At 64.9% G+C, this 55888-nt stretch carries 52 protein-coding genes (1 of these 52 only partly in view); 27 read left to right on the top strand and 25 right to left on the bottom strand.

All coding sequences use genetic code 11. The features are described from left to right. Positions 1–1439: the 3' portion of a 4-alpha-glucanotransferase gene (gene malQ, locus DGI_RS12140; protein WP_021761382.1), read on the top strand. The gene continues 58 nt to the left of window position 1, outside the view; 1439 of the gene's 1497 nt are visible here — the last part of the coding sequence; the start codon falls outside the window, past its left edge; its stop codon occupies positions 1437–1439. Between the two features lie 44 nt (positions 1440–1483). After that, entirely contained in the window at positions 1484–2461 is a 978-nt protein-coding gene (locus tag DGI_RS12135; RefSeq protein ID WP_021761381.1) for a TolB-like translocation protein, read from the top strand. Here the strand turns inward: DGI_RS12135 and DGI_RS12130 are convergent. Further along, positions 2430–3713, bottom strand: a complete 1284-nt coding sequence (locus tag DGI_RS12130) for a peptidase U32 family protein (RefSeq protein WP_021761380.1) — start codon at positions 3711–3713, stop codon at positions 2430–2432. The genes DGI_RS12135 and DGI_RS12130 overlap by 32 nt on opposite strands. Beyond that, positions 3710–4564 carry a PHP domain-containing protein gene (locus tag DGI_RS12125; RefSeq protein ID WP_051286650.1) on the bottom strand — a complete coding sequence of 285 codons (855 nt, stop codon included), beginning with the start codon at positions 4562–4564 and terminating at the stop codon, positions 3710–3712. The genes DGI_RS12130 and DGI_RS12125 overlap by 4 nt, the downstream gene beginning before the upstream one ends. Before the next feature lie 183 nt (positions 4565–4747). Here DGI_RS12125 and DGI_RS12120 point away from each other — a divergent pair, with 183 nt between their 5' ends. The 3 genes from DGI_RS12120 (at position 4748) to DGI_RS12110 (ending at position 6453) form a co-directional block, all read left to right on the top strand. After that, positions 4748–5305, top strand: a complete 558-nt coding sequence (locus DGI_RS12120) for a cysteine hydrolase family protein (RefSeq protein ID WP_235619972.1) — start codon at positions 4748–4750, stop codon at positions 5303–5305. A gap of 128 nt (positions 5306–5433) precedes the next feature. Then, positions 5434–5673 (top strand): hypothetical protein, encoded by a 240-nt coding sequence (locus DGI_RS12115; protein WP_021761377.1) that lies wholly within the window; start codon positions 5434–5436, stop codon positions 5671–5673. 114 nt (positions 5674–5787) lie between these two features. Beyond that, positions 5788–6453: a Crp/Fnr family transcriptional regulator gene (locus DGI_RS12110; protein WP_021761376.1), complete on the top strand. Its 666-nt coding sequence runs from the start codon at positions 5788–5790 to the stop codon at positions 6451–6453. 7 nt (positions 6454–6460) lie between these two features. On the opposite strand, the gene DGI_RS12105 is transcribed toward DGI_RS12110, so the two are convergent. Next, positions 6461–7462: an arsenic resistance protein gene (locus DGI_RS12105; RefSeq protein WP_021761375.1), complete on the bottom strand. Its 1002-nt coding sequence runs from the start codon at positions 7460–7462 to the stop codon at positions 6461–6463. 204 nt (positions 7463–7666) lie between these two features. On the opposite strand from DGI_RS12105, the gene ahbC reads away from it, so the two are divergent. The 4 genes from ahbC to ahbA all read left to right on the top strand — a co-directional run bounded on the left by ahbC (position 7667) and on the right by ahbA (position 11590). Next, positions 7667–8854, top strand: coding sequence for a 12,18-didecarboxysiroheme deacetylase (gene ahbC / locus DGI_RS12100; RefSeq protein ID WP_021761374.1), 1188 nt, complete (start codon positions 7667–7669; stop codon positions 8852–8854). A gap of 3 nt (positions 8855–8857) precedes the next feature. Further along, complete coding sequence (gene hemB / locus DGI_RS12095; protein ID WP_407656284.1) at positions 8858–9853, top strand: porphobilinogen synthase; 996 nt, start codon at positions 8858–8860, stop codon at positions 9851–9853. Beyond that, a complete protein-coding gene (gene ahbD / locus DGI_RS12090) occupies positions 9850–11010 on the top strand; it encodes a heme b synthase (protein WP_027193296.1) in 1161 nt (386 codons plus the stop codon). Before hemB ends, ahbD begins: the two co-directional genes overlap by 4 nt. Positions 11011–11095: 85 nt before the next feature. Then, positions 11096–11590: a siroheme decarboxylase subunit alpha gene (ahbA, locus tag DGI_RS12085; protein ID WP_235619973.1), complete on the top strand. Its 495-nt coding sequence runs from the start codon at positions 11096–11098 to the stop codon at positions 11588–11590. A gap of 291 nt (positions 11591–11881) precedes the next feature. Here the strand turns inward: ahbA and mqnB are convergent, their stop codons facing one another. From mqnB to DGI_RS17375, 5 genes are read right to left on the bottom strand one after another with little or no spacing between them, the layout of a single operon-like run. Then, a complete protein-coding gene (gene mqnB / locus DGI_RS12080) occupies positions 11882–12598 on the bottom strand; it encodes a futalosine hydrolase (RefSeq protein WP_021761370.1) in 717 nt (238 codons plus the stop codon). After that, on the bottom strand, positions 12598–13752 hold the full coding sequence (locus DGI_RS12075) for an amidohydrolase family protein (RefSeq protein WP_021761369.1): 1155 nt from the start codon (positions 13750–13752) through the stop codon (positions 12598–12600). Before DGI_RS12075 ends, mqnB begins: the two co-directional genes overlap by 1 nt. Positions 13753–13761: 9 nt before the next feature. Further along, positions 13762–14637 (bottom strand): menaquinone biosynthetic enzyme MqnA/MqnD family protein, encoded by an 876-nt coding sequence (locus DGI_RS12070; RefSeq protein WP_021761368.1) that lies wholly within the window; start codon positions 14635–14637, stop codon positions 13762–13764. Further along, positions 14634–16898, bottom strand: coding sequence for a cyclic dehypoxanthinyl futalosine synthase (gene mqnC / locus DGI_RS19540; RefSeq protein WP_021761367.1), 2265 nt, complete (start codon positions 16896–16898; stop codon positions 14634–14636). The genes DGI_RS12070 and mqnC overlap by 4 nt, the downstream gene beginning before the upstream one ends. A gap of 2 nt (positions 16899–16900) precedes the next feature. Further along, positions 16901–17536 (bottom strand): TetR/AcrR family transcriptional regulator, encoded by a 636-nt coding sequence (locus tag DGI_RS17375; protein WP_021761366.1) that lies wholly within the window; start codon positions 17534–17536, stop codon positions 16901–16903. Positions 17537–17619: 83 nt separating this feature from the next. Between DGI_RS17375 and DGI_RS12055 the strand changes: the two genes are divergently transcribed. After that, positions 17620–18444, top strand: a complete 825-nt coding sequence (locus DGI_RS12055; protein WP_021761365.1) for a 1,4-dihydroxy-6-naphthoate synthase — start codon at positions 17620–17622, stop codon at positions 18442–18444. 9 nt (positions 18445–18453) lie between these two features. Here the strand turns inward: DGI_RS12055 and DGI_RS12050 are convergent, their stop codons facing one another. The 7 genes from DGI_RS12050 to alr all read right to left on the bottom strand — a co-directional run bounded on the left by DGI_RS12050 (position 18454) and on the right by alr (position 24218). Next, the gene (locus DGI_RS12050) at positions 18454–19680 is read right to left on the bottom strand and encodes an aminopeptidase (RefSeq protein ID WP_021761364.1); all 1227 of its coding nucleotides are present in this window, start codon (positions 19678–19680) and stop codon (positions 18454–18456) included. Between the two features lie 113 nt (positions 19681–19793). Then, positions 19794–20360 (bottom strand): hypothetical protein, encoded by a 567-nt coding sequence (locus DGI_RS12045; protein ID WP_021761363.1) that lies wholly within the window; start codon positions 20358–20360, stop codon positions 19794–19796. After that, positions 20357–21733 (bottom strand): replicative DNA helicase, encoded by a 1377-nt coding sequence (dnaB, locus tag DGI_RS12040; protein ID WP_051286651.1) that lies wholly within the window; start codon positions 21731–21733, stop codon positions 20357–20359. Before dnaB ends, DGI_RS12045 begins: the two co-directional genes overlap by 4 nt. 42 nt (positions 21734–21775) lie before the next feature. Beyond that, positions 21776–22324 (bottom strand): 50S ribosomal protein L9, encoded by a 549-nt coding sequence (gene rplI, locus DGI_RS12035; RefSeq protein ID WP_021761360.1) that lies wholly within the window; start codon positions 22322–22324, stop codon positions 21776–21778. 21 nt (positions 22325–22345) lie between these two features. After that, positions 22346–22615 carry a 30S ribosomal protein S18 gene (gene rpsR, locus DGI_RS12030; protein WP_021761358.1) on the bottom strand — a complete coding sequence of 90 codons (270 nt, stop codon included), beginning with the start codon at positions 22613–22615 and terminating at the stop codon, positions 22346–22348. After that, the gene (gene rpsF, locus DGI_RS12025) at positions 22615–22953 is read right to left on the bottom strand and encodes a 30S ribosomal protein S6 (RefSeq protein ID WP_021761357.1); all 339 of its coding nucleotides are present in this window, start codon (positions 22951–22953) and stop codon (positions 22615–22617) included. The genes rpsR and rpsF overlap by 1 nt, the downstream gene beginning before the upstream one ends. A 155-nt stretch (positions 22954–23108) precedes the next feature. Continuing rightward, positions 23109–24218, bottom strand: a complete 1110-nt coding sequence (alr, locus tag DGI_RS12020; RefSeq protein ID WP_021761355.1) for an alanine racemase — start codon at positions 24216–24218, stop codon at positions 23109–23111. 148 nt (positions 24219–24366) lie between these two features. Between alr and DGI_RS12015 the strand changes: the two genes are divergently transcribed. Next, positions 24367–25455, top strand: coding sequence for a hypothetical protein (locus DGI_RS12015; RefSeq protein WP_021761353.1), 1089 nt, complete (start codon positions 24367–24369; stop codon positions 25453–25455). A 131-nt stretch (positions 25456–25586) separates the two neighbouring features. Here the strand turns inward: DGI_RS12015 and DGI_RS17370 are convergent, their stop codons facing one another. From DGI_RS17370 to DGI_RS12000, 3 genes are all read right to left on the bottom strand, one after another. Then, positions 25587–28208, bottom strand: a complete 2622-nt coding sequence (locus tag DGI_RS17370; protein ID WP_021761351.1) for a CHASE4 domain-containing protein — start codon at positions 28206–28208, stop codon at positions 25587–25589. 115 nt (positions 28209–28323) lie between these two features. Then, positions 28324–29121 carry a hypothetical protein gene (locus DGI_RS12005; RefSeq protein WP_021761349.1) on the bottom strand — a complete coding sequence of 266 codons (798 nt, stop codon included), beginning with the start codon at positions 29119–29121 and terminating at the stop codon, positions 28324–28326. Positions 29122–29194: 73 nt separating this feature from the next. Next, a complete protein-coding gene (locus DGI_RS12000; protein ID WP_021761347.1) occupies positions 29195–30040 on the bottom strand; it encodes an MBL fold metallo-hydrolase in 846 nt (281 codons plus the stop codon). Positions 30041–30250: 210 nt separating this feature from the next. Here DGI_RS12000 and DGI_RS17365 point away from each other — a divergent pair, with 210 nt between their 5' ends. After that, the gene (locus DGI_RS17365) at positions 30251–31306 is read left to right on the top strand and encodes an OmpA/MotB family protein (protein WP_021761346.1); all 1056 of its coding nucleotides are present in this window, start codon (positions 30251–30253) and stop codon (positions 31304–31306) included. A gap of 149 nt (positions 31307–31455) precedes the next feature. On the opposite strand, the gene DGI_RS11990 is transcribed toward DGI_RS17365, so the two are convergent. Both DGI_RS11990 and DGI_RS11985 read right to left on the bottom strand, forming a co-directional pair. After that, a complete protein-coding gene (locus DGI_RS11990) occupies positions 31456–32043 on the bottom strand; it encodes a DJ-1/PfpI family protein (RefSeq protein ID WP_021761344.1) in 588 nt (195 codons plus the stop codon). 120 nt (positions 32044–32163) lie between these two features. Beyond that, positions 32164–32838, bottom strand: a complete 675-nt coding sequence (locus tag DGI_RS11985; protein ID WP_021761343.1) for a CBS and ACT domain-containing protein — start codon at positions 32836–32838, stop codon at positions 32164–32166. Positions 32839–33492: 654 nt separating this feature from the next. Between DGI_RS11985 and DGI_RS11980 the strand changes: the two genes are divergently transcribed. The 3 genes from DGI_RS11980 (at position 33493) to DGI_RS17360 (ending at position 39552) form a co-directional block, all read left to right on the top strand. Continuing rightward, positions 33493–35283 carry a methyl-accepting chemotaxis protein gene (locus tag DGI_RS11980; protein WP_021761340.1) on the top strand — a complete coding sequence of 597 codons (1791 nt, stop codon included), beginning with the start codon at positions 33493–33495 and terminating at the stop codon, positions 35281–35283. Further along, positions 35280–35756, top strand: coding sequence for a chemotaxis protein CheW (locus DGI_RS11975; protein ID WP_021761338.1), 477 nt, complete (start codon positions 35280–35282; stop codon positions 35754–35756). The genes DGI_RS11980 and DGI_RS11975 overlap by 4 nt, the downstream gene beginning before the upstream one ends. A 208-nt stretch (positions 35757–35964) precedes the next feature. After that, complete coding sequence (locus tag DGI_RS17360) at positions 35965–39552, top strand: ABC transporter substrate binding protein (protein ID WP_021761337.1); 3588 nt, start codon at positions 35965–35967, stop codon at positions 39550–39552. A gap of 113 nt (positions 39553–39665) precedes the next feature. Here the strand turns inward: DGI_RS17360 and DGI_RS11965 are convergent, their stop codons facing one another. Then, positions 39666–39980, bottom strand: coding sequence for a cupin domain-containing protein (locus tag DGI_RS11965; protein ID WP_021761336.1), 315 nt, complete (start codon positions 39978–39980; stop codon positions 39666–39668). A gap of 309 nt (positions 39981–40289) precedes the next feature. On the opposite strand from DGI_RS11965, the gene DGI_RS11960 reads away from it, so the two are divergent. From DGI_RS11960 to DGI_RS11925, 8 genes are read left to right on the top strand one after another with little or no spacing between them, the layout of a single operon-like run. Next, positions 40290–40784: a globin family protein gene (locus tag DGI_RS11960; RefSeq protein ID WP_144284185.1), complete on the top strand. Its 495-nt coding sequence runs from the start codon at positions 40290–40292 to the stop codon at positions 40782–40784. Continuing rightward, positions 40781–41482: a cobalamin B12-binding domain-containing protein gene (locus DGI_RS11955; RefSeq protein WP_051286688.1), complete on the top strand. Its 702-nt coding sequence runs from the start codon at positions 40781–40783 to the stop codon at positions 41480–41482. Before DGI_RS11960 ends, DGI_RS11955 begins: the two co-directional genes overlap by 4 nt. Next, positions 41479–43017, top strand: a complete 1539-nt coding sequence (locus DGI_RS17355) for a sensor histidine kinase (RefSeq protein ID WP_021761333.1) — start codon at positions 41479–41481, stop codon at positions 43015–43017. The genes DGI_RS11955 and DGI_RS17355 overlap by 4 nt, the downstream gene beginning before the upstream one ends. Then, positions 43014–43445 carry a response regulator gene (locus DGI_RS11945; RefSeq protein WP_021761332.1) on the top strand — a complete coding sequence of 144 codons (432 nt, stop codon included), beginning with the start codon at positions 43014–43016 and terminating at the stop codon, positions 43443–43445. Before DGI_RS17355 ends, DGI_RS11945 begins: the two co-directional genes overlap by 4 nt. Further along, a complete protein-coding gene (locus DGI_RS11940) occupies positions 43432–44007 on the top strand; it encodes a chemotaxis protein CheD (RefSeq protein ID WP_081696977.1) in 576 nt (191 codons plus the stop codon). The genes DGI_RS11945 and DGI_RS11940 overlap by 14 nt, the downstream gene beginning before the upstream one ends. A gap of 4 nt (positions 44008–44011) precedes the next feature. Beyond that, positions 44012–44635, top strand: coding sequence for a biliverdin-producing heme oxygenase (locus DGI_RS17350; protein ID WP_051286689.1), 624 nt, complete (start codon positions 44012–44014; stop codon positions 44633–44635). Positions 44636–44639: 4 nt separating this feature from the next. Then, positions 44640–47063: a bifunctional diguanylate cyclase/phosphodiesterase gene (locus tag DGI_RS11930; protein ID WP_027193371.1), complete on the top strand. Its 2424-nt coding sequence runs from the start codon at positions 44640–44642 to the stop codon at positions 47061–47063. Next, positions 46981–47811, top strand: a complete 831-nt coding sequence (locus tag DGI_RS11925; RefSeq protein WP_081696979.1) for a L,D-transpeptidase family protein — start codon at positions 46981–46983, stop codon at positions 47809–47811. The genes DGI_RS11930 and DGI_RS11925 overlap by 83 nt, the downstream gene beginning before the upstream one ends. On the opposite strand, the gene DGI_RS11920 is transcribed toward DGI_RS11925, so the two are convergent. Then, complete coding sequence (locus DGI_RS11920) at positions 47775–48758, bottom strand: chromate resistance protein ChrB domain-containing protein (RefSeq protein ID WP_021761328.1); 984 nt, start codon at positions 48756–48758, stop codon at positions 47775–47777. The genes DGI_RS11925 and DGI_RS11920 overlap by 37 nt on opposite strands. Positions 48759–48900: 142 nt before the next feature. On the opposite strand from DGI_RS11920, the gene DGI_RS11915 reads away from it, so the two are divergent. Together DGI_RS11915 and DGI_RS11910 are read left to right on the top strand one after the other, a co-directional pair. Next, on the top strand, positions 48901–49455 hold the full coding sequence (locus DGI_RS11915; RefSeq protein WP_021761327.1) for a DUF2148 domain-containing protein: 555 nt from the start codon (positions 48901–48903) through the stop codon (positions 49453–49455). Positions 49456–49476: 21 nt separating this feature from the next. Next, positions 49477–50703 (top strand): MFS transporter, encoded by a 1227-nt coding sequence (locus DGI_RS11910; RefSeq protein ID WP_021761326.1) that lies wholly within the window; start codon positions 49477–49479, stop codon positions 50701–50703. 153 nt (positions 50704–50856) lie between these two features. Here DGI_RS11910 and DGI_RS11905 read toward each other — a convergent pair whose 3' ends face one another. Continuing rightward, on the bottom strand, positions 50857–52413 hold the full coding sequence (locus DGI_RS11905) for a hypothetical protein (RefSeq protein WP_021761325.1): 1557 nt from the start codon (positions 52411–52413) through the stop codon (positions 50857–50859). 331 nt (positions 52414–52744) lie between these two features. Here DGI_RS11905 and DGI_RS11900 point away from each other — a divergent pair, with 331 nt between their 5' ends. Continuing rightward, positions 52745–53140, top strand: a complete 396-nt coding sequence (locus DGI_RS11900) for a HEPN domain-containing protein (RefSeq protein ID WP_021761324.1) — start codon at positions 52745–52747, stop codon at positions 53138–53140. A 25-nt stretch (positions 53141–53165) separates the two neighbouring features. On the opposite strand, the gene DGI_RS11895 is transcribed toward DGI_RS11900, so the two are convergent. Together DGI_RS11895 and DGI_RS11890 are read right to left on the bottom strand one after the other, a co-directional pair. Next, a complete protein-coding gene (locus DGI_RS11895) occupies positions 53166–54221 on the bottom strand; it encodes a polysaccharide deacetylase family protein (protein WP_051349744.1) in 1056 nt (351 codons plus the stop codon). Between the two features lie 96 nt (positions 54222–54317). Next, a complete protein-coding gene (locus DGI_RS11890; protein WP_051286701.1) occupies positions 54318–54674 on the bottom strand; it encodes a nuclear transport factor 2 family protein in 357 nt (118 codons plus the stop codon). Positions 54675–54862: 188 nt separating this feature from the next. On the opposite strand from DGI_RS11890, the gene DGI_RS11885 reads away from it, so the two are divergent. Then, entirely contained in the window at positions 54863–55834 is a 972-nt protein-coding gene (locus DGI_RS11885; RefSeq protein WP_021761320.1) for a quinone oxidoreductase family protein, read from the top strand. Positions 55835–55888: the final 54 nt, after the last annotated feature.

Here is a 55888-nt window from a genome sequence, read left to right as displayed (position 1 = left end):
GCATTGGCGATCTCGGCCCTCAGGCACACCGCTTCGCTGTTCTGCTGCGCGAACAGGGATTGCGGTTCTGGCAGGTGCTGCCCATGGGGCCCACCAGCCCGGCCATCGGCAACTCGCCGTATTCGTCGTGCTCCGCGTTTGCCGGCAACCCCCTGTGCATCGATCTGGCCGATCTCGTCGCCCGGGGCTGGCTCGATGCCACCCTGCTGCAGCACGCCCCGGCCTTCGATACCGCGCGTGTGCAGTACGAGGCCGTGGAAGCCTTCAAGGAGCGCTGCCTGCGCGCCGCCTTTGCCGTGGCGGAGCCCGGCCTTTCGGATCATCAGGATTTTTGCCGCTTTGTGGAAGACGCCGCCTGGCTGGAGGACTACGCGCTCTTCGTCACCCTCAAGGCCCGCTATTGCGGCGCCGTGTGGACGGACTGGCCCGAACCATTCCGGGATCGTCAGTCTGCAGCCCTGGCGGCCTGGCGGCAGGAAGCTGACCGGGAGATCCGCTATCAGCAGTTCGTGCAGTTTTGCTTTGCAGACCAGTGGCAGCGCCTGCGCCGCGTGTGCGCCAGGAATTGCGTGCAATTGGTGGGGGATGTGCCCATCTACGTGACCTTCGATTCGGCGGATGTCTGGTCCCATCCGACGCTGTTCAAGCTGGATGATCAGCGCGCGCCGGTGGCCGTGGCCGGGGTTCCGCCAGACTATTTCAGCGAAACCGGCCAATTGTGGGGAAATCCTGTCTATGACTGGGCCGCCGCCGCCGCCACAGGCTATGCTTGGTGGGTGGAGCGCATGGGCCACGCCATGGCCATGTACGATCTGGTGCGGCTGGATCACTTTCGCGGCTTTGCCGGCTATTGGGAAGTGCCGGCCGGGGAGAAGACGGCCATCAACGGCGAGTGGGTGGACGCCCCGGGCATGGCCTTCTTTGCCGAGTTGCTCAAGCATCTGCCAAGCCTGCGTATTCTGGCCGAGGATCTGGGCGTCATCACCCCGGATGTGCGCGAGCTGAAGAAGGCCTACGGTTTTCCCGGCATGAAGATCCTGCAGTTCGCCTTTGGGCCGGGCATTGGCGAGAACCCCGACGCCCCGCACAATCACGAGGAACACTGCGTGGTGTACACCGGCACCCACGACAACAACACCACACAGGGCTGGTGGCTGGACGAGACCAGTCCCGAAGACCGCCTCCGCCTGCGTCGCTACACCGGGCGGTTCGACGAGATCAACGAGCCGCATTGGCTGATGATCCAGATAGCCCTGGCCAGCGTGGCCCGCACGGCCATCGTGCCCATGCAGGATCTGCTGGGCCTGGGCCGAGAGGCCCGCATGAACACGCCGGGGCTGGCCAACGGCAACTGGACCTGGCGTTGTACCCAGGCGCAGCTGGAATCCGGTGTGCTGAAGCGGTACGGCGATCTGGCGGCGTTGTTCGGCAGGGGATGAGTCCAGGCCCGCGGGAACGGACGCATTGCGTGCGGAGGGTGCACATGAAGATCAGGCGTGTCTTGCTGGCTGCAATGGCGGCGATGCTGCTGCTTGTGGCGGCCTTGGTCGGTGCGGCGGTGGCGGCTTCGAGTCACAGCCCGCTGCTGTTCCTGCGCGGGCAGGAACTGTGGACGGCGGACAGCCAGGGTCAGGGGCAGCGGCGTGTGGCGGCCGGAGGGGTGATCGACGAGTGGAGTCCGCCGGCCCTGTCCCCCGATGGGCACTGGGCCGTGGCCGTGCGCGCCGACTATTCCGATGAAACCGGCCTGGGCCGGGCGCTGGTGCGCATCCCCCTGCAGGGCGGTCAGCCGGCACCTCTGGTCTTGCCGGACGTGCATTCCGTGGTGGACCCGTCCGTTTCGGCGGACGGCGCGGCTGTCGTCTTTGTCGCCGCGGTCAATGTCCGCACCACGCAGGAGCAGATGGCCGTGGGGGATGTCGCCATCCTGCGCCTGGATCTGGCCACGGGCTCGTTGCAGGCGCTCCATACGGTGTCGGAAGTCTTCTTTGATGCCGGTCACAGTCTGGCCGCGCCGGCGCTGTCTTCGGATGGCGCACGGCTGGCCGTTCAGGAGAGCGGCAGCGACGTCTCCGGCGGATTCTTCGTGCTGGACCGTGAGGGGAAGGAAGTGTTCCGTCATCCCCGCGATCCCGAGGACTACCGCCCGTACTGGCGGCCGCAGTTCACCCCGGCCGGAGACGCCGTGCTGTGCTATCGGCTGGCCACGGATGGCAGCGGGCAGGGCGACATGCTGCTGGTGGAGCTGCGTTCCGGCACAGAGCGGCTGCTGGGCCAGGGCCTTGCGCCGGTGTTTGTGGACGGCGGCCAGGCCATCGTCTTTGAGCGCGTGCGGCCCGGAGCCGAGCCGGATACCACCGATCTGTGGCGGCTGGATCTGACCCCCGGCGCCCAGGCCCGGATGATCGTCAAGGATGGCCGTTCCCCCGTCAGCACTCCGCCTGCTGCGCAGAGGCCGTAACCGCCCCCTGCCGCAGATACAGCCCCGGCTGCAGTGGCGTGGCGAGGGCGGATGCCTCCAGCCGCAGGCGCATGGTGGTCCCTGAATGGGCCGTGGTGCGGTATTCGCCGGCCTCGGTTTCCAGATGAAACGAGCCGGGGGCCAGACAGGGCCGCTGCAGGCCGGGCAGCAGGAGTTCCAGGGGGGCGGCAGCGTCCAGGCGATCCCGCACGGCCATGCGCCAGGTGTCTTCGCCGAGGCGCGTTTCCAGCCGGGCGGCGATGGGCCGGCGGTGTGCGGTGTCATCCTGCCAGATGCGCAGGCGTTCCCCCAGAAAGAACCCTGTGCCCAGCGGTCGGGCCGTCGCGGCCAGGAGTTCCTGCAACTGGCGGCCGTGGGGCAGCCGGCCGTGGCGCAGGCCGGCCAGAGCCGTGGCGTACACATCCACCACCGGGGCCAGCGCCCCGGCGCTGCGGGTGCGGCCCTCCAGCTTCAGCGCGTCCACGCCACGCCAGGCAAACCAGCCCAGGTACGGCAGCAGGCAGAGATCCTCGCAACTGAAAAACGCGGCGTACTGCTCGTCCAGGGCTTCCAGCTCCCACAACGCCTCACCGGGGCGTGTCTTTTCCTCCACCGTGGCCACCCGGTAGTCGAAGCGGCAGGGGTGCGTGCAGCGGCCCAGGTTGGCATGGCGGCGATTCAGGGCCATGGACAGCAGGCAGCGGCCGGAGACGGCCAGACACTGCGCGCCATGGACAAAGCATTCCGTCTCCAGTTCCAGATCCCGGGCGGCGGCGGCCAGGGAGGCGATGGCCGGGCCGGGCAGTTCCCGGGCCAGATTGGCCCGCGTGGCTCCCTGGTCCTTCCAGACGGCCAGGGTCTGGGTGTTGGTGGTGTTGGCCTGGGTGGAGACGTGCACGGGCAGGGCCGGGGCCAGCCGGCGGGCCAGCCGCATGACGCCGGGATCGGCCACGATGACCCCGTCGGGTCTGGCGTCGTCCTCCATGGCGGCCAGGGCCTCCAGCCGGGCGGCTACGGCAGGCAGATCGGCATCCCGGGCCAGCAGGTTCAGACAATAATAGTACCGTTTTCCAAGGCGATGGACCAGCCGGCCGGCCTCGGCCAGGGCTGGTCCGGCAAAGCCGCGGCTGCCGGCCCGCAGGGAGAGGTCCGGCCCGGAGAGGTACACGGCGTCCGCGCCATAGAGGAGGGCGGCTTCCAGTTGTTCCGGGCCGCCGGCCGGAGCCAGCAGCTCGGGGATGCGCAGGGTCATGCCGACAATCCACGCCGGATGCGGCGCTCCTTGAGGGCGGTCAGCAGCTCGTCGCGCACGTGCAATGTGCCCTTGCCCCGGCCCAGCTGGATGTGTGGCCGAAAACTGCCGTGATAGTCAGACCCGCCGGACACCGCCAGATCCAGCCGTTTGGCCAGGGCCAGGAATTGTTCAGTCTGGCTCGGGGTGTGTTCGGGGTAGTAGGCTTCGATGCCGTCCAGGCCCAGGCTGCGCAGTTCAGTCACCACTTCGGCAAGGCTGACAGCGCCAAGATTCAGGGAATAGGGGTGGGCCATGATCGGCGTGGCGCCGCAATCGGTCAAAAGCTGCAGGGCCTGAGCGGCGGTAAGCACCTGCTTGGGGAGGTATGCCTTGCCTTTGGAGCCGAGAAACTGGTCGAACGCCTGCTGCATGCTGTTGACCACATGCTTTTCGAAGAGCACGGCGGCCATATGCGGCCGGCCCACGGCATCGCCGCCAGCCTTGGCGATCACCTCTTCAATGGTGATGTCGATATTGAGCTGGTTCAGCTTCTCGATGATTTTTCCGTTTCTGGCGTTGCGCTCTTCGATGAGCATGTCCAGGGTTCGCTGCAGGGAAGACGCGTCCTCTGGAAGAAACAGGCCCACCATATGAAAGCGATGCTGCCCGTGGGTGACGGACAATTCGCAGCCGGGAATGAATTCAATCTGCAGCTCGCCAGCAGCCCGGCGGGCTTCGGACAGGCCGGCGATGGTGTCGTGGTCGGTCAGTGCCACGGCGGAAAGGCCGGCGGCTTTGGCGTTTTCGATGAGTTGGGAAGGGGAGTCGGACCCGTCAGAAGCGGAGGAGTGGGTATGTAGATCGATCAAGTGAAGACGTCCTGTGGTTGGCTGGATGAAAAATCGCTTGCCCGCCTGATCAAGCGGTGCGAGAGGAGGGGAGCCGCGCCGCATGGCGCGCCGTGTTCAACAACGCATGAGGGATGCCACCGTGCGGCGTTGCGGTCAAGCCGGCGGCGTGCGGGATTCCCGGATGCATGCAAGGAGGCGAGGATGATGGATGCCGTGCTTGTGGTGGATATGCAGCAAGGGCTGTTTCGTGGCGGTAAACGTCACGATCCCGAAGGCGTGACCGAGCGCATCAACCTGCTCATTGATGCCGCCCGCCGCGCCGGGCGTCCGGTGCTCTTCATCCAGCATGACGGCCTGCCCGGCGAGTCCGTGGAAGTGGATACCCCGGGCTGGGACCTGCTGCGCACGCTCCACCGGCTGCCCGAGGATCCGGTCATCCGCAAGACGGCGTGCGATGCCTTCATCAATACCACCCTGGAAGCCACGCTGGCCGAGGCCGGCATCCGCAGCCTGTGCATCTGTGGCTGCTGCACGGATTTTTGCGTGGATACAACCGTCCGCAGCGCCGCCGGCCGGGGGCTGGGGGTGTTCGTGCCGGAGGATGGGCACACCACCGCCCACAAGGTGTACCTGGCGGCACCGGCCATCATCACGCATCACAACTTTGTCTGGTCCGAACTCATCGTGCCGGGGCCGGGCGTGGTGGTGGAGCCCGCCGCAGTGCTGGCGGCCAAAATCGACGCCAGCCCCCTTGCCTGACCAGGGTGAAACTGCTATAAAATAGATACAACCCTGCGGGATATTCAGGCTGTGGCGCGCGTTTCGAAGACGATGCACCGCAGCTTCGTGACGGTTCAATGCGGCAACCCCAAGATCGGGAGGCGAGTATGGACTACACGGCGGCAGACATCCCCCTGGAACTCAAACACGGCGAATACCTGACCTTGTCAGACGGCACCAGCCTGTACTGGGAAACAAACGGAGAGGCAAAGGACGTGTTCCTTGGCTCCGGCTTTTCGCCGGATGTGGAGCTGTTCCCCGAAAACACCTGGGAATTCTCGGCGGGCGACGCCACCTATCGCCTGACGGCCCGGTTTGAGGATGTCTTGTTCGTGGAACGGATCTGACGCATTTTTTCCTGGCCACCTCTTCCACATCTGAACTGACGACCCGCCTGTGCCCCGTGCGCAGGCGGGTCGCTATGCTTGCCGTGGCCGGCGCGGCAGGGTAGAGGAGCAGGCATGCCCAATGACGACGCCCTGGCCTTTTTCGAGTCCCTGCCCCTGTTCCAGGGCATGCCCGTGGATCATCTGGCCCTGCTGGCCCACACGGCCACGAGCAGGATGCATCAGACAGGCGAGCTCATCGTCAGCCAGGACGCCATGGTCAAGGGCCTGTATCTCCTGGCCTCGGGCCGGGTGAAGCTGTACAAGATCCTCCCTGACGGCAAGGAGCAGACGGTGTACATCTTCAATCCCGGCGAGCCGTTCTGCCTGTGCTCGGCCTTTCGCGGCGAGCGGTTTCCGGCCAATGCCGAGGCCATGGAGCCGAGCCGGGTGTATGTGATCCCCGGCCAGGCCCTGGAGGACGCCGCCCGGTCAGACCCGTCCCTGTTTTTCAACATGCTGATGATCCTCTCCCGCCGCCTCAAGGAGGCCATGGAGCGCATCGAATCCCTCTCCACCCGGGACATCTCCCGCCGCGTGGCCCTGTATCTGTCCGGGCATCCCGGTATTGAGGAAGGCCGGCTGTTCCTGCCCATGACCCACCGCGAGCTGGCCAAGATGCTTGGCGCCACGCCTGAGGCCCTCTCCCGGGCGTTCCGCAAACTGGCCGAGGCCGGCCTGCTCCGATTGGACGGCCGGGAAGTGACCATCCTGGATGCCGCCGGCCTGGAGCGGGAGTAGGGAGGGGTTACGCCTTGGCCGCTGCCGTCGCCATGGCCGGCTTCTGTGGCGCGGCGCCGAACACGCGATCGGTATATTTCACGTACCATGCCGCGGACTGTACCTGGATGATGTAGGCCAGGGCCACCACCAGCGCGGCATCCGATCCCTTTTCCCCAAAGGCATTGATGGCAATGGCCAGGGCAATGGACAAATTCCGCATCACCGTGCCGTAGACCATGGCGATGGCGTCTCCCCGCGGCAACAGCGCCCGGGCCACGAAGGTGCTCAGGACGTAATTGACGCTGTACAGCAGGGCCAGGGGCAGCAGGATGCGCAGCAGCAGCCCCGGCGAGCCCACCAGGGTGTGCGCCTTCAAGGCCAGGGCCACGAACACGATGCCCAGCACCCCCAGGGTGGAGAGAGCCGGGAACCTGGGGCCGATGTTCTTCTGGAATGCTTCCCGGCCAAAACGCTTCACCAGGGCCTGCTGCGTGACGTAGCCCAGGAACATGGGCAGGAAGACGATGAGCAGGATCTGGCTGAGCACCATGCCGATGTTGACGTCGATTGTCGCCCCCATCAGGCCCATCACATACAACGGCGTGGCCAGGGAGCCCAGGGTGAGGCCGATGACGGTCATCTTCACCGCCGCGGCCACGTTGCCCTTGGCAAATCCGGTCCAGGAGATGGTCATGCCGCTGGTGGGCACCAGGCCGGCCAGGAGCAGGCCCAGGGCCATGTATGGCTGATCCGCAAAAAACAGCAGCCCCACGCCATACGTCAGGAAGGGGATGATCAGAAAATTGATGGCCTGGGCCGCCACCTGGGCCTTGACGTCCCCGCCCTCAAAGACCTGGCGGATCTTGAGGGTGACCATCATCGGGTAGACCATCAAAAAGGTGAAGGGGATGATCAGGGACTTGAGCCAGCGGGCGTCGGCCACCAGACCATAGGCCAGACCCAGAAGCATCATGGCCGGAATGGCCAGAATGAGGTTCTTGGAGATGCGTTGCAGCAGGGTCCACATGGGGGCCTCCTTGCGGCAGAGGGTTGTTCGACTCTGGCCACACCCTGGCACGGACGGCAGGGTGCGTCATTGATTGCAATCAACGCCGCACCTGTTTGCCGGCGCTTGCCATTTTTCCGCCACGCCTTACCATGATCACGTCCGCCCCGGCGCTGGCGTTTTCCCACACATTGGGGTAAGGACTGCCTTTCCCAAGGAGACCTCATGATCGGCATATCAAAACTCTATTGCGGCCAGGTGGAGCCTTCCGACGCGCTGCGCTACGGCCGCCATTCCGGCAAACTGCCCTCGCACCTGCTCCAGTTTTCCAAGGACAAAAAGCCGGTGGTGGTCTGGAACATGACCCGCCGCTGCAACCTCAAGTGCGTGCACTGCTACGCCAAGGCACTGGAAGAACAGGGCAAGGATCAGATTTCCACCGAGAAGGGCAAGGAGATCATCGACGATCTGGCCGCCTACGGCGCGCCGGTGATGCTCTTCTCCGGCGGTGAACCCCTGGTGCGCAAAGATCTGGTGGAACTGGCCCACCATGCCGTCTCCAAAGGCATGCGCGCCGTCATCTCCACCAACGGCACCCTCATCACCAAGGAAAAAGCCCGCGAGCTCAAGGAAGTGGGCCTCTCCTACGTGGGCATTTCCCTGGACGGCGGCGAGGAAATCCACGACAAATTCCGCGCCGTGCCCGGCGCTTTTCAGGCCGCCATGCAGGGCATCGAGAACTGCCAGAACGAGGGCCTCAAGGTGGGCCTGCGCTTCACCATCAACAAGCGCAACGTGCAGGAAGTGCCCAGGCTCTTCGACATCATCGAAGAACGCGACATCCCCCGCATCTGCTTCTATCATCTGGTGTATGCCGGCCGCGGCAACGAGCTGATCGAAGAGGATCTGGACCACGCCCAGACCCGCGCCGTGGTGGACCTGATTATGGACCGCACCCGCGAGCTGCACGACAAGGGCAAGGAAAAGGAAGTGCTGACCGTGGACAACCATGCCGACGGCCCGTACGTCTACTTCCGCATGCTCAAGGAAGACCCCGAGCGCGCCGCCCGCGTGATGGAGCTGCTGCAGTTCAACGAAGGCAACTCCACCGGCCGCGGCATCGGCTGCATTTCCTGGGATGGGCAGGTGCACCCGGACCAGTTCTGGCGCAACCACACCTTCGGCAACGTGCTGGAACGGCCGTTCTCCGAAATCTGGGACGATCCGAACATCGAACTGCTGGCCAAGCTCAAGGACAAAAAGCCTTACGTGGGCGGCCGCTGCGCCACCTGCCGCTTCCTGAACATCTGCGGCGGCAACTTCCGCTGTCGGGCAGAGGCCTACTACGGCGATGTCTGGGCCCAGGATCCGGCCTGCTACCTCACCGACGACGAGATCCGCCCCCAGGAGTAAGCCATGGCGCTGGAATCGTTTCCCATGCCCCAGGGCTTCCACCGCGGTCGCCGGCTGCGGCGCACCCCGGCCCTGCGCGATCTGGTGCGCGAACACAGCGTGGACGCCGGCGATCTCATCCAGCCGTATTTTGTGGATGAGCTGCTGGATTCGCACGCTGTCTCGCCCATCGGCTCCATGCCCGGCCAGTTCCGCTACGGCGAAAAAGCCCTGGTGGACGAGGCCGCCCGTCTGGCCGATGCCGGCGTGGGCGGCGTCATCCTCTTTGGCATCCCCAAGGAAAAAGACGCCATCGGCAGCCAGGGCTTTGCCGCCGAAGGCATCGTCCAGCGCAGCATTGCCGCCATCAAGGCGCGCGTGCCGCAGCTGCTGGTCATGACCGACGTCTGCTGCTGCGAATACACTTCGCATGGCCACTGCGGCCAGCTGTGCGGCGAGGACGTGGAGAACGACGCCACCCTGCGCCTGTTGCAGCAGACCGCCGTGTCCCACGCCCGGGCCGGGGCCGATATCGTCGCCCCGTCGGACATGATGGACGGCCGCGTGGCGGCCATCCGTCAGGCCCTGGACGCCGCGGGCTTCCCGCAGATTCCCGTGCTCTCCTATGCCGTGAAATACGCCTCCGGCTTTTACGGCCCGTTCCGGGAAGCTGCGGACTCCACCCCGGCCTTTGGCGACCGCGCCTCGTATCAGATGGATCCGGCCAATGTCCGGGAGGCCCTGCGCGAGGCTCAGGCCGATGTGGACGAGGGCGCGGACATGCTCATGGTCAAGCCCGGTATGCCGTATCTGGATATCGTGCGTCTGTTGCGGGATCGCTTCCCGCATCCGCTGTTCGTCTATCAGGTGAGCGGCGAATACGCCATGATCAAGGCCGCGGCCCAGCTGGGCTGGCTGGATGAAAAACGCGTGGCCCTGGAATCCCTGCTGGCCTTCAAGCGGGCCGGGGCGGACGGCATTCTCACGTACTTTGCCAAGGATTTTGCGAGCCTGAAATGACGCATCCCCATTCCAAAGATCCTGCCGGCCATCCGGGCAGTCATCCGGGCGGTCATCCGGAGGGCATGCCCAAATCCATGCCTCAGACCCTGGAAGACGGTTCTCCCCTGTGCCGGCTGGTGGCCTGGGAGCTGACCCGCAGCTGCAACCTCGCCTGCAAGCATTGCCGGGCCGAGGCGCACATGGAGCCGTACCCCGGCGAACTCTCCACGGACGAAGCTAAGGCCCTCATCGACAGCTTCAAGCAGGTGGGCGACCCGATCATCATCTTCACCGGCGGCGAGCCCCTGCTACGCAAAGACATCTTCGAGCTGGTCAAGCATGCCTCGGACCAGGGCCTGCGCTGTGTCATGGCGCCCAACGGCACCTTGCTGAACCCGGAGAATGTGGCCAGACTCAAGGCCGCGGGCATCCAGCGCTGCTCCATCTCCATCGACGGCCCCGATGCCGCCACCCACGACGTGTTCCGCGGCGTGCCCGGCGCCTTCGAGGCGGCCATGCGCGGCATCCAGTACCTGACGGACGCCGGCGTGGAGTTTCAGATCAACACCACCGTCACCAAGGACAATCTCCATCAGTTCAAGGAGATTTACACCCTGGCCGACTCCCTGGGGGCCAAGGCCTGGCACATCTTCCTGCTGGTGCCCACGGGCCGGGCAGCGGGGATGGCCGATCAGGTGATCGCCGCCACGGAATACGAACAGGTGCTCAACTGGTTCTACGACTTCCGCAAAACCACCTCCATGCACCTGAAGGCCACCTGCGCGCCGCACTACTACCGCATCATGCGCCAGCGCGCCGCGGCGGAAGGCCTGCCCGTGGACCGGGAAAACTTCGGCATGGACGCCATGACCCGCGGCTGCCTGGGCGGCACGGGCTTCTGCTTCGTCTCCCACGTGGGCATCGTCCAGCCGTGCGGCTATCTGGATCTCAACTGCGGGGACATCAAGCAGAAACCGTTCCCCGAGATCTGGCGCACCTCGCCGCAGTTCAAGCAGTTCCGCACCCCCTCGGATTACGAAGGCAAGTGCGGCCCCTGCGAGTTCCACCGCGTCTGCGGCGGTTGCCGGGCCCGGGCCTACACCATGGCCGGCAACTACATGGCCGAGGAGCCCCTGTGCTCCTACACTCCCAAGCGGCTGTGCAAGGCGCTGTAAAAAAAGCATCGGGGGAAAACCTTTCTGGAGAAAGATTTCCCCCGAACCCCTTTCCAAAGACAATTTACGGGGTCGGGTCACCTGCATGGAAGTTGACGCTGAAAAGAAGACGGCTCAGTCCATCCAGATGGATGATGTGGACAAGCGGCTGCTGGACATCATCCAGACGGCCTTTCCCCTCACCCCGCGGCCCTACCAGACCTTGGGCGAGGCCCTGGGCGTCACCGAGGCCGAGGCCCTGGCGCGGGTGCGCCGGCTCAAGGCCCTGAAGATCATCCGCCGGTTGGGGGCCAACTTCCAGTCCCGGGCCCTGGGCTTCCGGTCCACCCTGTGCGCGGCCAAGGTGCCGCCGGAGCAGCTGGACGACTTCATCGCCCGGGTGAACGCCCTGCCGGGCACCACGCACAACTACCTGCGCCGGCACGACTACAATGTCTGGTTCACCCTCATCGGCCCGAGCTGGGAAGACGTCTGCCGCACCCTGGACGAACTCTCCGCCGCCACCGGCCTGACCATCCTCAATCTCCCGGCCAAAAAGCTGTTCAAGATCCGCGTGGATTTCCGGATGCAGGAAGACTAGAGCATTTTTCTTTTGAAAAAGGACGTTGCGAGAGGGGAAACCTTTTGCAAAAGGTTCTCCCCTCTCGCGCTCTCCCCTTCCAAAAAATTGATAATATTTTGTAATGATAACAAAAGTCTTTGGGGAGGGGGTTCCCCCAGGAACTCTTCTCAAAGATAAAATGCTCTCGCAAAGACTTGTTTCGGGGGCACTCAGTTCCCCTGAACCCCCACTCCGGTTCCTGGCGGCATCTGTGACGCGCAGGCGCGTCGCGGATGCCGCCAGGAACCGGAAGAAGGGGGCCTGGGGGGATTATCCCCCCAGAAATATTCCCTTCTCCCCCATTCCCCTTCCCGTGTCAGCCAGCGCCGCCAGTGCGGCGGGGATGTCCCAGGCGCGTTTGTCCCGCACCCCCACGGGGTTGGAGACGCTGCGCAGCTGGACAAACGCCACGCCGGCCCGGCGGCATGCCAGGGCCACGGGGAATCCCTCCATGTGCTCCAGATCCGGGGTGAAGCGGCGAACCATGGCCGCGGCCCGGCGCGGCGTGCCGGTGACGCCGGCCACAGTCAGGCCGCGGGCCGTGGGGATATTGGAGAGGTCCAGCCCCAGGGCGCGGGCGTCGGCCGTGGCGTCCCAGACCAGGCGATCCCAGACCGGCTCGCCGTCGATCTCGCCCTGTGGGAACTTGAGCGCCCGGGCGTGCACGCCGCGCGCACCGGCAATGCCGTATTCCGGCCAGATCTCTTCCGCAATCAATCGAATGCAGCCCAGGGGATGGCGCGAGGTGTCGAAGCTGCCGGCAATGCCCGTCAGGATGACGCCGCGCGGGGCATGGCGCTCCAGCAGAAGGCCGGCAGCCAGGGCCGCGTTTACCGGGCCCACGCCGCTCACGGCCAGGACCAGTCCGCCGTGGGCGCAGGAGTCGCCCGGGGCAAGGGGCGGGACGTGGAGGGTGGTGTGCCGCAGGAAGGCGGCCAGCTCCATGGGGGTGGCCGCGAGGAGGAGCAGGGGGCCGCGTGAAGGCATCAGAGGGGCGCGTCCCGCAGGGAGGACGGCAGGATGCCCAGCCGGGACGGGCGGCCCGGGGCAATCATCCCCCATTTGTGCGAAACGCCGAAAAATCGCGCCGGCTCGGTGGTGAGCCAGCCCAGGGCCTCCAGCAGGCCAGGGGCGGGGTCCAGCTGCGGCAGCAGGAAGGCCAGCTCGTCCAGCACGTTGAGGCTGGGCGTGGAGCACAGGCCGTCCGTGCCAAGACACAGGGGGACGCCGGCGGCGCGCAGGGCCTCCACCGGCGCACGGCCCACGGCGATGGCAGCGTTGCTTCGCGGACACAGGCAGACCGTGGCGCCGCTGGTCTTGAGGGTGTTGATGTCCTCGGCGTCCAGCTGCACGCAGTGCACGGCCAGGGTGCGACGATCCAGCAGCTGCAAGGCCTTGGCGTATGCGACGCTGGACGTGCCCGGCGGAGTCCAGTCCGCCGGCAGGAGCGTGCCCAGGACCATGCCCGCCAGGATGCCTGTGCCGTGGCGCAGGAATTCGCGTTCCTCGTCGTGCTCGGCCAGGTGCAGGCAGAAGGGCAGGTCGCGGTGGTTGTTCCAGACCTTGGCCGCCTGCAGCCGTGGCCCGCTGGTGGTATAGGGCGCATGGCCCATGAGACTCATGGTCAGGTGCTCGCCGGCCGTCTGGGGAGGCGGCGGCAGGGGAGATGGATCCAGCACGGCATGGCCGATCATTTCCCAGAACAGGTGCGCATCCAGCAGGCTGCGGGCCAATGTTTCAGCCACCAGCCGGGGGTGCCGGGAGGTGACGTCCGCCACGAAGGCCGTGCCGGCCAGGGTCATGCTATGGCAGGCGTCGCGCAGAAACGCAGGGGAGATATCGTGCAGATCCAGGGCCAGCAGGCTCTTGAGCCAGGCGCCGAAACCCTGGCCCAGCCGGGTGCGGCCCAGGGTATGGGACAGTTCCAGGTGGGTGTGCGCATTGAGTGGACCGGGGACAAGATCCACCTCGCCCATGTCCTGCACGCAGACCGTGGGGAAGGACCAGGACTTCTGGAGCCGCTTCCAGGTGCCGACATCATGGATAAGACCGTCCTCGCCGACAACGAGGGCAGCATCTTCGATGACCGGCCGGCCCGGTTGCAGGGTCAGGGCGCGTCTGGCGCGCAGCAACGTGGCCATGCTGGGGGCCTAGCATTCCGCCGGGGCGGTGTCCAGAAATTCGATGCACGGCAGGGCCGGCAACATGCCGTGCGCGTGCAATAGCTGGAAAAATCGTTGCAATCCGGCAAATTCCTCATCGCGAAGCACCAGACGAAGGCATGTGAAATAGGTGAGGAGATATTCCTTGCTTCGCGTGGTGCGGTCCTGGGTGGCGTCGATCACTTCTTCCAGCCGTGTCAGCCCCAGATCCCGGGCGGCACAGAGCAGCCGGGCCACGCGGGCGGCTTCCTGCGGATGGGCCAGGGCCCAGTCCCGCCGGGCAGCCCACAGGCCGAAGACAAAAGGCAGATTCGTGGATTCGCGCCACATGGCCCCAAGGTCGTAGGTGTGGGAGAAGCACGGGTTGCGCGCCAGCACCAGGGCTTCGTCGCCAATGGCCAGGGCTGCGGCCGGGCATTCGCCATGCGCCAGGGAGTTGCGGATGCCGCCTTCAGCGTGCACCAGAGGCGGGCACGCGCCAAGCCGTTGCGCAAGCAACAGTTGCAGCAAGGCGGCAGAGGTGTGCGTGGCCGCCGTGACCAGGATGGGCTTGTCCTGCAGCTCGTCCAGGGGCACGCTGGAAAACAGCAGCACGCTGCCCACGGGGCCAAAGCTGGCAATGGCCAGCCCCGGCAGCAGCAGATAGCGCTCCGGCGCGCGCGCGTATTCGATGGAGGAAATGGAGGAGACGTCCACCTCCTCGGCCCGCAGCAGCTCGTTGCACTGGGCCGGCGTGCCCGAACGCATGACGCAGCCATGCGGCATCCATCCGGCTTCCAGGGGGTAGTAGATGGGGGCCACGTTCACATATTCGATGCGGCCAAGACGGGTGGAGGTGGCCGAAGTGACGGGGGCGGCGTTCATGCGCAATGCTCCAGCAGACGATAGGCCTGATCGCGGCGGCAGGGAGTGTAGCCGGCAGCGGCAGCCAGATCCCGCAGTTCCTGTTCCTGCATGGAAAAGGCCGTGCCTGCGGCGGCCACCACATTTTCTTCCAGCATGGTGGAGCCGAGGTCGTTGGCTCCGAAAAAGAGCGCCAACTGCCCCACCTGCGGCCCCATGGTCACCCAGGAGGCCTGGAGGTTGGCCACGTTGTCCAGGGCCAGACGGGAAAGGGCCAGGGTGCGCAGATACACCGCCGGGCCGGCCGGATCCCGCGACAGCTGCGAGCCGCCGGGCTGGAAGGTCCAGGGGATGAAGGCGATGAAGCCACCGGTGGCGTCCTGCTGGGTGCGGATGGCCAGCAGATGATCCACGCGATCCTCCAGCTGCTCCACATGCCCGAACATCATGGTGGCGCTGCTGAGCAGGCCTTGGCGGTGGGCCTCGGCCATCACGGCCAGCCACTGGGCCGCGCTGCACTTGTTGGGGCTCACGCGCTGGCGCACGGCGTCCACCAGAATTTCCGCCCCTGCGCCGGGGATGGATTTGAGTCCCGCCGCCTTGAGTCGGGCGAGCGCCTGGGCCACGCTCAGGCCCTCGCGCTCGGCCATGGCGAAAATTTCCGGCGCAGACAGGGCATGCAGATGCAGATCCGGGAAGCGGGCCATGAGTTCGCGGAAGAGCGCCTCGTACCAGGCCAGATCGCAGACCGGATTGTGCCCGCCCTGCATGAGCACCTGCCGGCCGCCCAGGGCGAAGAGTTCCTCGATCTTGGCCGCCACCTCGTCCACGGTGAGCACGTACCCGCCGGGCTGGCCGGCCTTGACGTGAAAGGCGCAGAAGGCGCAGCCGCATTCGCAGATGTTGGTGGTGTTGATGTTGCGATCCACCACATAGGTGGCCCGGCCCTCGGGGTGCAGGGCTTGGCGGCGCAAAAAGGCGGCCCGGCCCAGGGTCTGCAGGCTGGCTTGGCAGCCCAGGGTGAGGAGCGTGGCCCGATCCAGTCGTTCGCCGGCCGCGGCACGGGTCAGGGGGTCCGTCAGGGCCAGGACCGCGGCGGGTTCCTCCAGCGGACTGTGGAAGGGGACGGGCTCGCGGGATGCCGTATCCGCGGTTGCTGCGCCCAGGGGGCGGAAGAGGGCGTCCCGGCGCACGGGAGTGCCGCCCACGGCGCGGATGCAGGCTTCTATCTCGGGCACGGTCATGCCCTGGGGGCTGCCGGCGCCGGCCTCGTGGCCGATGCGTTCCTCCACCACGCTGCCGTCCAGATCGTCCGCACCGCAGTGCAGGGCCACCTGGGCCAGCTTCACTCCCAGCATGACCCAGTAGGCCTTGATGTGCGGGACGTTGTCCAGCATCAGCCGGCTCAGGGCGACGGTGCGCAGGATGTCTGCCGCATCCGGCCCCTTGAGGCCCAGGCGCTCGCCCAGCGGATTGTTTTTGGTGAGGAAGGGCAGGGGGATGAAGCAGCGAAGGCCGCCGGTGTCATCCTGGAGCCGGCGCAGGCGGTCCAGGTGCTCCAGGCGTTCGCGGAAGGTTTCCACATGGCCAAAAAGCATGGTGGCGTTGGTGGGGATGCCCAGCTCGTGGGCCGTACGGCTCACGGCCAGCCAGGTTTCGGCATCCGCCTTTTCCGGGCACAGTTCGGCCCGCACGCGAGGGCTGAACACCTCGGCCCCGCCGCCGGGCAGCATGGCCAGGCCTGCATCCTTGAGTCGCTGCAGCAGGTCGGGCACGGTCAGGCCATGGGTCCTGGCCAGATGGGCGATCTCCACGGCAGTGAAGGCCTTCACCACCACGCTGGGCCAGCGGGTCTGCACGGCCTGGATGAGAGACAGATAGTAGTCCAGGGGCAGTTCGGGATGGCAGCCGCCCACGATGTGCACCTCGCCCGCGCCCGTGGGGCTCTGCACGGCTTCGTCCAGGCCGGACTGCCGGAGTCGGTCCAGGGCCTGTTCCACGGTCATCACATAGCTGCCGGCCTGGTCGCCCTCGCGTCGGAAGCTGCAGAAGCGGCAGCGGTTCACGCAGACGTTGGTGTAATTCAGTTGCCGGTTGACCACATAATGCACGGCCGCGCCATGCCGGCGGATGCGCGCATGCTGGGCCAGGGCCGTGACGGCATGGAGATCCGGACAGGTAAAGAGCGCCTCGCCCTCGTCCAGATCCAGCCGCTGGCCGGCCAGCACCTTGCGATACGCAGACCCCAGCCCAAGCGATTCATACAGCGTCTCGTTGAACATGCTCATTCCTTGGGGTTGCCGGCCAGCCCATGGGCCATGAGCCGGGCCAGGACGCGGGCGCGGGCCTCGGCCTGTTCGCGGGCTCCGGCTGCGGCGCGGGATTCGTAAAAGTCCGTCAGAAACCCTTCCGCCAATGTCTCAATGAAGAATGCGGCATCGGGGACGGGAATATCCGCCGCGGCCTCGCCCCGGGCCTGGGCCGCCTCCACCATGTGGGTGATGAACCGGGCCGAGAGTGCGCGCAACTGGCGGACCATCTCCGCATGCATGGGAATCTCCCGGCCGCGCAACACCTTCTGCAGCAGGCCGTACGCGCCGGGGTGGTCGGCCACAAAGGCCAGCCCGTCGCAGAGCACGGAAAGCAGCCGGGCCTCCAGGGGCAGATTGCCGCTGCGGTCCCGGGCCTGGCGAAGCCGGTCTGCAAAGTGGGACACCGCGGCCTCGAACACATAGGCGAAGAGGCCTTCCTTCGAGGAAAAATATTGGAAGATCGACCCCTTGGCGATGGCGCACCGCTGCACCACGCGATTGATGCTGGCCTGGGCGTAGCCGTGCTCGGCGAACTCCTGCAGGCTGGCTTCCAGAATGCGGGCGCGCTTCTCAGGGTCGATTTTGGCGAAGGTCTCTGTTGCGGACATAACGCAGAGGGGCTATGATGACCGGGTGGTCATCGAGTAGACCGAAGGCCCCTCCCTGTCAACCCTTTCCGGAATCCTGCGCCATGCCTCAATTCCCCGCCCTGTCCCTGGCCATCTCCCCTTGTCCGAACGACACCTTCATTTTTCACGCCTGGCTGCACGGGCAGGTGCCGGCTGCGCCTGCCATCGGCGAGGTGCGGTTCGAGGATGTGGAGACGCTGAACCGCATGGCCCTGGCGGGCGAGGCGGATATCATCAAGGTCTCGGCTGCCGTGATCGCCGAGGTGGAGCAGGAATATGTCGTGCTGGATGCCGGCGCGGCCCTGGGCTGGGGCAACGGGCCGGTACTCACGGCCCGGGAGATGCTGGATCCGCACCGCATTGAGATTCTGGCCCTGCCCGGCGAGCGCACCACCGCGGCGCTGCTGGCCTGGGAATACGGCATCCGTCCTGCCCGCCATCTCATTGTCCGCTATGACGAGGTGGCCCCGGCCGTGCTGGAGGGCCGGGCCACGGCCGGGGTGTGCATCCATGAGGAGCGCTTCACGCTGGAGCAGCGCGGGCTGGCGAGGGTGCTGGATTTCGGCGTCTGGTGGGAGGAGGCCTTCCGCCTGCCCCTGCCGCTGGGGGTGATCCTGGGCCGGCGGTCGTTGGGTGAGGCCCGGCTGCAGGCCGTGGAGGCCGCCATCCGGGCCAGTGTGGACCAGGCCTGGCAGGCGCCGGCGCAGTGTCGCGACTTTGTCCGCCTGCATGCCCAGAGCATGGAGGATGCCGTGCTGGACGCGCACATCCGGACCTTTGTGACGGACTTCAGCCGTTCCCTGCAGCAACAGGACGGCCTGGGGCGCCGTGCTGTGGACACCCTGACGGCCATCGCCCGCCGGCGCACCCGCGGGGACGCGGCGTGAGGTTCCGGCTCACATGACGAACTGGCCGTTTTCGTACAGCGTGATCTTGCCGCCGCCCTTGAGGGTGGCGGAGACGGTTTTGGGCTCCGTGTTGACGAGATCCCAATGCAGGGCCGAGGCGTTGAAGCCCAGGCGCTCGCGCACGGGCTGGGTGAAGGCCTCGGGCAGGCCGGTGTAGCTGTTGGCGTAGCTTTGGCCCAGGGCGATGTGGCAGCTGCCGTGTTCGCCGCCGAAGTTCTCGTCGTACAGGGTGTTGGCCATGAAGCGGGCAATGGGCGAGAAGCGCTTGTCCACCAGGGCGAACTCGCCCACACGGGAGGCGCCGGCATCCATTTTGAGCTGTTCCAGGGCAAAGTCCAGGCCGGCTTCGGCATGCACGGCAGTCACCTGCCCGTAGCGGAATTCCAGTTCCAGGCCATCCACGCGCACGCCGTTGCGGTAGGTGGGCAGGGTGGCGGCAAAGTGGCCCTCCACGCCGCGCCAGTCCGGGGAGAAGTAGCACTCGAAGCTGGGGATGTTGCGGCCGGTGAGGGCGATCCAGCGGCGGGACTCGCCCACGGGGATGAGCATGTCCATGCGGGCGCTCTGGATGCGCAGGGCGGCCAGGGGCAGACTGTTGAGCCAGGTCTGGATTTCGCGGATGCTCGTCTCGAAGCGTCGCCACTCCCTGACCGGTTCGTGCCGGGAGATGAGGCAGGCGCGGGCGATTTCCCGGGCGTATTCCTCCAGGGAGATGCCGGCCTGCTGGGCCAGGGCCTGGGTGGGGAAGTAGCCGAGGGTCCAGCCGTAGTCGCCGGCGGCCTCGCGCACGCTGAGGATGGATTGCAGCGGCTTGCGCGCGGCCATGGCCATGGCGATGTTGGCGGGATCCACCTTGCCCAGATGCGTGAGGGATTCCGGGGCAATGAGGGTGATGGAGCCGGCTGTGGCCTCGCTGAGTTCCCGTTCGCCGGGCACCAGGGTGGTCAGGCGCTTGTTGTTGGCCAGGGTGAAGGCATCGAACTCCATTTTGGCCGTCTCGCGGGCCTGGGGCACGGGGATGAGGCCGTCCTGATGCAGACGTTCAACCAGAACCTCGGCCAGGGGCAGGGCCGGCAGGTCGTAGCGTACCTGCACGAGATCGCTTTTCTTGAACGGTTTTTTCCGGGCGATGGACAGGCCCCACAACAGGGCGTTGGCATAGCTCTCCAGTTCGTCCGGGGAGAAGGGGGAGGGGATCAGGGCGGAGGTGTGCATGCGTTCCATCCCTCCCTTGTTCCTTGTTTCCAGGAGGTTCGTCCAGAGAAAAGATGCGTTGTGCTGCCGTGCGGCGATGCCCTCTGCCGCGTGTGCCCCAAAAACGCGAGCCGTTACGGCATGGCTGCCTCGCGGGCTTCCTGGAGCAGCAGATTCAGGTAGAAGTCGCGGGAGCCGGTCTGCACGGCATAGCGCTGGGCCAGTTCGTGGGCGCCGTCCACCTGTTCCGTGCCGGCCGCCAGGGCGGCAGCCAGGGCCAGGCGGTCCTGCAGGGATTGCTGCAAGGATTGGCGGGCCTGGTACAGCAGGGAGGTCACTTCCTCATTCAAGCCCTCGGGGATAGGCAGGGCCTGGGTGGCATTGAGGGCGGTGGAACTGACGGTGAAATAGAAGACGGAGATGGCATCCTGCACGGCCTCGGTGGCGTTTTCCGAGTCTTCAATGTGGTCCATGGCGTGTTTGACGTCAAGAAAGGCGGCGTCCGTGGCGTTGCGCATGGCCAGGGCGGTGCGTTCGAAGTCGGCCACGGCCTGCCGGGCGTGGGGCTGGCGGGGCAGATCCAGGATGACGAGCTGGGCCCGGGCCTCGCCGGTCAATGCCAGCAGCAAGGACGCCAGGAGCAGGCCAAGGCAGGCGGCCGGGACGGCAGACGCGGGAGGGAGAAAGGAAGGCTGGCTCATGATGCGGCTCCCTGGGGCTCATAGCCCGAATAGCGGTCTTCCAGTTCTTCAAAGGCCGTGTACGCGCCCACATAGGCCAGCTCCACCACGCCCAGGGGGCCGTTGCGCTGCTTGCCGATGATGACTTCCGCCACGCCCCGCTTGGGGTTGTCCTCGCGCTTGTTGTACACTTCGTCGCGATAGAGGAACATGATGACGTCCGCATCTTGCTCAATGGCGCCGGATTCGCGCAGGTCCGAGAGCTGGGGGCGTTTGTCACCGCGTTCTTCCAGTTTGCGGTTGAGCTGGGAGAGGGCCACCACAGGCAGGTGCAGCTCCTTGGCCAGGGCCTTCAGGCTGCGGGAGATTTCCGAAATTTCCTGCTCGCGGCTGTCAATGCGGCGGCTGGCGCGCATGAGCTGCAGGTAATCCACCACCACCAGGCCGAGGTTTTTTTCGCGCTTGAGCCGGCGGCAGCGGCCGCGCAGCTCGGTGACGCTCAAAGCCGGCGTGTCATCGATGAACAGGTTGGCCCGGGAGAAGTGGTCTGCCGCGGCGTGCAGCTTGGTCCAGTCTTCGTCGTTGATGTTGCCGCGCCGCATCTTGGAGAGATCCACCTTGCCCCAGGCGCAGAGCATGCGCTGCATGAGCTGTTCCTTGCCCATTTCCAGGGAAAAGACCACCGTGGACGTGCCGCCCTGGATGGCTGCGCGCATGCAGACATTGAGTGCGAACGCCGTTTTGCCCATGGCTGGCCGGCCGGCGATGATGATCAGGTCTGTCGGCTGCAACCCGGCGGTGAGCTCGTTGAGCTTGTGGTAGCCCGTGGGCACGCCGGTGACGGCCTGTTTGTTCTCAAAGCGGGCCGTGAGTTCGTCGAAGACCAGGCGCACCAGATCGTTGGCCGGGGTGATGGATGACCCCACCTGACGCTGGGAGATGTCGAAGACGGTTTTTTCGGCAAATTCAAGCAGTTCGTTGATTTCTGGACGCGGCTCGAAGCTCTCGGACACAATCTTGCTGCCAGCCTCGATGAGCTGGCGCTGCAGGGATTTGTCCCGAATGATGGTGGCGTGATAGTAGGCGTTGGCCGCGCCGATGACGCTTTCGGAGAGCTCGGCCAGATAGGTGGGGCCGCCGGCGTCGTCCAGCTTTTTTTCCCGCCGCAGGTGCTCGGCCACGGACACCATGTCCACAGGCAGATTGCGGCCGGAAAGTTCCAGGCAGGCCTGGTAAATGAAGCGATGCTGGGGGTAGTAAAAATCGTCTGCGGAAACGACTTCCGCAATGGACGAGAGGGTGACAGCTTTGATGAGCACCCCCCCCAGCACCGATTGCTCGGCTTCGAGGTTGTGGGGGGGGTGCTTGCGAACATCGCCAGGAAGGACGTCCATGGGGACGATTCCCGCGGCTTTGGCCGCCGGTGTGGCCAAGGGCTACTCGACAGCAGCTTCGGGTGCGACTTCGGGGGCGGCTTCGGCAGGAGCTTCAGCTTCCGGAGCGGCTTCTTCGGCCACATCCAGATCGGCTGCGCTACCGCCCTGACGGTACACCTTCACCACGCAGGTGGCGGTGACGTCCGGATGCAGCTTGAAGGCCACTTCGTACTTGCCCAGGGCCTTGATGGGCGCGTCCAGCAGGAGGAGCTTGCGATCCACTTCCTCGCCGATGATCTTGGCCAGGGCGGCGCAGATGTCTGCGGAGGTGACGGAGCCGTACAGACGGTCGCCTTCACCCACACGCACTTCCACGGCCACCACGGCGGCGTTGATCTTCGCAGCCAGGGTGTCGGCGGCGGCCTTCAGGTGGTCGCGCTGGGCCTGGAGCTTCTTGCGCTCGTTCGCGAACACGCGCTTGTTGGATTCCGTGGCCAGCATGGCCAGGCCCTGGGGGATGAGGAAGTTGCGGCCGTAGCCGGCCTTGACGGTGATGATCTCGCCCAGGCGGCCGAGAGTGTCCACATCGGCACGCAGGATGATTTGCATGGTCGCCATGAAAAGACCTCCTTAACCCGCAGCCTTGGTGCGCTTTTGCACGTAGGTGGCATGCACCGCGGTGTAAAACATCAGGGCCATCTGGCGGGAACGTTTGATTTCCGTGGTCAGGCGGCGCTGGTGCTTGGCGCAGGTGCCAGTGATGCGGCGGGCAATGATCTTGCCGCGTTCGGTCACGAAATCATTCAGAATATCCGGGCGCTTGTAATCCAGAGGCAGGTCGGGATTGGCGCAGAACCGGCAGAACTTCTTGCGGGGGGTGAACTTTTTCTTGAAAGCCATTACTCGCTCGCCTCCTCGGAAGCGGCGGCCGCGGCGGGGGCGGCCTCCTCGTGTTCATCCAATTTGACGGTGACGAACTTCATGATGCCGTCGGTGATGCGGATGATGCGCTCCAGCTCGGCAATGGCCGAGGCAGGGGCATTGAACTCCAGCCGCACGTAATGGCCGCGGAAAAACTTGCGCACAGGGTAGGCAAGTTCTTTCATGCCCCAGTCGTCAATGGTGGCGATGGTGCCGCCCTCGCGTTCCAGGACAGCCTTGAGGTTCTCGACGATGGGGGCGAGTTCGTCCGTCCCCAATTCCGGCGAGAACAGCAACAGATTCTCGTATTTGCGCATGATTGCTCCTTGTGGTCATGCAGTCGGAATGGCGGCGCTGTACAGCCGCTTTTCCGCACAAGGCCCGCGGGACCATCCCGCGAGCAAGGTGGAACGGGGATGTATAGCCGAGCGGGGGGAGGACGTCAAGGCCGTGGTGGCTCTGGCGTCAACCGTCACACGCGCCGGTTCAGCCCCAGCAGGCAGAACACTTCGTACGGGATGGTGTCCCACCAGCCGGCCAGATCGTTGGCGGTAATGGCGCCGGGGCCGGGGCCGCCAAGGATCCAGGCTGTATCGCTGGCCACGGTCTGGGGGATGTGCGTCACGTCCACGGCGGTCAGTTGCATGCACACCCGGCCCAGGATGCGCGCGCGCTGGCCGTGCAGGCACACGTAGCTCTTGTTGGACAGGCTGCGGGAGATGCAGTCGGCATATCCCATGGCTACGATGGCCACGGTGAGGTCTTCCTCGGCGGTGAAGGTGCGGCCATAGCTGATGGATTCGCCCTTCTTCAGCGTATGCACCTGCAGCACCGGGGCGTTGGCGGTCATGGTGGGCTGCAGGCCCGTGCCCTTGGCCTCCCAGGCAGTGCCGTGGAAAGGATTGACGCCGTACAGGGAGATGCCGGGCCGCTGGATGTCGAAGTGCAGCTCGGGATATCCCAGCAGGCCGGCCGAGTTGACCATGGAGTATTCCAGGTTCAGGCCGCGGCGCTCGAACTGGGCGCGGCACTGCTGAAACCGGGCAGCCTGTTCCTGCACAAACTCGGCCTGATTGGGATCGTCGGCGGTGGCCAGGTGGCTCATGGCCAGCACGGGTTCAAGATTTTTTGCTTTCTGCAGCTGGTCCAGCAGGGCCGGGAGATCCTCGGGCGTGAAGCCCAGGCGGCGCATGCCGGTATCCAGCTTCAGGGCAATTTGTTGCGGCCGGCCGGCGGTGGCTTCGGCCAGCATCTGGAGCTGATCCAGGCGATAGATCAGCGGCAGGAGATTCTGACCCGCCACGGCCTTGGCCTCGCGCATGTCCTGCGGCCCAAGCAGACTGAGAATGCGGCCGGGCAGCCCGGCTTCGCGCAGGCGCACCCCTTCGGACACTGCGCCCACGGCGAACATTCGCGCACCGTCCAGGGAGAGGCCCCGGGCCACCTCCAACAGGCCGTGCCCGTAGCCATCCGCTTTGACCACCACCATGCAGCCGCGGCAATGGCCTTGCAACAATTTGAAGTTGGCCCGCACGGCCTTCAGGTCCACACGCACATCAAGCAGATTGTAATCCAGCGCCATCCAAAACCTCGCACGTTCTTGGGAGGGCGTTGTACGCGGGCAATCGCGTGCTGGCAAGGGTCAGGGCGTTGTTTTTCAGGGCTTCCACAATGTGCCGGATGTTGATAGAGCTGCCATACGGACATCCACCTTGGAAAGGAAGTGATATATGGATTTGAAATCATTCAAAAATGATGATTCGGCACTGCTCGCCCGCGTGGAACGGACCCTGGATGCCAGGCGCAAGGCCGGATTGGATGGTCTGGTGGGCGGCCTGGAGGGCGTGCTTATTGTTGTGGAGCCGGATCGTCTGGCGCCGGCCGTCGAGGAACTCCTGCAGGTGACGGGGCTGGAGTTCAGAGACGCCTTTGCGGACGACGCCTTCCAGACCTGCCTGCTGGGTCAGGAGGGCAATGTGGATTTTCTGGTCCGGGTCCGCACGGCTGGGGAAAATCCCTTTGGATCCCTGAACCTGCATCCCAAAACCAGCCACCTGCCCAACACCCGGCTGGAAACTTTTGTGTACAAATGCATGGATCTGGAGCGCTATGTGGCCATCCAGAAGACGCGGGGCGTGGCGTTTCTGACGCCGGACATCATCCGCACTCCGTCGTATTCTTTCATCCAGACGACACCTTCTGCCTTCACCGGTAATTCCCTGGGCTTCATCCAGTGGCACGAGGCGGAAGGCCAGTGGCGCACGCCGCAGTGCCGCGCGCTGGATCTTGCATTCACCAAGCCGGAGCACCCCTGGCTGCGCAACATTTTTGAGCTGGACCACACGGCCACCCGCGTGAAGGCCGAGGAGCGCGACGACGCCATCATCGAGTTCCTGGAACGCACCGGCTACAATTTCGCCTTTGCCGTCTATGTGGAGAGCTTCAACAGCATCACCAACGTGGCCCGTCTGACCATGGACGACTATGCCCAGGTGTTCACCTCCGGCATCAAGCCGTTCGAGAGCCTGGAGACTTCCGGCCCCACGGAAAAATTCATCCACAACTATGGCAAACGGGTGCACCACCTGGCGTTTCGTACCGAAAACATCGAGCACACCTACGAAATGCTGGGCAAGGACGGCCTGGAATACATGGTGGAGCTGGTGGGATCCCGGGAAGAAGGCCTCAGGCAGACGTTTACCTGGCCGTCAAAACACACGTTTCTGGTGAACGAGTACATCCAGCGCTACGACGGCTTCGACGGCTTCTTCACCAAAAGCAATGTGACGGCCCTGACCCGGGCCACGGAAAAGCAGTGAACGACGACGGGTGTATCCCCTTCCAAAACTTTAATAGTGACCTTGAATCACAATAGAAGTCTTTGGAAAGGGGGTNGAACCTTTCTTCAGAAAGGTTGTCCCCCGAGAATTCCTTTCAAAGATAACTTGCCCTAGATTTCTCCGGTTTCCATGGTCATGGGCAGGGAGACCACAAACCGGCTGCCCTGGCCCAGGGTGGACTGGACGTGAATGGCGCCGCCGTAGTGCTCCACGATTTCGCGGCAGATGGCCAGGCCCAGGCCGGCGCCGCGGGGTTTGTCCCGCAGGCCTTCCGCATCGCTGAGGCCCGGGGCGCTTTGGTAGAATCGTTCAAAAATATGTTCGAGGATGTCCGGTGCAATACCCTGGCCCGTGTCTGCCACGGTCACCTGCAGGGTGCGTCTGTCTTCGGCGACTGCGGCGGAGAGGGTGATGGCGCCCTGGTCCGTGAATTTGGCGGCATTGGAGAGCAGGTTGGTGAACAGCTGGCGCAGGCGTTCGGGATCGGCCTTGAGGGTGGGCAGCTTGGCCGGCAGCAGCACGCGCATGGCCACCTCGGGCTTGAGGGTGGCCTCGCAGGCCGTGGCCACCCGCTGCAGCAGGCCGGCCATGTGCACGGGCTCTTCCTGCCAGTCCATGGAGCCGGACTCAATGGCATTCAGGTCCAGCAGGTCGTTTACCAGCCGGGTCAGGCGTTCGCCTTCCTGCTGCATGATCTTGAGGTTGCGCATGTGCTCCGCCGCCCGTTCCTGCTGCAGGGGGGTGGTGGCCAGCGGCAGGAAGACACGCCTGAATGTGCGTTCCATGAGTTTGGCGAATCCCATGATGGACGTGAGGGGCGTGCGGAGTTCATGGGAGGCGGAGGAAAGGAAGGAGCTTTTGATGGCGTCCATCTGCTTGAGCCGGCGCACGGCCTGCTCCAGTTCGCGGGTGCGCTCGGCCACAGTGGCTTCCAGCGTGTCGTGGGCGGCGCGCAGGGCGGCTTCGGTTTGCCGTCGGCCGGTCACGTCCAGCAGGGAGATGATGTGCCAGCCGAGCTGGGGCAGGTCCGCCACCGTGAAGGACACATGGCGGGTGCTGCCGTCGTGGCGCAGAAAATCGCATTCCAGGTTGGCGATGCGCTCGTGGGCGCGCTCCAGCATGGTCTGCATGCCGGGCTGGGCCTCGCTGGAGAAAAAGCGGGTCCAATGCGGTCTGGTTTGTTCCAGCAGTTCACGGGAAACCCCGGCCATGCGGGCAAATTCCTCATTGGCCAGGGCCACCTTGCCGGTGTCGTCCAGCATGACCAGGGCTGCACCGGTGCTGGTGAAGATGGTGCGGTAGGTTTCTTCGGAAATGCGCAGCTGTTCCTGGGCGGCCTGGAGTTCGGTGATGTCCACGAAGGATTCCAGCAGGATGGTCTGCCCGTGCCGCTCCAGCAGGGTGGCGCTTTTGAGCACGGGGATGCGCTTGCCCGTGGCATCAATGAGGTGACGCACGGAGAGATCCTCGGTCTGACCCAGGTCTGTCACCGGGCAGCTGCCCAGCTCGGCGGGGCAGAGGAAGCCGTGGCAGAGCCGGCCCCGGAGTTCTTCGCGGGAGCGGCCCAGGACCTTTTCGGCAAAGGCGTTGGCGTCCAGGATGAGGTGGGTTTGCGGGTCCAGCTGGAGGATACCTGCCTGCAGGGAGTCGAGCACCGTGGCCAGGAATACTTCCTGCTCCTTGAGGGATTCCAGCTGGCGCAGCTGTTGGCGTCGGGACTCCTCAAGGGCATGGAGCATGGTGTTGATGGAACCGGCCAGACCGGCGATCTCGTCGTCCCCGGCCAGGTACACCTGCTGCCCGGGCATGCCGGAGACCGCCAGCCGCTCGGCCTGCTGCCCCAGGGAGCGAATGCGGGACATGATGCGCGTTTCCAGCAGCCGTTGGATCATCAGCGCCAGGGCAACCACGCTGAAGGTCACGGCCAGGGCGGCATACAGAATGGCCTCGCGCCCTTTCTGCATCACCGTGCGCGGCTTGAAAAATTCAAGGATAATGGCCGGATTGCCAAAAATGTCCTGCACCGGCACGTCGATGCGCAGCTGGTCCTGCTCCGGCGCCACGCGGATTTGCGTGGTATCGGCGCCTTCGTGGGCGGTGCCGTTGTGGATGGAGAGCTGTGTTTGCGTCTGCTGGCGCAGGCTCTTGAGCACTTCGCCGTCCAGGCGCCGGCCCATGATGAGGGTGCCACACACCGGCCCTGTGTATTCGCTGGAGCGCACCGGCCGGGAGCTGATGAGCATGGGGCCTTCCGGCAGCAGCACCAGGCCGTACGCGCCGGCTTCGGGCGGGGTCCGCAGCAGCTCGCGAGTGGTCAGCAGATCCACCACGCCCTGGGGCAGGGCGGTGGCGCTTTCCAGATCCGGATGCCAGCCGCCGGACCAGATCATCCCGCCGTTGGCATCCAGATACGCCACGGCATGCATGGCGTTGGTGGCCAGGGTGGGGTCCTGGAGATTCTGGGCAATGTATTCGTGCCGGACCGCTTCGTCTTCGGTCTGCACAAAGTCGCACGTGGCGTTCCAGTTGGCCCAGTCGTTGTTCAGGGAATGCAGGGCCTGGATGCTTTGGGCCAGGGTCAGCTCCACCCGTGTGGCGTCCTGCTGGGCCTGATCGTGCTCCAATTCCTCGAAGCGTTGCAGCAGCAGGAAGTGCAGGGCGATGATCGTCCCGGCCAGCATGACGACGGTGGCCAGGGCAATGGACAGGATGCTTTGCAGGCGTATTGTCATGGCCAATGGGGTGGAGGATGGAGATCTTTCCCCTGCAATGCCAGAAAACATCGAGGCTATCAATGCACGGGGTTGTCAAATTATCGTCCCTGACGGGATTTATTCCCCAGGAACATTACCGTAGGTGAAGATCCCCGGCAAACCCGTCGCAATGGCATTCCGTCTGCTGCCGGGCGGACCAGCTCAGGGCCCGGCGCACGCAGGCCACGCGGCCGTGCTCAAACACCACCCAGGTGCGGCCGTAGCTCAGGCATTGGAAGCGCGGCCCGTCCACCTGGGCGGTGGGGTCGCCGGCCAGCCGAGCCACCTGGTCAAAGGTCATGCCTTTTTCCACCAGATTGGCGGCCAGAAAGGTGGCATCGCGCTGTTCGGCGAGCATGTCATTTCGCAGCCCCATCTTTTCCCGCAACAGCTCGGCGTCCGGCTGGTTGGGCAGGGACTTGGGAATCCCGGCCACGCCGCCGCCGGATCCGGAGCTCCCGCCAGTCCCCGAAGAGGCCGCCGGCGTCTTCGCCTCCATCATCCGCCGGGCCTGGGCCTCCAGGGAGGCCATGTCCACCTCGCCGGCCACGGTGCACGTGAGGGCCATGCTCTGGCCCACCATGGCCACTTCCTCCTTGAGTACCGTGGCCTTGACGATGGCCCCGGCAAAGCTCTGCACCACATCCTTGGTGATCTCGAAATCCCGCATTTCCGACACCACGCGGGAGTACGTGCCTGCGCGTTCCAGAATGGCCCGCTTGGCCTCGGCCAGGCAGGCAGCCCGGGCCTGGTTTTTGGTTTCGCTGTCGCCCATCAGGTAGGTGTGGGAGACGATGATTTCCTCAGCCCGCGCCAGATCGGCCATGCACAGCGGCGTGAGGACCACAGCGAGGAGACACAGGACGGCACGACGAAAACGGCGCAGGGGCATGGCGCTCTCCCTCGGAGGACGGGCGGCGGTGGACGGAGATTTCTGACGGAAAAGATTCATGCACAACCCATGCCTACAGCAGGATTTCCATGTCCTGGGTCACGGCAAAGAGCTGCAGCGGGGCGGCCAGCTCGGCCACGGTCTGGCGCAGGGCGGCCTCGCAGAGTTGCAGATCGTCGTCCGGGCGGTCCTGATTGTGGTGGATCATGCCGAACTGGCGCACCCGGGCGTCCAGGGCCAGCTGCAGGGCGTGGCGCATGGTGGAGTGTCCCCAGCCCCTGGTGTGGGCGTATTCGCGATCTGTGTATTCGGCGTCGTGCAGCAGCAGATCCGCCCCGGCGCAAAAGGCCACATACTCCTCGTATGGCCGGCCGCCGCGGTGGGGATAATGCAGCTCATTGTCCGTCAAAAATACCAAGGTCTTGCCGGCTTCGGTGAACTTGTACCCCAGGCCCATGTTTGGATGGCTGATGGGGATGCGCCGCACCTCCATGCCATGCACCAGGGCAGCGCCTTCGGCCAGGCACTGGGGGGTGTATTGGATGTGCGCATTGAGTCCGTGATACGGCACGGGAAAATGCGGCGGCACCATGGTCTTGGACAGCAGCAGCTCCATGTTGCCCTGCTCCATGGGACAGCCGTACAGGGTGATGCGCGTATCCGGCCGATACAGGGGCTTGAAGAACGGGAACCCCAGGATGTGATCCCAGTGGGCATGGGTGAAGAACATGGTCATGTCCTGCACGCCTTCGGCCAGCAGGGCGTTGCCCAGCCGGCGCACGCCCGTGCCGGCATCCACCACGATGACATGCCCGCTCCTGGTGCGCACTTCCAGGCAGGTGGTGTCCCCGCCGTACATGACATATTGCGTTCCGGAAACGGCAATGGAGCCTCGCGCCCCCCAGCAACGAATGCGCATGAATCCTCCTGAATGCATGACGCAAAAAACGGTCCTCGCGCTCGCCCCGGGCGAGCAGCAGTTGACAGAACAGTAACAGCAAGCTGATAGCATGACCAGGGGGTGTGCGCAGCCGGATTACAGGGAGGACTGCGCGAAGAGATCAGGACATCGGGGGATCAGGGGACAACGGGGCGACATTTTTCCACACAAGCCGGGAGGTCGTGGGCCATGAGAGTCGGGACTGTGGCGGCAATGGGCGTGGCGGTGGTGGGGATTCTGGCAGCCGTCTGGTTGGGCCTGCAATGGCAGGCCGAACGCGAGGCCAGGCAAAGCTGCGAGGCCAGTCTGCAAAGCGCTGGCCGCTCGCAGCAGGATGTTGAATCCCGCAGCGCGGATCTGATCCGCAGCCTGGAGCAGGAGCGTCAGGCCCGCCTGCAGCAGGAGCAGGATCTGCGGCAGCTGCGCGAGCAGGGCGACCAGGAACGCCAGACCCTGGGGGCACTCCGGCAGAAGCACGACGCCCTGACCCGCGAGCTCCAGGCGGCCGAGGCGGCCCAGGCCGAGCAGGCCAGCCAGCTGCAACAAGCCCAGGCCGAGCAGGCCAGCCAGCTGGAACAGGCTCTGGCCCGGGCTGCCCAGCTGCAGCAGGCGGTGTTGGCCTGTCAGGCGACCCTGGACAGCCAGGCTGCCGAGGCCGCGCAGCGGCTGCAAGCCCTGCAGCGCGCCAGCACCCTGGCGCAGCAGCAGCTGGCCACCCTGCAGCAGCAACTGGAAACCGAGCTCAATACCCAGCCTGACACTACGGCCGGGAACCAGACGGCAAGCCAGACAGATGCCCAGGCCGAGGCACGAACGGTGGAAATTTCCCGGCAGGACGGCGGGCTGCAGGTGACGGTGCTGGGCGAGGTGCTCTTCAGCTCAGGCAGCCGTCGGCTCAGGCCCCAGGGCCGCGTGTTGCTGAGCCGGATGGCTGCGGCGCTGAAAGACCTTCCCGACGGCGCCGTGGTCCAGGTGATCGGCCACACCGACGCCGTGCCCATCCAGCCGAAGATGCGCTGGCTGTTTGATTCGAACCTGGATTTGTCCGTGGCGCGGGCCGCGGCCGTGGCCGGGTTCCTTCCCCGCCAGGCCCGGCTGGATCCCGCCCGGTTCTACGCCCTGGGCCGGGCCGATCATGATCCCGTGGCCGACAACGACTCTCCCCGGGGACGGGCGTTGAACCGGCGCGTGGTCATCCGCATCCTGCAGGCCGAACAGGCGCAGGAGTGGCTGGGGGGCTCGTAGAGTATTTTACTTTTGAAAAAGGACATTGTGAGAGGGGAAACCTTTTGCAANCGGGGGAAAACCTTTCTTCAGAAAGGTTTTCCCCCGAGAGTCCTTTTCAAAAAAACGTGCGCTGGCGCGGATTCAGGCGAAGCGGCAGGAACAAGCTGCTACGGCTGGATGGTGGAGCCCAGCAGGCCCAGGAACTTGCGCATCCATTCGGGGTGCGCGGGCCAGGCCGGAGCCGTCACCAGGTTGCCGTCCTCCACGGCGTCGGAGAAGGTGGCGTTGAAGTCCTGCCAGGTGCCGCCGGCCATGAGGATGTCCGGCTTCACGGCCGGGTAGGCCGTGCAGCGTTTGCCGCCGAGCACGCCGGCAGCCACCAGCACCTGCTGGCCGTGGCACACCGCGGCGATGGGCTTGGCCGCTGCGGCGAAGTGCCGGACAATCTCCAGCACCCGGTCATTGAGGCGGATGTATTCGGGCGCGCGGCCGCCGGGAATGACCAGGGCGTCGTAGGCGGCGGGGTCCACGGCGTCAAAGTCGGCATTGAGCAGGAAGTTATGGCCGGGCTTTTCGGTGTAGGTCTGGTCGCCTTCAAAATCATGCACCGCCGTTTTGACGGTCTGGCCGGCTGTTTTGCCGGGGCACACGGCGTGCACCTCGTGGCCCACCATCAGCAACATCTGAAACGGGACCATCACTTCGTAATCTTCCACAAAATCGCCAACAAGCATCAGAATGCGCTTTGCCGCCATTTCAACCTCCGGTATTGCATGTGCGCCATGGCGCAGCACGAAGAATGATTCCTAATGGTACGCAATCTCCTGCCCAGGGCAAGGGGATTGTTGGGCGTCACACAAATGACGCACCGTGCGTCAGCGCTGGGGATGCGCTTCTTCCCGCGCCCAGTACAGCAGGGTGTGCTTGGCGCGGATCATCTCCACAATGGCGTCCTCCTTGGCCTGATCCATGGGCAGCATGCGAATGAATACCCCGCGGGTCTGGGCTTCGGTGGTTTCCAGGGCGGTAAGGATGGACATGATGCGCGCCCCGGCTGCGCGCAAGTCGTCCAGCACCTGCATGAGCGCGCCATCCTGCGTGGACAGCTGCAGCCCGAGCTGCACCCCGCCGTGGCGCACCCCGGTGATGGCGATGAGCACGCGGAAGACATCCGTATCGGTGATCACGCCTACCAGCCGGTTGTTTTCGTCCACCACGGGCAGGCCGCCGATGTTGTTCTCGTCCATGAGCATGGCGCACCGCTCCACCGTGTCTGTGGGTTTGCAGACGATGGGCTTGGCGGTCATGATGTCCTTGATGCGCAGCTCGTCCAGCAGGTAGTACAGCTCGTGCACGTCCAGCGTGGTGGCCTTGGAAGGCGAGGCGGCCTTGATGTCCCGGTCCGACACCACGCCCACAATCCGTCCCTGCTCATCCACCACGGGCAGCCTGCCGATGTTGTGCTCCTTGAGCAGCTTGGCGGCGTGCATCATGGAGGTGTCCGGGGTCACGGTGATGACGTCCTTGGTCATCCAGTCGCGAATCAGCATACGTGGCTCCTTGTGCCTGGGGGCAGTGTGGCGTGTTGGGTGTGGCGCGCGGCGGCTGCACCGCGCTGCGTGGTACGATGATTGTCGCAACTTTCTTACATCTTGCAACAAAAAAATGCGCGCCTGCACCGACTGCGCGGCGAACAATCCTGCGCCCGGCCGGACCAGCGACAATCCCGGCTGCGCACCACTGCAGGACAGAGAGGCAAGGCGTGTATCAGCCCCTGAACACTGAATGCATGCATGCCGACAGGCCGTTGCCGATGTTGTTCACGGGATTTCCCAAAGGTGTTGCCTGTACCACTATGGTGACGATATGTGTTGCTCGGTCAGGGGGTTTCCGCTGGTGGCGCGGATAATTGCCAAAAATTTATGCCCGTTGCATATGTTCTTTCATTTCAGGTCAATTTGTCTTGTCTGTCAATGTATTACAGTGCTGCAACATTATGAAACATGGTTGCAGCCGCTTAACAAGACGGCCCAGCTTTGGTATCAGGCGCAAATGACGTACCAGAACATGTGGCAGGACGTGTGGCTGTCCTGCGCAAGCGACTGCCGGCGGGGGGCGCGGGAGATGTATGCCCGTGCTGCCGGCGGTGGCGAATCGTATAATGGCTGCTCAGCATCAGGGCAGCCCCCTGCGAGGGGGACTACATGAAGAACATTCGGATTGGCATGCGGCTCATCGGCGCGTTCGTCATCGTGGCGGTGCTCACGGTGGCGGTGGGGGTGGAGGGGTATATTGGGCTGAGGACGGCGGAGAAGGAAATCGAGGAGATGGCTGACGTCTATCTGCCCAGCATCGATGCCCTGGCCCGCATGCGCTACAATATGCGCAACCTGACGGTCGTCGTGCGCACCCTGCTCATCGCAGATCTTTCGGATCAGGAACGTGCCCGCCAGCGCGACCTGCTGCGGCAGGCCCGGGAAAATTACGGGCAGGCCATGAAGAAATTTGAGTCGCTGGAGCGCTATGAAAACGAGGAGCGGGTCTGGCAGGCCTTCCTGGTGCAGTTGCAAAAGACACGGGATATCAACGACAAGACCCTGGACATGATCGCTGCCTGGGAGAAGAACCTCCAGGATCGCGCCTTGTACGACGCGGCGACCGCTCAGGTGATCGGCGAGACGGGCGAGGCGAACCGGGTGCTCATCGGGCAGATCAGCCAGCTCATTGAATTGAATCTGGAAAATGCGGAAAAGGACAAGCTGGGGGCAAAGACGAACATTGCCGGCCATATCACCCTCATGGCCAGCATGGGCATTTTCTCCCCCTTGCTGGCCTTCGGCCTGGGCCTGATGCTCACCCGGTCCATTATCCGGCCCCTGGGGCAGACGTTGCGCTTTGCCGAGAATGTGGCCCAGGGCGATTTGGATGCCGAGCTGGCCGTGCGCCAGGGGGATGAGGTGGGCCGCGTGGCCGAGAGTTTGCGCGCCATGGTGGAGACCCTCAAGAAAACCTTGCGGCAGGCGCAGGAGCAGTCCCGCATTGCCACCGACGAAAGCGAGAATGCCCGCAGGGCCATGGCCCAGGCCGAGGAGGCCCAGCGCCAGGCCGTGCAGGCCCGGGCCCAGGGACTGCTGGAAGCCGCCCACAAGCTGGAGGATGTGGTGGCCGTGGTGTCCTCCGCCTCGGAACAGTTGTCTGCCCAGGTGGAGCAATCCAGCCGTGGCGCGGAGATACAGACTGACCGCGTGACCGAGACCGCCACAGCCATGGAAGAGATGAACGCCACCGTGCTGGAAGTGGCCAAGAACGCCTCCCAGGCGTCGGATTCCGCAGACTCTGCCCGCAAGCAGGCAGCAGACGGCGCCGCCGTGGTGGGCGAGGTGGTGAAGGGGATCGGTCAGGTGGAAGCCCAGGCGCAGTCCCTCAAAACCGACATGGGCGACCTTGGCCGCCAGGCCGAGGGCATCGGGCAGATTCTGAATGTTATTTCGGATATTGCCGATCAGACCAATCTCCTGGCGCTCAATGCCGCCATTGAGGCGGCCAGGGCGGGCGATGCCGGCCGCGGCTTTGCCGTGGTGGCGGATGAGGTGCGCAAGCTGGCCGAAAAAACCATGCAGGCCACCAAGGAAGTGGGGCAGGCCATCAGCGGCATCCAGCAGGGGGCGCGCAAGAATCTGGACAATGCCGGGGCCTCGGCCCAGGCCATTGAGCGCGTCACCGCCATGGCCCGCCAGGCCGGCGAGGCCCTCAGGCAGATCGTGACCCTGGCCGACACCGTGTCCGATCAGGTGCGCAACATCGCCGCCGCTTCCGAACAGCAGAGCGCCACCAGCGAGGAAATCAACCGCTCCATTGAAGACATCAATCGTGTGAGTGCGGAAACGTTGGCGGCCATGCGGCAGAGCACCCAGGCAGTGGGGGAACTGGCCGTGCAGTCCCAGAAACTGCAACAGCTCATTAACAATCTGAAATCGGAGGGCGAGGCAGCATGAGCGACTTGCACCAGAAGTCCGACCACAGCCTGCTGCAACTGGTGACCTTCCGGGTTGCCAGCGAGGAGTTTGGCATAGACATTCTCTCGGTGCAGGAAATCATTCGCACCATGGAAATCACCAAGGTGCCTCGCGCGCCCATGATTGTGGAGGGCGTGATCAACCTGCGTGGCAAGGTGATTCCCATTGTCGGCCTGCGCAAGAAGTTTGGCCTGGAGGTCAAGCCGTACGACAGCAAAACGCGCATCATCGTGGTGGACTTGCGGGGCACCGTGGTGGGGTTTGTGGTGGACGAGGTCTCCGAGGTCCTGCGCATTCCGTCCTCCACCGTGGAGCCACCGCCGGCCATCGTGTCGGGCATCGACTCCGAATACATTGACGGTGTGGGCAAGATAGAAGACAGATTGTTGATATTGCTGGATTTGGATCGTCTGCTCACCCGCGATGAGCAGCAGGGACTCAGCGGGTTCTAAGCTCGGGTATCGACGGAAGCATTTGTTGCGCCCGGCCCTCAATAATTTTGGCGGGCCGGGCGCGTTGTTGTTGTCCGGCGCATGGACGCAGTTGAAAAATAATGTAATATGCTCCCGAAAGCCCCTCCGTCCTGTGCAGGCGGGGCAGGCTGTTGCAGGCTGTGGCAGGCGGTTGTCGAACTTCGCCATGAGAGAAGGGAGGGGACACATGAAGCGTGTTGCGATGGCGAGGGTGGTTGCCCTGGCGGCCCTGTCGCTCGTGTTCGCTTCGTTCGTCCGACCGGCTGTGGCTGCTGAACGGCAGGTGCTGGTGCTGCTGTCCTACGATCTTCGGGACCGCTGGTCCGCCGCGGTGCTGGAGGGCATGGAGGCGGCCTTTGCCACCGGCCACGCCAGTCTTGCAGAAGGCATGCAGCTGCATGTGGAATATCTGGACGCACGCCGGCACCCGGAACGCGGCTATCTGGAGGCATTCGAGGCGTTCCTGGCGCGCAAGTATGCCGGCAAGGCCTTGGATGTGGCCTTGGCGGCGGACAACGCGGCCGTTGATTTTTTGCTGCGCATCCGGCCCTTGTTCCGACCGGGCTTGCCCGTGGTGTTTTGCGGGGTGAACAACGTCAATCCGGAAGAGTTCGCCGATCAGCCCGAAGTGACCGGCATCAACGAGGCCTTGAACATCCCGGGCACGGTCAATCTGGCCCTGCGCCTGTTCCCCGAGACGAACCGGCTCGTGGTGGTGGGCGGGTCCCGCGGCGTGGGCAGGGTGAACATGGAACACTTCCGCGAGAGTCTCCCGCTGCTTTCGCATCCTGTCCAAATTCAGGAACTGTTGGATCTCCCCCGCGAGGGCCTGGCCGAACGACTGGCCGCGCTCCCGGAGCAGGCCATTGTGTTGCGGCTGGACAATCTGCGGGAGTCGGACGGCTCTTCCACCTCCCTGCAGCAGAGTATGGAATTGCTGGCTGGGGCGTCCCCGCGGCCGGTGTTCAGCTTTTGGGATTTCGATATGGGCCGCGGCGCGCTGGGGGGCATCGTGGTCAATGGGTTCGCCCAGGGCAATGCCGCCGGGGAACTGGCGTTGCAGGTGCTGCAGGGCCGGCCGGCGTCCTCCATTCCGGTGGTCATGGAAAGCCCCAATGTGCCCATGTTCGACCATGCCCAGCTGCAGCGGTTCGGCCTTGCCAAGGCTGCGCTGCCGTCCGGGGCTGTGGTGCTCAACCGCCCTGTGTCGTTCTATGCCAGGCACAAGCAGGTCATTTGGATTTCCGGGGGGGTGCTTGCGATCATGGGGGCAGGCCTTGCGGTGCTCGTCTGCACGCTGCTGGCCCGGCGCAAGGCGGAGCGGGCCCTGCGGGAAAGCGAGGCGCGCACCCGCACATACGTGGACAATGCGCCCTCCGGGATTCTCATTGTGGATGACCAGGGATGCTACCTGGATGTAAACCCGGAAGCCTGCCGCATTTCCGGCTACAGCCGCGACGAATTGCTGGCCATGAACATCCAGGAGTTGCTGGCCCCGGAGCGCAAGGCCGAGGGCATGCACCATTTTGAGAAGTTGCGGGTCCATGGCCGGGTGGATGGCGAGGTGCTCTGCCGTCGCAAGGACGGCGAGGCGCGCTGGTGGGCCATCTCCGCCATCCGGATTGCCGCGGATCGCTTTCTGGGATTTGCCACCGACGTGACCGAGCGCCGCCGTCAGGACGAGAGCCGGTCCATCTTTCTGGAACTGCTGGACAACGCTGAGCATGTGGTGGTCTTCAAGGATACGCAGCTGCGCTATGTGATGGTCAATCCGGCGTATACCGCCCTCACCGGTCACACCCCGGAGGACGTTGCCGGCAAGACGGACCGGGAGGTCTTTGCCGGATTGTCCACGCCGGAGCAGATCGAGGCGTACATGGAAAACGACCGCCAGGCCCTGGCCCTGCCAGCGGGCCACGGGGTGACTGTGGAGGAGGGCACCCTGGGGCCGGACGGCTCGGTACGGACGTTTTTGACCAAGAAATTCCCGGTGTTTTCGCAACAGGGGGTGCTCCAGGGGGCGGGCGTCATCACCTGGGAAATCACGGAACGCAAACGGGCCGAGGAGGCCCTGCGCACCCAGAGCCAGCTGCAGGAACTGCTGCTGAACATCTCCTCCACGTACATCAGTCTGCCCCTGGATCAGGTGGATGCCGCCATTGAACGGTCCCTGGGCGAGATGGGCCGTTGCGTGGAGGCGGATCGGGCGTATCTGTTCGCCTACCACTTCGAGGAAGGCATCTGCACCAACACCCATGAATGGTGCGCCGAGGGCATCGAACCGCAGATTCAGAATCTGCAGGCCATCCCGCTGGACATGATGCGGATGTGTGTGGATGCCCACCTGCGCGGCGAGACATTGTTTATCCCCGATGTGCTGGCCCTGGATCCGGCGGATCCTGATCGTCAGATCCTGGGACCTCAGGGCATCCGCAGTCTGGTGGTGGTGCCCATGCTGGAGGGGGAGCGCTGTCTGGGCTTTGCCGGGTTCGACCGTGTGCGCAGCGCCACGCCCTTCGGCGAGAGCGAACGTCGGCTGCTGACCCTGTTCGCGCAGTTGCTGGTCAGCGTCCGCCATCGTCAGGAACTGGAATGCATTCTGGACGATGCCAAGCAGAAGGCGGAGGGCGCCAACCGGGCCAAATCCGAATTTCTGACCAACATGAGCCATGAAATCCGCACCCCCCTGAATGGCGTCATGGGCATGCTGCAGCTGCTCCGGGGCAGCGATCTGGACATGGAGCAGCGCGAGTACGTGGCCACGGCCCTGCAGGCCTGCCGGCGTCTGGTGCGCCTGCTGTCGGATATTCTGGATCTGTCCCGCATCGAGGCCGGCAAGCTGGCCATCCACCAGGCGCCGCTGGATCTGGGCGAGGTGGTGCGTCATGTCATCGACCTGTTCCTGCCCATGGCCAGGGAAACCGGCGTGGCGCTCAATCATCTGCTGGACCCGTCCATTCCGCGCTGGGTGTTGGGCGATGCCCCCAGGCTGCAGCAGTTGCTGACGAACATTGTGGGCAACGCCCTCAAGTTCACCCCGGCCGGCAGCGTGACCCTGGAGACGTTTCCCCTCACGCCTCGGCAGCCGGATCAGGTCAGGGTGCTCTTTTCCGTGGCCGACACCGGCATCGGCATTCCCGACGACAAGCTCGACAACCTCTTCAAGCCCTTTTCCCAGGTGAGCGAAGGCTACACCCGCACGCACCAGGGCGCGGGCCTGGGCCTTTCCATCTGCAAGCGACTGGTGGAACTCATGGGCGGGAACATTGCCGTGGAAAGCGAACCCGGCGTGGGCACCACGGTCTATTTCTGCATTACCTTCACCCGTACTTTGGCCGGGAATCAGGAGATTGCGGTGGCAGGCGTACACACTCCGCGCAGCCTCGGCGGCCTGCGGATTTTGCTGGCCGAGGACGACCATGTGAGCGGCTTGATGGCGGACAAGCTCCTCTCCCGGCTGGGGGCGCGGGTGGTGCTGGCCCGGGACGGCCAGCAGGCCCTGGAACTTCTGCGCATGGGAGACTTCGACATCGTGCTCATGGACGTGCAGATGCCGGTCATGGACGGCGTGGAGGCCACCCGGGCCATCCGCAGGGGCGAGGTCGGCGAGGCCAAGGCGCGAATTCCCATCGTGGCCATGACCGCCTACGCCATGACCGGGGACAAAGAAATCTTCCTGGCGACGGGCATGGACGGCTATGTCTCCAAACCGGTGAACCTGGACGAGCTCATCACCGCCATCGGCGCGGCCACTGGTCGGGAACAGGCGGCATGAGCCGGGAGGCCCAGCCCGGCGCACGTCGCCAGCCGGGGGGATCAGGGCACGGTGTCTTTGAACGGGGTTCTCTGGGGAACCCCGTTCTTTTGAAAGCGCGTTCTCGAAGTGCGTTACACTGGCGGGGCGATGTGGACCAGGACGCGCATGTCCGTCTCGGCTGCCACGCCGTGCGGCTCGGCGATGGGGCACAGGCAATGGTCTCCGGCGTGGGCCGGGTGCTTGCCGTCGGCGGCGAGGAAGCTGCCTGTCCCTTCCACAACGGTCAGCGACACATACCCCTCATCATCGTGCTTGTGCAGGGGCAGGGACTGGCCGGCCTTGAGGTTGAATTGCAGGATCTTGACATAGGGCGAGTCCAGCAGCAGCGTGCGGGCAGGGCCGGTGTCGCGGTATTCGCCCAGGGCGGTCAGGGTGGTGTATTGCATGGGATGCTCCTTGGGTTCTGCAGGGTGATGTACCCATGTGATAATCCCGCATTCACGGGCTGGCCTTGATACGCATCAAAAAAACGCGTGCGATCTTGTAAAAAACTTCAGCCCGGGGTATGCGCCGAGAACGGTTCCCGGGATGTGGAGGAGCGTAACAACCTGCCATTCTGTTTGACATTCTGGAATAAACGGCATAGATATCAAGTAATCCCACGAATACCCTCTGTTTATGGCGGGGGTGCGCGTGGCCGGGCGGTGTGCGTTTCCGGGCTGCGCGAGGGGGAAGCACGCAACCTGAATGGGGGGATGATGATGAATCGAGAGGCCCTGGTGTCCTCGGCGGCCAGACTGACGCCGCCTTCTGTCGAAGCGGTGCAGGAGTATGCGGCGCATGTGCCGGTGCTGGCCGCCTTGCTGGACGACGCCATGCTGGCTCACCCGAACCTGGAACAGCTGGTTGGTTCTGGCAACATGGCGATGATGCAGAACAATCATCGCAACCATTTTCGATACATGGCCTCGGTCATGGCGGTGTACGACCCGGCTTCCTTTGCCGAAACCGTGGTCTGGGTGGTGCGCACGTACCGCGCGCACGGGTTTTCCCTGGCGTATTGGCCGGTGATGCTGGAACAGGCGCTGCAAGCCATGCAGCGCACCCTGCGTCCGGCCACGGCGGCGCAGGTGGCGCCGTTTTACGAGTGGCTTGCCAGCCAGCTGGAAGGGATTGCCCATGTTGCTGCAGCCCCCACCGCCTGGGAAACGGCGTCGCCCATGCCGCCTGTTTGTGGCGAGGCGTCGTGATTGCCGCCATGGACCGGTCTGCCTGTTCGCCTGCGTCCGCCAGTCTGACACGTCTTGCCGCGGCGTATCTGGAACAGCTGCTGGCCGGGAACCGGCGCGGCGCCTGCGCCCTGGTGCTGGATGCAGTCAGGGCGGGCGCGGATGTGCGCGAAATCTACCTCAAGGTGCTGCAGCCGGTGCAGCACGAGGTGGGCAGATTGTGGCAGGAAAACACCATCACCGTGGCGGTGGAGCATTTTTGCACCGCAGCCACGCAACTGGTCATCTCCCAGCTGTTTCCCTACATCATCACGGAAACCAAACATGGTCTTTCGATGGTCGGGTGCTGCGTGGGAGAGGAACTGCACGAGCTGGGCATGCGCATGGTCTGCGATTTTTTCGAGATGGATGGCTGGGACACGTACTACATGGGCGCAAACTGCCCTCAGGATGCCGTGCTCGCCGCCATGGCGGAACGCAGGCCGCACGCCTTGTGTCTGTCCGTCACCATGCACCAGAATGTGCCCCTGGCCCGGGACATCATCCAGGCTGTGGCAACACAGTTCCCTGCCGTAAAGATCCTGGTGGGCGGCTTCCCGTTTCTGCTCAATCCCGACCTTGCCGCCAGCCTGGGCGCGCACGGCTGGGCCAGGGACGCCCATGAAGGCGTGCGGCTGGCTGCTTTCCTGTGCAGGGCAGACCAGGAGGATGCAGCATGACCCCACACCCCCCGGACGGGCTGGTGCTCGCGTGCGACATGCGCGGTCGCATCAGCCATGTCATTCATGATTCCACCGGCCTGCTTGGCGCATCGCTGGTTGGTCGGCCGCTGCATTCGCTGGTGGAGCGGCCCATGCGGCCCAAGCTGGGCCGCTTTTTTCGTGAAACCAGACACAAGGGGGCAACCCTGGCCTGGGAGCTCACGGTGCAGTTGGGAAAACGGCCCGAAGTAATGAACTTCTTCGGCCTGGTCAGGGACGGCCAGATCTACGTCATCATCTCGCAGTCGCCCAACAATATCTTCTTTTTGTACGATGAGATGCTGGGCATCATCAACGACCAGGCCGCCCAGCTGCGCACGCTGCAGCAGCAGGCTCGCGCCATACCCAGCGTGTCCGACAGTGTGGCCCTGGACGAGTTCATGAAGGTCAACAACGACCTGGTGAACCTGCAGCGCGAACTGCACATCAGCCATGCCCGGCTGGCCCGTCAGGAAACACGGTTTCACAAGATGATCCAAGAGCATCCGGACTGTATCTTCGTGCTGGATGATGCGAGCCGGCTGCTGTATTGCAATGCCGCAGCCAGCGCCCTGCTGGCGGTTGTTCCCGGGGAGGCGTCCGGCAATGCTGCCTGCCCGCTCTTTGCCTGCAAGGGACAGGGCGAAATCGAACTGCGGGACACCGGCGGCGCGGTGCGCATGCTGGAACTCCGCCATGCCGACACCACCTGGGACGACAAGCCTGCCCGGCTGGTCTCCATGCGGGACATCACCGAACGCAGGCAGGTGGAGGCGCTCAAGGAAGACATGGACCGCATCAGCCGGCACGATCTCAAGACGCCGCTGAACGGCATCATCGGCCTCCCCACCATTCTGCTGATGGATGACAACCTGACTCCCGAACAGCGTGAATACATTTCCCTCATTCGGGATTCCGGCTACAGGATGCTGGATCTGATCAACATTTCCCTGCACCTGTTTCAGATGGAAACCGGACGATACACGCCGCGCCTCGTGCCTGTGGAACTGGTGCAGGTGCTGCGCAAGGTGCTGGTGGACATCGTGGGGCAGTTTCAACGCCAACCGGAGCAAATGGTTTCCGAACTGTTGCTGGATGGCCGGCCGGCCGGCCCGGAGGATGCCTTCTGGGTGCTGGGGGAAGAGCTGTTGTGTCACTCCATGTTCTCGAATCTGCTCAGGAACGCCTTCGAGGCGTCCTCGCCCGGCGCCACGGTGCGTCTGCTGCTGGAGTCGGGAGATTGGTGCACCGTGCGCATAGAGAATGCCGGGGAGGTGCCGCCCGATTTTCAGCCCCGATTTTTTGATAAATATGCCACCCAAGGCAAGCAGGGCGGCACCGGGTTGGGCACCTATTCCGCCAGACTCATGGCCAGGACCCTGGGCGGCGAACTGGAGCTGGATCTTTCCCGGCCGGGTTTGGTGGCCGTGGTCGCCCGGCTGCCGTGTCCGTCGCAGGAGGGGTATCGCGTTATTCCCCGGGGCGAGTATCCGAGACGTGAGGAGCAGGCATGAACATTTTGATTGTGGAAGACAGCGCCGGGCAACGGGCCGTGCTGCACGACCTGTTTGCGGCACACGGCCGATGCACCGAGGCTGAGGACGGGCCGACGGCCCTGGTGCTGTTCGAACAGGCCCTGGAAGCCGGCGCTCCCTTTGCCCTGGTGGTGATGGATGTGCTCATGCCCGGCATGGACGGACACGCCGCCCTGATGCGGATCAAGGAACTTGAGCAGCAGCATGGCGTGCCGGAAGGCTGCGGTGCGCGCTGCATCATGGTGTCCTGCCTGCAGACCACAGCCAGCATCATGCGGGCGCAGTACGAAGCCGGAGCAGATGCCTATCTCGTCAAGCCGGTGAGCCCTGCATTGGTGTCGGAATTGCTCTGCAGTCTGGAGCTGTCCCCCAATCCGCTGGGCGAGGAGTTCAATGCCCCTGCATAAATTGCTGCGCCAATACGAAGGCGCACGCCTCCTCGAACTTCAGGTTGCCCAGGGCGGGGTGTACCGGCGGCCCTCGCTTATCCATACCATTCTGGGCTCGTGCGTGTCCGTGACGTTTTATCATCCCGGCACGGCATACGGCGGCGTGTTCCATGCCTTTCTGCCCATGGCCGCCCGGTATGAGGCCACGGACATGGTCTGCCAGCCGTACAAATATGTGGATACGGCCATCGGGATGATTTGTCGGCGATTCACCGGCTTCGGCGTGCCGCTGGAGGAGGTGGCGTGCAAGGTGTTCGGCGGGGCGAACGCCCTGTTCGACGAGACCAGCGCCATGGGGCCGCAGAATGTGGAAGCGGCCCTCACCGTGCTCAATGCCCGCAACCTGCGGGTGACGGCCACCCATGTGGGCGGGGACTCTGGCAGAAAGCTGGTGTTCGTGACACACACGGGGGAGGTGTTTCTTAAAATGTTGCGTCGCACCTCCTGCGCGCAGCCCGGCGTTGTTCGTCGGGGAGCGCGGCAGCTTTCCAACACTCCCCCTTCGCGAAAGGTAGGATGAGGCCATGCCCCACACTGCGTCCTTTGCCGCGCAACTGCGCGAGGCCGTCTGGCCCCTGCATCGACAGGTGGAGCATGCCTCCCCCCTGACCCGGGTGGCCCGGGGCGACGCGTCCCTGATGGAGTACACGGCTGCGCTCCGGCTGCTGTATGGCTTCATCGCCCCGCTGGAATCGGGCATCGCTACCTTTGCCGCGTCCGGCACCGAGGCGACGGCCCTGCTGCAGGCCCTGCTGCAGGCCGGCCACTGGCAACGCACGCATCTGCTGGAGCAGGATCTGCGTGTGCTGGGACTCCCGGCCGAAGCCATCCGCCAGTTGCCGCAGTGCACCGCCATGCCGTCCATGGCCACCCCGGCGCAGGCCGTGGGGGCGTTGTATCTGCTGGAGGGCTCCCGGCTTGGCGGCAAAGTTATCGCCACCAGCCTGAATCACGCGCTGGGCCTGGACGAACACAGCGGGGCTGCCTATTTTTCCAGTAACGGGGAGGAGCTGGGGGCGGTATGGCACCGGTTCAGGCTGGTGCTGGAGGAGGTTGCCGCGGCGGGCCATGGGCCGGCCGTCATCGAGGCGGCCCGGCAGGCTTTTCTGGCCCTGGGCGTCTGGTTTGAACACAGAGGAGCCGCGTGACGCGATGCAATCCATGGGGCCCGGTGTCCATACCGTCCGCTCGTGCGACCGCGAACCCGTGCACATCCCTGGGCGCATCCAGGCCTACGGGGCGATGCTGGTGGCGGATGCCGTCACCCGTCGCCTGCTGCGTGCGGGGGGCGACTGCGAGACGCTGCTGGGGCAGCCGGCGCAGGCTGTGGTGCAGGCGTCGCTGGCGGAGCTCTTTGATCACGACTCGCAGGAAGACGTGCGGTTCCTGCTGGAGACGGCTGGGGAGCGGCCCAACGCCATCCGCATGCTGCACCCCGCGGCCGACCCTGCCAGGAGCCTGGTGGCCACGGCGTGCCGCAGCGGCGGGGCCGTGTTGCTTGAATGCGAAGCTGCGCGCCCGGTCAGCCTCCTGACCGATCTGCTGCGCGACTGCCAGGACGTCCAGACCCATCTGCGTCTGGCCACCGATATTCCCGCCTTGTGGCAGAGCATGACCGACAGTGTCCGCCACCTGACCGGGTTTGATCGCGTGATGCTGTATAAGTTTCACGACGACTTCAGCGGCGAGGTGGTGGCTGAAGCCATGGATGCCCGGCTGCGGCCGTTCCTGGGGCATCGCTACCCGGCCTCCGACATCCCCGAGCCAGCCAGGCAGTTGTATCTGCAGAACTGGTTGCGAATCATCCCGGATGTGCACGTGGCCCAGCCACCGCTGGAGCCGTGCGCCGGCGAGGAATCGTCCCCGCCCCTGGACATGACCCACGCCCGCCTGCGCGCCGTCTCGCCCATCCACATAGAGTACCTCAAGAATATGGGTGTCGAGGCCTCCCTGTCTCTCTCCGTGCTGGTGGCCGGCCGGTTGTGGGGGCTCGTCGCCTGCCATCACTATGCCGGGCCGCGGTTTCTGCATCCGGAACAGCAACGGGCCCTGGTGCTCATCGCCGGCGATTTCAGCCATGCCCTGGAAGCCCTGCTCGCCCAGCAGGCCGAGCGGCAGCGTCAGGTCAAGGATGCGCTGCTGGCAAGCCTGCAGGGCAAGATCTCCGGCACGCAACCCCTGGAGGCCCTGGTGCGACGCATTGCGCCGGATCTCATGCAGCTGGTTGATGCAGAAGGGGTGGCGCTGGTGGACAATGGCGAAATCATCGCCATGGGCCGCACGCCCGCCGCAAGCGTCGTGGTTTTTGTGGCCGACTGGCTGTCCCGGCAGCTGACGGACGACATTCACGCCACCAACGCCCTGGGACGGGATCTCCCCGAAAGTCAGGCGTGGCGACATCTGGCAGCCGGGGTGCTCGGGCTGCGTCTGGGCGGCTACGGCAATATCTTTCTGTTGTGGTTCCGGCCGGAAATTGTGGTGGAGGAACTGTGGGGCGGGGATCCCCAGCAGCCCTACACCATGCATCCCAAAAGTGGCGTTGCCCATCCGCGCACGTCCTTCGAAACATTCCGGCTGGAAATCACCGGCCTGTGCACCGCCTGGACCCGTCACGACATGTACGCCGTGAAGCGTCTCGTTCCCCTGTTCAACGCCCACATGCTCCGCATTGCCGATGCCGTGCTGCGCATCAGCGAGCAACGCTTTCGGCTGCTGGTGGAGCGGGCCCAGGAAGGCATTGTGGTGCTTCAGGATTGGCGGCTGGCGTATTTCAATCCCATGCTCATGCGCATGACCGGCTATGCCGAGGACGAGCTTGCGGGCGAGCCGTTTCTGCAGTTCGTGCTGCCCGAAGACAGGCCGTTGGTGCACGACCGGCATCTGATGCGGCTGGCAGGCCAGGACGACGGCCAGCGCTACCGTTTTCGCGCGCTGCACCGGAACGGTTCCACGGTGTGGGTGGAGTCCAGCGGGGTGAACATTGAGTGGAATGGCCGGCCGGCCACCCTGAGCTTCATGATGGACATCACTGATCGCCTGAACGACGAAGAGCGCATCCGGTTCATGGCCCATTACGACGCCCTCACGGCATTGCCCAACCGGACGCTGTTCTTCGACCGCCTGCACCAGTCCCTGGCCCAGGCCCGGCGGGAGCAGGCCCGGCTGGCCATCGCGTTCATCGATCTGGACAAGTTCAAACCCGTCAACGATCTCTACGGCCATGCCGTGGGAGACCTGTTGCTGCAGGCCGTGGCCCGGCGTATTACGGGACTGGTCCGGGAGTCGGACACCGTGGCGCGCCTGGGCGGGGACGAATTTGTGCTGCTCATGCCCGGCATTGCCATGGAAGCCCACGCGGTGCGGGTGGCGCAGAAGATCCAGGACGCCCTGGACCTGCCGTTTGCACTGGCTGGCCACGAGATTCACATCTCGTCCAGCATCGGCATCGCCATCTATCCTGATCATGGGCAAACGGAACAGGAGTTGTGCACCAATGCAGACAAAGCCATGTATCGCGTCAAGCACGGCGGCCGCAGCGGCATCGCCCTCCATCAGGAACCCTCTGCACCGGCCTAGCCTGCACCTGCACCTGGCCCTGGCTTGTGGCCTGCTGCTGCTGGCCGCGCCATGCGCCCGGGCAGAACAGCCCCTGCCCTGGCAGCACAGCCGGCAGTTGCTGCTGGTGCTGGCGGCAGACTGGGACAGCGTGCCCGCCACCCTGCAGCGCTATGCCCGCCAGGAGGATTCCCAGCCCTGGCGGCCCGTGGGCGAACCCATTGCCGTGAGCCTGGGCCGCAGCGGCCAGGGATGGGGGAGGGGACTGCATCCTGCCGACGCTCCCCTGGCCGGCGAACCGGACAAGCACGAGGGCGACGGCCGCGCCCCCACGGGCATGTACGCCCTTGGCAACATCTTTGCCTATGATCCGCGCGAGGTGCCCGGGGCCGACATGCCCCTGGTTGCGGTGACGCCGGATCTGGTCTGCGTGGATGATGTGGCATCCCGTCATTACAACACCATCCTTTCCAACAGCACCACGGCGGTGGACTGGACCAGCGCCGAAGCCATGCTGCGCGAGGACGGGCTGTATCGCTATGGTGTGGTGGTGGCCCACAACCAGACGCCGGCGCAGCCCGGGGATGGATCCTGCATCTTCATGCACGTGGCCCGCGGACCAGGAGCGCCCACGGCAGGCTGCACGGCCATGGACCAGGAGGCCATCCGGCACCTGCTCCTGTGGCTGAACCCGACCGCCGACCCGGTGCTGGCGCAGTTCCCCAGGACGGTCTACGAACGAGTGCGGCAGGCGTGGCAGTTGCCGTGAGTCCCCAGCCGAAACGCTTCGTAAAACGCATCCAGCACCACGCCCCCGGCCTGGAGGCGGTCCTGATCCCCGGCATGCCGTAACGCCACGCCGGCCAGGGCCGCGGCCAGGCCGGGGGTTTCCGCGTGGCCGTAGCGCGCCTCTCGAAGGTCGATGTCGTGGACCATCTCGCCCAGGCGGGCCAGGGCGTCGTCGTGCAGGCCCAGGCGGTGGATGAAGGTCTCGAAGGTGCACCGCTCGCCCTCGTGGCTGAAGTCTGCCTGCTGCATGTCGAAGGTCACCTCCCCCGAGGCCGGCGAGTGCGTGGTCGTCTCCACAAAGGCGAAGGCCGCGTCGGGGTCGATGAATCTTCTGATGAGCCAGGCCGAGGCGATGCGATCCACATGCACGCCGGCCCTGGTGATCCAGAGTTTGCCCTGGAACGTCTCCAGTGACCGCGCCACCTCCCCGGCCGCCAGCACGGCCCGCTCGTCCCGGGCCTGTAGCCGGGCTTTCATGGCTCCCACCAGACCCTCCAGCACATCGCCTCCCGGCGCGTTGAAGAAATCCACGGTCCGTACCTCGGCCACTTGCCGGCACAGCTCGGCCAGGGCTCGGGCGGCGGCGTCCGGCTCCAGGGTCTCCAGTTCCTGCTCCACACCGCGCGCCTGGGCCAGCAGCGCCGTGTAGTCCTGCTCTCTGGCCTGCTGGAACAGGGCCCGCACTTGGGCGTCTTCCATCCCGGCCACAAAGGCCGCCTCCACCACAAAGGCCTTGCCGCCGCCGTCTTCAATCTCCCGCACCAGCCAGCCCAGATCCTCGCGGTGCTGGGCCGTGTCCGGCAGCGCATACACGGCGTTCTTGAGGGCCACGGCTCCGAGCGCGGCCAGTCGTTTGGCAACTTTCGCCCGCAAGTACGCTGGCTTGGGAGGGATATTATGGATGCACAGCAGCCAGGGATGAGTCATGGTCGCTCCTTCGGTCAGTTGTGAGACACAAGCATTGTATGACATGCCAGTTGACATGCCAAGGCCTGTTGTTTATATGGCAGTTGAAAGTAATCAATCTTGAACAGCATGGCAATTGCCATCATCATGCAAGGAGAACCCCATGCACCCTGCCGCTTCCCTCGCCGCCCAGCTCATGGCTGCCGCCGCCCGCACCGCCCCCAAGGCCGGGGGCAAGGATTTTCTGGAAATCGTCATCATCGACAATCCCGAAGACCTGAAAAAGATTTCTGAGCGCATGGCCGCCTATGCGCCGGAGTCCACCAACGAGGCCTTCTGGAACCGCGACGCCGCCAACTGCGCCCAGGCCGAGGCCGTGCTGCTGGTGGGCCTGTCCAAGTTCACCGCCGCGGGGTATGATTGCGGGGCCTGCGGTTTTGCCACCTGCAAGGAGTTTGTCAAAGCCCGGCAAGCACAAGACAAGGCCATGGGCTACGCCGGCCCGCACTGCGCCATGCGGCTCATGGACGTGGGCGCGGCCCTGGCCTCGGCGGCCAAGTCCGCCAGCATCCTGTCCATCGACAACCGCGTCCAGCAGCGCGTGGGCGCCACCGCCCGCGCCCTGGGGTACATCAACGCCGAGGTGGTCATGGGCATTCCCCTGGGCGTGTACGGCAAGTCCCCCTTCCACGACCGTTCCACCCCTGCCAAACACTAGATGCAGCCATCAGGACAGCGCATGAACGCCATCAATTCGCTCTACGGCGTCGGGTTTCTGGCCCGATTCTCCTATGCCCTGGCCCGCAACCCGGTGCTGCCGCTGTTTGCCCTGTTCCTGGGCGCAGGACCGGAAGCCGTGGGCCTGGCCGTGGGCATTTCCACGGTGACGGGCATTTTCTTCAAGATGCCCTCGGGCGCGCTGTCCGACGTCATCGGCCGGCGCAGGACCATGCTGGCCGGGCTGTGGGTCTTTGCCGTGCTGCCCTTTGCCTATCTGTTCATCCACAGCTACTGGGCGCTGGTGGTCGTGCGCTTTCTGCACGGCTTGGCCACGGCCGTCTACGGCCCGGTGGTCATGGCCGTGGTGGCCGACCTGGCCGGCGAGAAGAAGGGCGAGATGCTCAGCTGGTTCTCGTCGGTGACCATCATTGGCACGCTGTTGGGCGCGCCCGTGGGTGGGTTCATCCTGCACACCCTGTTTGGAGGAGACGCCGGGCAAAATTCCGAGCCGGGCCTGTGGGCCTTCCGCACGGTGTATCTCGTCAGCGGCGTGTTGGGCGTGGCCTCCCTGGTGCTGGGCTGGCGCATCCTCCAGGGCGAGGAACGCATGGAGCACACCGGCGGCCTGCCGGCGCGCTGGGCGAAGTTCAAGGCCGGCATCCGGGAAGTGCTCTCCGACCGCCGGGTGGTGGTGGTCTCGTCCATGGAAGGCATCCAGAACATGACCATGGGCGCACTGGAAGCGTTCCTGCCCATCTATGCCGTCACCGTGGCGGGGCTCAATGCCTTTGAGGCCGGCCTGCTCTGGGGCGCGCAGATCGTGGTCACCATGCTTTCCAAACCGCTGATGGGGCGGATTTCGGATCAATACGGACGCAAACCGGTCATCGCCCTGGGGCTCATCGCCTGCTCGCTGTCCTTCATGGCCATCCCCTGGCTGGGCGGCTTCTGGACGCTGCTGCTGGCGGCGCTGGTCTTCGGCCTGGGCGAGGCCTTCGTGACCTCCTCCTCCGCGGCCCTGGTGGCGGACATCTGCAAAAAACAGCATTACGGCGCGGCCATGGGGACCTTTGGGACCATCTTCGACATCGGCCACGCCTCCGGCCCCATCCTCTCGGGCCTGCTGGTGGGGGCGCTGGGCTACAAGGCCGCCTTCGCCCTCCTGGGCGTGGTGTTGCTGGCGGCCCTGCCTGTGTTGTGGAGAGGCATTCCGCATGAACGCAGAGAGGCCGGGGGCATCGAATGAGCGCGGCGCGACCACACAACAAAGGGGCGGCCATGCCGCCGCCCCCTGTGTGCTAGAACATTTTACTCTTAAAAAGGCATTGCGAGAGGGGAAACCTTNGGTCTTCCCCCGAGAATTCTTTTCAAAAACAACGTGCTCTATTGACTGTGCGCGCTACTCTGCCGAGGCGACCAGCACCTTCACCGCTTCGAGCTGCGGCAGGAATTTCGATTCCGGGGCGATGATGATGACCATCAGCAGGTCGTCGCCCCTGGGCACAACGGACAGGGCCATGTTGTGGTAGTGCGGGATCGAGATGATCTTTTCCTCCCGCTTGGCGTCGATGCCGATATCCGGTTCCCCCGACATTTCCTTGCGGCGTTCCACCTTGATGTACTTGTACACGCCGATGTTGCGCTGGCCGCTGCTGGCGGAAACCGTCTCCACGCCCAGGGGTTCCACCACCACGGCGTTTTGCATGTGCCCGAGCACCGCTTCGGTCAGTTTGGCCGGAGTCACCTTGCCGCCTGCGCCGGGGAAGACCAACACCCGGCCCTCCACGCCCTGACCGGACACGGCCAGGATCTTGCCCATGCGCGCCAGGGGGGATTCCGGCTCGCTCAGGGTGACCAGGGGACCAGCCGTGCGCAGGATGTCGAAGGCGATGATGGTATCGAGAAATTCGGACTTGTTGCCGCGCTTGCTGCTTTCCATCAGCCGCTTCAGGTCCGGCTTTTGGGCCAGGGCCACATCCACTGCCCGGGGCGGCATGCCCAGGGACCAGGCCTCGGGAATCTGGCAGACAAAGCCGCCCAGGCGCTGCGGGGCACAGGGCACTTCGGGCGCTGCCGGTGCGGACAGGGGGGCAGCGTCCAGGGCGGCCTGCTCCGTCTTGGCGGCCTTGCCGCGTTTGGCCGTGGCAGGCTTCGCCTCGGGCTCGCTCTCCGGCGTGGTGGCAGCCTGGGCAAGGGCTGCCATCTTGTGTTGCCTGTCGATGTCCTGCACGGCTTTCTGCACCAGGCGCTGGGTCACGGTGCCGAGGGTCAGACCGCTGGCCTGGGCGGTGTCCACGCCCATGAAGCCCTTGAGTTCCCGGTTGATGGTGGCCTGCTCGGTAAATTTGCCTTCATGGAGCTTGCGTCCGGTGGCGCCGTCCAGAATGCGGTAGTGCATGGTGATGTTCCAGGCGCGCTGTTCCTTGGCGTTGCTGATGGAGCCCATGACACTCTGACCGATTTCCGCGCTGCCGAAGAAGCTGCCCACCAGCGCCCCGGCAAAGCTGGCGGAGTTCTTGTCGGAGTAGCTGAACGCCGTGGTCTGGGTCTGGACGTCTGCGATGTCGAAGAGGATGAGCCACTGGGGCGGGGCAAGGTCGACCTTGGCGAATCTCGCGGACATGGACCCGTCGCCCAGGTTCGCCGCCAGGGCAATTTCCTGATAGATGCTGGCCAGGGAGTTGCGCTCCACAATCTTGAAATTGGCCTTGCCGAGTTCGAGTTCGCCGTATTCAAGCAGGGTGTCCGGCTTGACATTGGCCAGAAACTCGTAGCTCGGCGAGGTGATGACGCCCGGCAGCACCACCACGCTCGGGCCGGGATGCGCGGCGTTCTCGTAGGCGACCTCTTTGTAGACATTGTGCGCCGCCAACTGACGGGCGGTTTCCATGGATTTGCCGCAACCTGCAAGGACGGCCAGGGTCAGCAGCAGACAGCAGTGTTTCACGGTGCGCATGGTTCCTCCGGTGTCGAATAGACGGTCACACTGACCAAAAGCCGGGTATTGCGTCGCAGCAGGGCAGTATCAAGCATTAAAATTGATTTGTAGATATCCAGCAAGATCGATGAGCTGTCAATGGCTCAGGTTGCTGGATAATTGGGATGCGCCAAAAAGATACGCACCGCCTGGATTGGTTCCATCGCCGTCAGGGGCAATGAAACCTGCTCCACACAGTCGTTGCCGCGGTCGGTGAGCAGGCAGCATATGATGCGGATCTGAAATCTCGCGCAGGCCCTGGCGCACCCCGGCCCTTGCCTTTTTTTCACAGCGCAGGCAGTGTCCGCGAATGATGCAGGATTCACACGCTCCGCAGTCTCTCCCGGCCGTGGAGCTCTCCCTGGGGCGGATGTATTTTGAGGACGCCCGACTCTTGGCCCATGCGCGCCGCTGGGAGGCCTGCCTGCAGCTTCTGGCTGTGGCCTGCCGGCATGCCTGCCGGGCCGTGCTGGCCAGCCACGGCATGCCGAAGGCCGAATATGTCGGGCTGCAGGATCGTGTCTTGCCAGGACAAATTGCCATGTGCGACGTGGCCAACGCCCTGGCCGAGAACGTGGCGGCGGTGCTCAACCACGCCCGCTATGCCGGCTATCCCGACCAGCCCCCCCTGGACCGCGATGTGGTGAAGACGCGCTTTTTTACGACGCAGGAAATCCTGGACTATGTCCAGGGGTGCCTGGGGTAGGCAGCGCGATCAAGGACGCAAGGCTTCACTTCCCCAGATTCCCGTCATAATCCCCCGGACGTTCCCCGTAACAGCCCCCCGCGGCCTCGGGCGTGCCCTGGGCCAGCAAGGCAGACATGGTGACGAAGCGGAATCCCCGTTGCGTCAATCCTGGCAGCACGCGGCGCAGCATGGCGGCGGTGCCATGGTTGTTGCCGTTGGCGTGGGCGATGACGATGCTGCCCGGCCGGGCGCGGCGCAGGATTTCGGCGGCCATGCGCTCGGGGTTGGCGTGGGGGTCCGGATCGCCGCTGACGATGTCCCACTGGATGGCCGGCAGGCCAAATTCCGCCGTCAGGGCCAGGGCCGCGGCGTTGCAGAAGCCGAAGGGGAAGCGCATCAGGCGGATGGAGGGCGGGACATGGGCGATGGCGTCTGCCGCCATGCCGGCGGCCTCGGCGCGTTGGGTCAGTGTTTCGTACAGGAGTTCATACTGTGCCTGGGTGAACAGCAGCTCGTTGGCTGCGGTATCGCCGGCCAGGGCGCGGGGATCGCGATGGGTCCAGCCATGGTTCCCGATTTCAAACAGCGGATCGGCCATGAGCTGCAGGGCGCGTTCGGGATGGTCGGCCAGCCAGGCCCCGGAGGCAAAGAACGTGGCCGAGGCGTTGTGCTGGCGCAGCAGTTCCACCACCTCGCCGTCGTAGCCGGTCACACGGCCGGCGGTCTGGCAGAGGTCAAAGGTCAGGGCGATGGGCTTTTCCGACCCTTCGATGCGCACCCGGCGGATGGATCCGCGCAGGGGCGAGTCCGGGGGCAGGGCAGGCAGCAGGTGCATGGGCACGGTACGCGCCGGCGGAGGGATGCGCACGGCCCGGGGCGTGCCCTGACGTTCCGCCGGCGTGGAGGCCAGCTGCCCGGGGGGGAAGAGGGATTCGAGCAGGGGGTGGGCTGTGGCCTGTGCCAGTTCCTGGGCCAGTTCCTGGGCCTGGGCGGGCGTCGTGGCGGTGAGCAGGCAGAACAGAACCAGGGCGATGCCCAGGCAAACGGTGCGTCGTGGGACGACGAACAGGCCAGGCGCGGCAGGGGCAGGTGGCTGCATGACGGAATCCGGAGGCAAGGGGTGCCAGGGGCGCATGGAACTGCAGCCTGCGTGAGCGCTGCATCCCATGCGCCGCCAGCTATGGCATGATGGCCGCTAGAAGTCGATCTCCAGCCGGGCGATGCGTCCTTGCTCCACGGTGAACGCGAATTTCAGATCCACGGGACTCCCGGGAAAGGACCCGGAAATGCTGGCAGTGACGACGGTCCGGCCGGTTTCGGAGTCCTCTTTCATGGCCAAGGGCTCCATGTGTGGGGCGTATTGGGCGTTGGAGGCGTCTTTCCATTGCCGGATGGCTTCAGGTCCCCGGTACTCTCGCTGTTCATCCACCACGACGCCGTCCGGGGCGAAGCAATCGGCCACGGCCTGGGCGTCATGGGCGTTGGCGGTGCGGAAATAGGTCTCGATGACTGGGGGCAGGGGGACGCTGAAAGTGCTGGTCATGCTGGTCATGCAGATCTCCTTTGCGACATGGTGGGGCGCAGGACGCCCGGTGCAAGCCAACGTATGGCGTCGGCTCCTGACAACTGTCTGTCAGTAGTTGACCTGCAGAAGCGACGTGACTGCTCCTGACAGGCTGTTGTCAAACGTGGCAGGCAGGATTGTCGGGTTTCCCCCACCGTTTTTCCAAGGAGCACGACATGTTTGCAGTGTACTGCGATACCCCGGACCCCGAGAATCCCCTGGCCGCGTTGCGATTGGGCGAGCGGCCCGAGCCGGAACCGAGGCCGGGATGGGTGCGCGTGCGGGTGACGCATGCCAGCCTGAACAGGCACGACCTCTTCACCCTGTGCGGCGTCACCGGGCATGCCACGCCCATTCCCTTTCCCATGATTCTGGGCAACGACGCCGCCGGCTGCCTGGACGACGGCACGGCCGTGGTGCTCTACCCGGTGATTGTCGGCGAGTCCGAGTGGGGCGACGAAACCCTGACGCCTTCCTGGCGGATATTCAGCGAACGTGAGCAGGGGACCTTTGCCGACTATGTGCTGGCGCCGCAGCGCAACGTCATCCCCCTGCCGCCGGAACTCTCGCCCCTGCACGCCGCCGTGCTGGGCACGGCCTGGCTGACGGCCTGGCGGATGCTGTGCACCAAGTCCGGCCTGCGGCCAGGGCAGACCATGCTGGTGCAAGGGGCCACGGGCGGCATGGCCACGGCGCTGGTGCAGCTGGGGCGCACCATGGGCATGGAGGTCTGGGTCACAAGCCGCAGCCGGGAGGGCCGGGAGCTGGCGCTGCAGCTGGGCGCGCATCAGGCATTCGAGGAACAGGCCTCGCTGCCGCGCAAGGCGCATGCCGTGTTCGACAATGTTGGGCGGGCCACCTGGGCGCACTCGTTGGCCTCGGTCCGGCGTGGCGGAACCATCGTCACCGTGGGGATTACCTCGGGAGGGGAGGTGGAGATGCCGCTGCTGCCGGTGATTGTGGACCAGCTCACCATCACCGGGTCGGTCATGGGCTCATTGGCGGAAATGCACGAGCTGGTGAACTTCGTCGCGCGGATGGGGATTGTGCCGGAGATTTGCGCCGTCCTGCCCATGGAGCAGGCTGCGGACGCGTTTGCCATGATGGCGGGGAGTCGCCTGCAGGGCAAGGTGGTCCTGACCCGCTAGAGCGCGTTGTTTTTGAAAAGAACTCTCGGGGGAAAACCTTTCTCAAGAAAGGTT

It is taken from the genome of Megalodesulfovibrio gigas DSM 1382 = ATCC 19364 (genome assembly GCF_000468495.1).
GTDB classification, from domain to species: Bacteria; Desulfobacterota; Desulfovibrionia; order Desulfovibrionales; family Desulfovibrionaceae; genus Megalodesulfovibrio; species Megalodesulfovibrio gigas.
This window is presented reverse-complemented; position numbering and strand designations above follow the sequence as displayed.

Coding starts and splice junctions, on each gene's coding strand:
- DGI_RS12135 (WP_021761381.1), top strand. CDS start 1,484: ATGAAGATCAGGCGTGTCTTGCTGGCTGCAATGGCGGCGATGCTGCTG.
- DGI_RS12130 (WP_021761380.1), bottom strand. CDS start 3,713: ATGACCCTGCGCATCCCCGAGCTGCTGGCTCCGGCCGGCGGCCCGGAA.
- DGI_RS12120 (WP_235619972.1), top strand. CDS start 4,748: ATGATGGATGCCGTGCTTGTGGTGGATATGCAGCAAGGGCTGTTTCGT.
- DGI_RS12115 (WP_021761377.1), top strand. CDS start 5,434: ATGGACTACACGGCGGCAGACATCCCCCTGGAACTCAAACACGGCGAA.
- DGI_RS12110 (WP_021761376.1), top strand. CDS start 5,788: ATGCCCAATGACGACGCCCTGGCCTTTTTCGAGTCCCTGCCCCTGTTC.
- DGI_RS12105 (WP_021761375.1), bottom strand. CDS start 7,462: ATGTGGACCCTGCTGCAACGCATCTCCAAGAACCTCATTCTGGCCATT.
- ahbC (WP_021761374.1), top strand. CDS start 7,667: ATGATCGGCATATCAAAACTCTATTGCGGCCAGGTGGAGCCTTCCGAC.
- hemB (WP_407656284.1), top strand. CDS start 8,858: ATGGCGCTGGAATCGTTTCCCATGCCCCAGGGCTTCCACCGCGGTCGC.
- ahbD (WP_027193296.1), top strand. CDS start 9,850: ATGACGCATCCCCATTCCAAAGATCCTGCCGGCCATCCGGGCAGTCAT.
- ahbA (WP_235619973.1), top strand. CDS start 11,096: ATGGAAGTTGACGCTGAAAAGAAGACGGCTCAGTCCATCCAGATGGAT.
- mqnB (WP_021761370.1), bottom strand. CDS start 12,598: ATGCCTTCACGCGGCCCCCTGCTCCTCCTCGCGGCCACCCCCATGGAG.
- DGI_RS12075 (WP_021761369.1), bottom strand. CDS start 13,752: ATGGCCACGTTGCTGCGCGCCAGACGCGCCCTGACCCTGCAACCGGGC.
- DGI_RS12070 (WP_021761368.1), bottom strand. CDS start 14,637: ATGAACGCCGCCCCCGTCACTTCGGCCACCTCCACCCGTCTTGGCCGC.
- mqnC (WP_021761367.1), bottom strand. CDS start 16,898: ATGTTCAACGAGACGCTGTATGAATCGCTTGGGCTGGGGTCTGCGTAT.
- DGI_RS17375 (WP_021761366.1), bottom strand. CDS start 17,536: ATGTCCGCAACAGAGACCTTCGCCAAAATCGACCCTGAGAAGCGCGCC.
- DGI_RS12055 (WP_021761365.1), top strand. CDS start 17,620: ATGCCTCAATTCCCCGCCCTGTCCCTGGCCATCTCCCCTTGTCCGAAC.
- DGI_RS12050 (WP_021761364.1), bottom strand. CDS start 19,680: ATGCACACCTCCGCCCTGATCCCCTCCCCCTTCTCCCCGGACGAACTG.
- DGI_RS12045 (WP_021761363.1), bottom strand. CDS start 20,360: ATGAGCCAGCCTTCCTTTCTCCCTCCCGCGTCTGCCGTCCCGGCCGCC.
- dnaB (WP_051286651.1), bottom strand. CDS start 21,733: ATGGACGTCCTTCCTGGCGATGTTCGCAAGCACCCCCCCCACAACCTC.
- rplI (WP_021761360.1), bottom strand. CDS start 22,324: ATGCAAATCATCCTGCGTGCCGATGTGGACACTCTCGGCCGCCTGGGC.
- rpsR (WP_021761358.1), bottom strand. CDS start 22,615: ATGGCTTTCAAGAAAAAGTTCACCCCCCGCAAGAAGTTCTGCCGGTTC.
- rpsF (WP_021761357.1), bottom strand. CDS start 22,953: ATGCGCAAATACGAGAATCTGTTGCTGTTCTCGCCGGAATTGGGGACG.
- alr (WP_021761355.1), bottom strand. CDS start 24,218: ATGGCGCTGGATTACAATCTGCTTGATGTGCGTGTGGACCTGAAGGCC.
- DGI_RS12015 (WP_021761353.1), top strand. CDS start 24,367: ATGGATTTGAAATCATTCAAAAATGATGATTCGGCACTGCTCGCCCGC.
- DGI_RS17370 (WP_021761351.1), bottom strand. CDS start 28,208: ATGACAATACGCCTGCAAAGCATCCTGTCCATTGCCCTGGCCACCGTC.
- DGI_RS12005 (WP_021761349.1), bottom strand. CDS start 29,121: ATGCCCCTGCGCCGTTTTCGTCGTGCCGTCCTGTGTCTCCTCGCTGTG.
- DGI_RS12000 (WP_021761347.1), bottom strand. CDS start 30,040: ATGCGCATTCGTTGCTGGGGGGCGCGAGGCTCCATTGCCGTTTCCGGA.
- DGI_RS17365 (WP_021761346.1), top strand. CDS start 30,251: ATGAGAGTCGGGACTGTGGCGGCAATGGGCGTGGCGGTGGTGGGGATT.
- DGI_RS11990 (WP_021761344.1), bottom strand. CDS start 32,043: ATGGCGGCAAAGCGCATTCTGATGCTTGTTGGCGATTTTGTGGAAGAT.
- DGI_RS11985 (WP_021761343.1), bottom strand. CDS start 32,838: ATGCTGATTCGCGACTGGATGACCAAGGACGTCATCACCGTGACCCCG.
- DGI_RS11980 (WP_021761340.1), top strand. CDS start 33,493: ATGAAGAACATTCGGATTGGCATGCGGCTCATCGGCGCGTTCGTCATC.
- DGI_RS11975 (WP_021761338.1), top strand. CDS start 35,280: ATGAGCGACTTGCACCAGAAGTCCGACCACAGCCTGCTGCAACTGGTG.
- DGI_RS17360 (WP_021761337.1), top strand. CDS start 35,965: ATGAAGCGTGTTGCGATGGCGAGGGTGGTTGCCCTGGCGGCCCTGTCG.
- DGI_RS11965 (WP_021761336.1), bottom strand. CDS start 39,980: ATGCAATACACCACCCTGACCGCCCTGGGCGAATACCGCGACACCGGC.
- DGI_RS11960 (WP_144284185.1), top strand. CDS start 40,290: ATGATGATGAATCGAGAGGCCCTGGTGTCCTCGGCGGCCAGACTGACG.
- DGI_RS17355 (WP_021761333.1), top strand. CDS start 41,479: ATGACCCCACACCCCCCGGACGGGCTGGTGCTCGCGTGCGACATGCGC.
- DGI_RS11945 (WP_021761332.1), top strand. CDS start 43,014: ATGAACATTTTGATTGTGGAAGACAGCGCCGGGCAACGGGCCGTGCTG.
- DGI_RS11940 (WP_081696977.1), top strand. CDS start 43,432: ATGCCCCTGCATAAATTGCTGCGCCAATACGAAGGCGCACGCCTCCTC.
- DGI_RS17350 (WP_051286689.1), top strand. CDS start 44,012: ATGCCCCACACTGCGTCCTTTGCCGCGCAACTGCGCGAGGCCGTCTGG.
- DGI_RS11930 (WP_027193371.1), top strand. CDS start 44,640: ATGCAATCCATGGGGCCCGGTGTCCATACCGTCCGCTCGTGCGACCGC.
- DGI_RS11925 (WP_081696979.1), top strand. CDS start 46,981: ATGCAGACAAAGCCATGTATCGCGTCAAGCACGGCGGCCGCAGCGGCA.
- DGI_RS11920 (WP_021761328.1), bottom strand. CDS start 48,758: ATGACTCATCCCTGGCTGCTGTGCATCCATAATATCCCTCCCAAGCCA.
- DGI_RS11915 (WP_021761327.1), top strand. CDS start 48,901: ATGCACCCTGCCGCTTCCCTCGCCGCCCAGCTCATGGCTGCCGCCGCC.
- DGI_RS11910 (WP_021761326.1), top strand. CDS start 49,477: ATGAACGCCATCAATTCGCTCTACGGCGTCGGGTTTCTGGCCCGATTC.
- DGI_RS11905 (WP_021761325.1), bottom strand. CDS start 52,413: ATGCGCACCGTGAAACACTGCTGTCTGCTGCTGACCCTGGCCGTCCTT.
- DGI_RS11900 (WP_021761324.1), top strand. CDS start 52,745: ATGATGCAGGATTCACACGCTCCGCAGTCTCTCCCGGCCGTGGAGCTC.
- DGI_RS11895 (WP_051349744.1), bottom strand. CDS start 54,221: ATGCAGCCACCTGCCCCTGCCGCGCCTGGCCTGTTCGTCGTCCCACGA.
- DGI_RS11890 (WP_051286701.1), bottom strand. CDS start 54,674: ATGACCAGCATGACCAGCACTTTCAGCGTCCCCCTGCCCCCAGTCATC.
- DGI_RS11885 (WP_021761320.1), top strand. CDS start 54,863: ATGTTTGCAGTGTACTGCGATACCCCGGACCCCGAGAATCCCCTGGCC.